Genomic DNA, 57,172 nt, shown 5'->3' with positions numbered 1-57,172 from the left:
CGGCTGGTGCATGAGGATCTCGGTGTTGGCCAGCGCGACGCGCTTGCCCGGCGCGCCCGCCGTCAGCAGGAACTGGCCCATCGAGGCGGCCAGGCCCATGGCGACGGTCTGCACGTCGTTCGAGATGAACTGCATCGTGTCGTAGATCGCCATGCCCGCCGTGACGGAGCCGCCCGGCGAGTTGATGTACAGCGAGATGTCCTTCTCGGGGTCTTCCGCGTTGAGGAGCAGCAGCTGAGCCGAGATCGCGTTGGCGATCTGGTCGTCCACCTGGGCGCCGAGGAAGATGATCCGCTCACGCAGGAGCCGGTTGTAGACCTGGTCGTCGAGCCCCATACCGCCCTGGGGTGCGCGCATGGCGGGCACCGCGAGTCCCGGAGTCACGATCTGCGGATTCGTCACGTATCCACCTGCTCGTTTCCGACGGCAACCCGAGCCGTCCTGAAGTCGACCTTGCGGGACCACCACTTCGCGTGCCGCCCGGACTTCGCGGCCCGGCCCGACCTGTGGTGTCCCCCTCGTACAGCGACCCTAACGCGCTGATCCGCCGGGACCATCCCCGACTCAGGGGTGTTCGCCCAGAGCGCATCCGTGTCGATTTTTCCGGGAGTTCCCGGGGACTTCCGCGGCACTTCTCCGCGGCTTCCCGGCAAGTGCGCGCAAGGGCCCGGCCGCTCGTTCGGCGGCCGGGCCCTTGTCGCACGGCATGGGCGGAGTGCCCGCGCGGTAACCGGATGCTGTGTCAGTTCAGCGGGTCACCGCACGGCGTCCCGCTCAGTGGTCGTGGTGCTCGTGGCCCTCGTCGTCCGCGTGCAGGTCCTTGCCCAGGTCGATCTCGTTGCCCGAGGCGTCGGTGGCCTTGGCGGCACCGGCGATCAGGTCGAGCGCCTTGCCGCGCGCGACCTCGCCGACCAGCACCGGCACGTAGCCGGCCTGCATGACCTGCTGGGCGAACTGGTCGGGGCTCATGCCGGACTGCTGGGCACGGGCGATCAGGTGCTGGGTCAGCTCTTCCTGGTTGACGGAGAGCTGCTCCTTCTTGACGACCTCGTCCAGCAGGAACTGGACGCGCATGCCCTTGCGGACGCTGTCCTCCAGCTCCGAGTTGTACGCCTCGGCGGTCTGGCCCTGGATCTCCAGCCACTTCTCCAGGTCCACGCCCATCATGGAGAGCTGCTGGTTCATCTGGTCCTTGCGCTGCTGGATCTCGTCCTCGACGACCTTCTCCGGCAGCGGGATCTCGACGGTCTCCAGGAGCTTCTCGAGCACCTTGTCGCGACCGTCGTTGATCTGGTCGTGCGCCTTGGTGTGCTCGAGGCGGCCGCGGATGTCCGCCTTCAGCTCGTCCAGCGTGTCGAACTCGCTGGCCAGCTGCGCGAAGTCGTCGTCCAGCTCGGGGAGTTCCTTGACCTTGACGGAGGTGACGGTGACCGTCACGTCCGCGGTCTGGCCCTCGCCGGTGCCGCCCTTCAGCTCGCTCGCGAAGGTCTTCGACTCCGAGGCGGAGAGGCCGGTCACGGCCTCGTCCAGGCCGTCCAGCATGGTCTCGCTGCCGACCACGTACGACAGGCCGGAGGCGACGCCGTCCTCGAGGACCTCGTCGTCGACCTTCGCCTCGAGGTCGATCACCACGGTGTCGTCCTTCTCGGCGGCGCGCTCGACGACCTTGAGCGAACCGAAGCGGTCGCGCAGCTGGTCGATCTGGCCGTCGATGTCCTCGTCGGTGACCGCGAGGTCGTCGACGGTGACCTCGATGCCCTCGTACTCCGGGACCTCGATAGTCGGACGGGTGTCGACCTCGGCGGTGAACTTCAGGTCGGCGCCGGCCGAGAGTTCGTCCACCTGGGTGACCTCGGTCACCTCGGGCTGGCCGAGCACGCGCAGCTCGTTCTCCTCGACGGCCTTGCCGTACGACGAGGACAGGATGTCGTCGAACGCCTCGGCGAAGACGGCCTCGCGCCCGAAGCGCTGGTCGATGATGCGCGCAGGGATCTTGCCCTTGCGGAAGCCCGGCACCGTGATCGACTGGCTGATCTTCTTGTACGCCGCGTCGAGGCTGGGCTTCAGCTCCTCGGAGGGAACCTCGACGGTGAGCCGAACCCGAGTGGGGTTCAGAGTCTCCACGGCGCTCTTCACGGTTGGGTCTCCTTGTTGCGGGCGGTTGTACATCCGGCCGGGTGGAACGGACGTCACTGGGTTGGCACACCGTCGGAAACCGCGGTGCTCCGGGAGATTTCCGTCACCTGGACGCATGGTCGGGGCGGGGAGACTCGAACTCCCGATCTCCTGCTCCCAAAGCAGGCGCGCTAGCCACTACGCTACGCCCCGTGGCGCTCGGAAGATTCTAGAGGACGCCACGGTACAGTCTGCCAACAGTCTGCACCGCCGGTTCCCCGTCCCCCGGACGAACCGGTCCGCACGGTCCGCGCCGGATCCGGTACTCTGTGGACCACGCGCACGGCCTGCGGTCGTGCGCCGCGTTACGTGCGGATGTAGCTCAATGGTAGAGCCTCAGTCTTCCAAACTGATTACGCGGGTTCGATTCCCGTCATCCGCTCTCGTTCATCTCGGCCCTGGCCTGCGGCAGCGCAGTGTCGGGGCCGAAGTGCGTTTCGGCGCCGCTCGGGCGCGGCCGGCGCAGCCAGTAGGTGCCGGACAGCGCGATCAGTGCGGCCAGCGAAGCGGCGCCGAGCGGCAGCAGGTAGCCGGCCTCCGCTCCGTGCGCGTCCACGACGGCGCCGCCGATCGAGGAGCCCGCCGCGACGCCGAGCGCCATGCCGGTCATCGTCCACGACATGCCTTCGGTGAGCTGCCCGTCCGGCACGAACTGCTCGACCAGCGACATCGTGGTGACCAGTGTGGGCGCGACGGACAGTCCGGCCAGGAACAGCGCCCCGGCGACCCACCACAGGTTGGTGACGAAGACCAGCGGCACCATGCTGGCGGCCATCACGACGACCCCGACGAGGAACCGGCTCGACGCCCGGCCGCGCGGCTTGACCAGGCCGAACACGATGCCCGCGATGCACGAGCCGAGCGCGTACACGGCCAGCACCACGCTGGCGAGCGCCTTGTGGCCCTGGTCCTCGGCGAACGCGACGGTGACCACGTCGACGGCGCCGAAGATCGCGCCGGTCGCGGCGAACGTGAGCATCAGCACGCGCAGGCCGGGCGAGCGGATCGCCGACGGGCGCTTCTCCCCGTCGTTCGGCCCGACCGGGGGCTCGGTGCCGCGCTGCGCGCAGAACAGCACGGCGCCGACGGCCAGGAACATCGCGGAGACCAGCACGCCGGCCTCCGGGAAGAGCGCGGTGGACAGGCCGACGGCCAGGATCGGACCCGCGATGAAGCACAGTTCGTCGACGACCGATTCGAACGAGTAGGCGGTGTGCAGGCGCTGCGGGTCCGCCCGGTAGATGTGCCGCCACCGGGCGCGCACCATCGAGCCGAAGGTCGGCTGGCAGCCGAGCGGCACGACGGCGAGGAACAGCGTCCAGTCCGGGGCGTCGAGCCGGGCCAGGAGGAGCAGGGCGGCCAGCGCGGCGACGGTGATCGCGGTGGCGGGCAGGGCGACGCGGCGCTGCCCGAAGCGGTCGACGAGCCGCGACACCTGCGGGCTGAGGGCCGCGCCGGACACCATCATGATCGCGGTGACGGCACCGGCGAGCCGGTAGGAGCCGCGCATCTGGGAGAGCATCGTCACGATGCCGATGCCGGTCATCGACAGCGGTATGCGGGACACGAAGCCCGCCCCGGCGAACGCCGCCGCTCCCGGGGCTTCGAAAAGGCGGCGGTACGGGGACAGCACGGGGACTCCACGCGCTCGCGGACGGACAGGGGGACAGGGACCCGACAGGGACCCGCGGCAGGGGCCTGCGGAAAAGCATCGACAGCTTACGCGCGTAGTCAACGGTGTTTACGACATGTATGGGCAGGCCAACGCACTCCTATGGATGTGTCGGTGCGCTCGGCGAGCACGGCGGTGCCGGGCCGGAGTGCGGCGGGCGTCACCCCCGGCGGGTCCTGGTTTCGTGGCCCGATCTCGGATATGACGAATCGTCACATCCCCGCGTCGCTCCTCAAGGGAGGCCCCTCACGATGTTGTCCGGCGAGAAGATCCTCATCACCGGCCCGGCGGGCCAGATCGCCTTTCCGCTGACCGAGTACCTCGCCAAGGACAACGAGGTGTGGGGCATCGCCCGCTTCTCGAATCCCGACGACCGCGCGAAGGTCGACGCCCTCGGCGTCACCACCCGCGCCGTCGACCTCGGCACGCCGGACTACTCCGACCTGCCGCAGGACTTCACCTACGTCCTGCACCTGGCCACCTTCCAGGCGGCCGGCGTCGACTACGACGAGGCGCTGCGGATCAACGCCGAAGGCACCGGGCTGCTCCTCCAGCACTGCCGCACGGCCAAGGCCGCGCTCGTGATGTCGACGGCGTCGGTGCTGCGTCCGCACGAGGACCCCCTGCACGTGTATGCGGAGACGGCGGCGCTGGGCGACGCCAACGTGGCGCACTCCCCCACGTACTCGGTGTCCAAGACCGCCGAGGAAGCGGTCGCCCGGTTCTGCTCCCGGGCGTTCGACCTGCCGGTGACGATCGCCCGGATGAACGCGTCCTACGGCCCCAACGGCGGCCTGCCGACGCACCACCTCGCGGCGATCCTGGAGGGCCGCCCGGTGGTGACCCGCTGGGACCCCTGCATGTACAGCCCGATCCACCAGGACGACATCAACGCGCAGACCGAGGCGCTGCTCGCCGCGGCGTCGACGCCGGCCACGGTGGTCAACTGGGGCGGGGACGACCCGGTCAGCGTGCAGGAATGGTCGGCGTACTTCGGCGAGCTGACCGGCAAGCCGGTCGACGTGCAGGTCGTCGAGCAGCCCGGGTCGCTGCGCGGCCAGATCCAGGACACCGCGAAGCGGATGTCGTTCACCGGGCCCTGCCGGGTGCCGTGGCGCGACGGGTTCCGGCGTACGGTCGAGGCCTGGACGGAATCTACGGAAGGAACGCGGAAGTGACTCTGCTCGACACCTCCATCGCGGCTCTCGACGGCACCCCGGGCACCCTGGGTGCGCTGACCGGCGGCAAGGTGGCGCTGGTCGTCAACGTGGCGTCGAAGTGCGGCCTGACCCCGCAGTACACCGGGCTGGAGCAGCTCCAGAAGGAGTACGGCGACCGCGGCTTCACCGTCGTCGGCGTGCCGTGCAACCAGTTCATGGGCCAGGAGCCCGGGTCGGCCGACGAGATCCAGGAGTTCTGCTCGACCACCTACGGGGTGACGTTCCCGCTGACCGAGAAGATCGAGGTCAACGGCGACGGGCGGCACCCGCTCTACACCGCGCTCACCGCGGCGGCGGACGCCGAGGGCGCGGCCGGGGACATCCAGTGGAACTTCGAGAAGTTCCTGGTCGGCAAGGACGGCGCGGTGCTCGGCCGGTTCCGTCCGACGGTGGACCCGCACGACCCGGCGCTGGTGGCGGCCGTCGAGGCGGCGCTGGTCTGAGGTCGGCGGCCCCGGGGCTTCGCGGCCCCGGGGCTTCGCGGCTGCTCGCCCCCGGTTCCGCGGCTGCGGTTCCGGGGGCTCGCCGTTCGGGCCCGTCGTTCGGGCCCGTTCGTTGCGGGGCGTCGCTTCAGTGCCGGCGGATGAGCACGACCGCCCGGTCGTCCGCGAGGTTGGCGCCGGCCGTGTCGACGATCCGTCGGGCGCCGTCCTTGAAGTCGTCGGCGATCAGCCGGTCGGCTTCGCCGAGGAGCCGGTCGATGCCGACGGCGATGTCCTGGCCGGGTACTTCGACCATGCCGTCGGTGAACAGCAGGAGCGCGTCGCCGGGTCCGAGGACGCCGCGGACGCCGTCGAAATCCGCGCCGGGGATGATGCCGAGCAGCGGGCCTTCGGCCTCGCGGATGTCCCAGGTGCCGGCGCCCGCCACCCAGTGCGCGCCGGGCGGGTGTCCGGCGGACAGGAGTTCGTAGTCGCCGGTCTCCAGGTCGACGGCGATGTGCACGGCGGTGGCGAAGCCTTCGTCCCAGCCCTGGCGGATGAGGTATTCGTTGGCTGCGGGCAGGAAGCCGCGCGGCGGGAGCGAGCCGAGCAGGCCGCCGAAGGCGCCGGACAGCAGCAGGGCGCGTGTCCCGGCGTCGAGGCCTTTGCCGGAGACGTCGACGAGGGCGATCTCCAGCGTCCGGCCGCCGCGGCGGCCGCGGGTGGCGACCACGAAGTCGCCGGAGAACGCCTGCCCTCCGGCGGGCCGCAGCACGACGTCGGTCTCCCACTGGGGCGGGAGTTCGGGCACCAGTCCGTGTGCCCGCAGCCGGTCGCGCAGGTCGAACAGCATGGATTCGCCGCGGGTGCCCTGCAGGCCGAGTCGGGTGCGGTAGCGGGCGACGAACAGCACCATGAACGCCACCAGGGCGATGACCACGACGCCGCCGGGAGTGACGTGGTTGGGGTCGCGGGTGCGTTCCTGGGCGACCAGTACGCCCGCGCACGCGCCGTAGAGCAGCAGCAGGCTCGACATGCGCAGCAGCAGGCCGCCTATGACGATCGGGATCACCAGCGTCGTCACCGGGAACCACGAGCCGTCCACGGCGGGCAGCAACCCGCAGGCGGTGACCATGCCGAGGAGCAGGACGAACACGAACCCGTCGGAGGGCACCAGGGAATGGCGCAGCCAGCGGGTGAACTTCCGCCCGACACGGCCGAGTCGGCGGGACCACCGGCCGCGGTGCGGCTGCTGCGACCTCCGGGTGTCCGCCATTTTCGCGACCCTACCCAGCGGTCCGCGTCACGTCGATGGATGCGGGAGCGGCGGTTCGGTGATCAACCGGTACGTACCGCCCGAAAATCAATCGCCATATCGACTATGTCCCTGGTAAGCAGTCGTGATGACTTCTGATACCCGTCCCGCCGCCCGTTCCGTTCCCCGCCCGGCGTTCACGATCCGCCCGGTGGCCGACGGCGAATGGGAGGCGTGGGAGGAGATCGACGCGCTCGCCTTCGGGGAGGAGGAGCCCGCGGAACACCGCGAGTTCGGGAGGGCGATCCGCGAACCGGAGCGCTGTATCGGTGTCTTCGACGGCGCCCAACTGGTGGGAAGTGCGGCCTCGTTCGGCTTCTCGATGACCGTTCCGGGCGGTGCGGCGGTGCCGGTGGCCGGGGTGACGGCGGTCGGCGTGCTGCCGACGCACCGGCGGCGCGGCGCACTGCGGGCGATGATGCGGTACCAACTCGACGATCTGTACGTGAACGGCGGCGAGGCGATTGCGGGGCTGACCGCGTCGGAACCGGCGATCTACGGCCGGTTCGGCTACGGCTTGGCGACCTGGGCGATGTCGCTGCGCTCCCCGCGGGTGGGCGACGCATCCGGACTCCCGCTGCCGGACCCGGCGGTGCGGCTCCGGCTCGCCGACCCACGCGAAGCCCTGCCGGACTGCCTGAAAGTGTTCCGCGAACTCGCGCCGACCCGGCCCGGGTTCATCGCCCGCACGGGCGCCTGGGAACGGCGCAAGGTGCTGGACGCGCCCGACAAGCGGCACGGCGCTTCGCCGCTGCGGTGCGTGGTGGCCGAACGGGACGGTCAAGTGCGCGGCTATGCGTACTACGCGACGGCTCCGTCCTGGACGGACGCGGACAACGCGAACGGCACCACGCGGGTCCGCGAGTGCCTCGCGACGGATCCGGCGACCCGGGCGGCGCTGTGGCGCTACCTGTTCGACCTGGACCTGATGCGGACGGTGGCCGTGTCCTCGTTGCCGGTGGACGACCCGCTGCTGCACCTGCTGGCGGACCCCCGCGCGGCCGAACCCTCGCTGTCGGACGATCTGTTCGTGCGCCTGGTCGACGTGGGGCGGGCGCTGGCATCGCGGACATATGCGACGCCGGTGGACTTGGTGCTGGAAGTGGCGGACGAGTTCTGCCCGTGGAACGCGGCACGGTGGCGGTTGTCGGGCGACGCGTCGGGGGCCCGCTGCGAGCGGACCACGGACCCGGCCGATGCGGCCGTGGACGTGCGTGAGCTGGGGTCGCTGTTCCTGGGCGGGGTGAGCGCGTCGTCGCTGGCCGCGGCGGGGCGGATCGACGAGGTGCGGGCGGGGACGGTGCAGCGGCTGGGGCAGGCGTTCCGCAGCGATGCCGCGCCGTGGTTGTCGATGGGGTTTTGACCGCTTCCTCAGGAGGCGCTTTTGGGCTGGCAGGTCGGGCACCAGAACAGGTTCCGGCCGGCCAGCTCCTCGATGCGGACCTCGGTGTCGCAGATCAGGCAGGGCATGCCGGTGCGGCGGTAGACGTACACCTCGCCGCCGTGGTCGTCCTTGCGCGGCTCGCGGCCCATCGCCTCCGGCGTGTGCTCGGGGCGGACGGTGTCGATGCGGTTGACCCGGACGCCCTCGGCCATCAACTCGACGAGGTCGTCCCAGATGCCGTCCCAGGTGGCGCGCTTCACCGCGCGCCCCGGCTTGTGCGGGTCGAGACCGGCCCGGAACAGCGCCTCGGCGCGGTAGACGTTGCCGACACCGGCAAGGACCTTCTGGTCCATGAGCAGCTCGGCGACGGGCTTGGCGCTCTTGGTTATGCGGGCCCACGCCTCGGCGGGGTCGGCGTCGGCGCGCAGCGGGTCCGGGCCGAGCCGGGCGTGCACCGCGTCCTTCTCGACCCGCGTCACCACCCGGCACTGGTTGGGCCCGCGCAGGTCCGACCACACCCGGTCCCCGACCATCCGGAGCCGCACGACGCCCTCGATCGGCCCGGGCTCGTCGACCCCGTCGGCGAACGCGCCGAACCGGAAGATCCCGGCCAGCCCGAGGTGCACGTGGATCCACCGCTCGCCGGGAAACTCCAGGAACAGGTGCTTGCCGTGCGCCTCGGCCCCGACCATCACCTCGCCGTCGAGCAGCTTGGCCCCGTCGGCGAAGCGGCCTTGCGGGCTGGACAGCTCGACGGCACGGCCGGCGAACCGCTCCGTGTGTTCCTCGGCGAGCCGGTGGATGGTGTGGCCTTCGGGCACTCGTGTCTCCTTCGCTGTGGTGCTGGGGGATGCCCGGGGGCAAAACATCCCCCCTGGCCCCCCGAAATCTAACGGCCGGGACCGACATCCCATTCCGCCCTTCGAAGGGCCCTCCCTCCTCCCACCATCTCCGGGAGTCGGACTCGTGTCGAAGGCCCCTCCCCCGCCCCCACCACGCACCGGATCACCAACCGACCCGGCGCCCCCAGTCTCCCCCGCCGCCCCACCCGGCCCCGCCGAAAATCACCGCCCTGTGGATAACCCACCCAAAACGCCACCGGCCCGGCCAGGCGGCAAGACGCCGCCCGGCCGGGCCGGGGCTGAGGGTTGGGAGGGGGCGAGGGGTCAGGCTTCCGGCAGCGGCGGGAGTTCGCCGGTCTGCTCGTACGCGCTCATCTGGTCGATGCGCTTGATGTGCCGCGGCGCCTCGGAGAACGGCGTGGCGAGGAAGACCTCGACGAACTTGGCGGCCTCGTCGTCGGTGTGCATGCGCGCGCCGATGCTGATCACGTTGGCGTTGTTGTGCTCGCGGGCCAGCGCGGCGATGTCCTCGCGCCATACGAGCGCGGCACGGATGCCCTTGACCTTGTTGGCGGCGATCTGCTCGCCGTTGCCGGAGCCGCCGATGACGATGCCGAGGCTGCCCGGGTCCTTCGCCACGGCTTCGCCCGCGCGCAGGCAGAAGACCGGGTAGTCGTAGGCGTCAGCCTGGACGCCGGGGCCGCAGTCGACGGCCTCGTGGCCGTTGGCGGTCAGCCACGCGATGAGGTGCTGCTTGAGGTCGAAACCGGCGTGGTCCGAGCCGAGGTAAACACGCATGACAGCAGTGTCTCAGGCCCCCGCGGCAGCTTCACGCCGCGGGGGTCCGGTCGGGTGTGCTTCGGTCAGTACCGGTAACCGCCTCCCGACGGAGGGTTCTGGGGGTACGGCGGTGCCGACGTCGGCGGGGCGTACGACGACGTGGCCGCATAACCGCCGCCCGGGCCCGCCGCGAGCGCGCAGGCGATCCCGACGGCCCACCCGACCAGCAGTCCGAACCCGGCGCCTTCGCTGGTGAACGTCAGGAACGTGTCGAGCGACCGGCGCCCGGAGACGAAGTTGCTGCCCGCGATCGTCACCAGCGCGATGCCGTACACCGCACCGCCGACGATGGTGGCGAACCAGCCCGTGATGACGGCGCTGAACCCGTCCCGCCGGGCGGCGATCGCGATGACGATCGCGACGGCGACGATCAGCAGGACGGCACCGACCAGCATCCCGGTCATGGTCTTCGACGGCAGTCCTTCGAACTTGCCGCTCTTGTCGACCACCCAGTGCGGGAACGAGATCCGTGCCAGCAACTGCCAGCCGGAGTTGTCCCCGACCCTGATGTGGTCGAGGAGTTTGTTGTAGACCCATTGGTTGCCGAGCCCGGCGACCAGCAGAAAGGCCGTGAACGTACCGGCCAACACCGTGCGTTGTGTCCGACCCGTGTTCATGACCGGATGCTAGGCCGCCCGGTCGGCGCCCCGGAAGACTCGGCGGAAACCCGCCGCAGGAATGCAACAAGCCGCGGGCCCGCAGGCCGAACAGGCAAGCGGGAAACGACGGAACCGCCGACCCGCCCGAACACCCGGGCGAATCGGCGGTTCCGAGACAGCGAGCGTCAGCCCCGGCGCCCCGCGAGCTTCCACGCGGCGGGCAGCAGCCCCATCGCGAGCGCGATCTTGAGCGCGTCGCCGAGCAGGTAGTTCTTCATACCGATCTCGTAGGCCTTGTCGAGCCCGATCCCCAGGTCGTGCGCGAGGTAGGCCAGCCCGACCGCGTAGATCACGGCGTTGCCGAGCAGCATGATCCCGGCGGTGCGCAGCGGCCCGCGGTCGGCGCCGCGCCGGGCGAGCGCGCCGGCCAGCGGGGCGGCGAGGACGAAGCCGAGGACGTAGCCGAGGGTCGGCATGCCGGTGCCGGACGTGCCTTCGGCGAACCACGGCATGCCCGCCGCGCCGGCGGCCAGGTACAGCGCCATGGCGGCGAGGCCGCGCCAGGCGCCGAGGGCGGTGCCGGCGAGGAGTACGGCGAAGGTCTGGCCGGTCACCGGGACGGGTGAGCCGGGCACGGCGACGGAGACCTGGGCGGCCAGGCCGACGAAGCCGGCCGCGCCGACGACGAGGGCCGCGTCGCGGACCCGGGCGCCGCGGAAGACGCGCGCGGGGACGAGGTCGGCGAGGACGGGGAGGGAAGCGCCGGGCAGGGCAGTGCTCACTGGAGACTCCACACTCGATCAGTTGCGGGACGCCAGCGAACGTATCGAACCGTGTTAACGACCGTTCATGCCGGTGTCCGACAACGAACCCGCGGGATCGTTGTCGGGCACCGCGGCCGACCGCGTGCCGGCCGTCGCCTAGAGCTGCAGCGACTTGACCTCCAGGTACTCCTCCAGCCCGAACCGGCCCAGCTCGCGCCCGTTCCCGGACTGCTTGTAGCCGCCGAACGGCGCGAGCGGGTTGAACGCGCCGCCGTTGACCTCGACCTGCCCGGTGCGCAGCTTGCGCGCGAAGGCGACGGCTTCTTCCTGGGTGGGCGCCCATACCGCGCCGGACAGGCCGTAGGGCGTGTCGTTGGCGATCCGCTCGGCCTCCTCCGCGGTGTCGTAGGGCAGCACCGACAGCACCGGGCCGAAGATCTCCTCGCGCGCGATCGTCATCTCGGGGGTGACGTCGGCGAACACCGTCGGCTGGACGTAGTAGCCGGTCTCGACGCCGTCCGGCCGCCCGGGTCCGCCGGCGACGACGCGGGCGCCCTCGTCGATGCCCTTGGTGATGTAGCCCTGCACGCGGTCGAACTGCACGGCGGAGACCAGCGGTCCGAGTTTGTCCGTCATCGCCGCGGCGGTTTCGGCGGCGAGTTCCAGCGCGCGGTCGTATTCGTCGCGGTGCACGAGCATGCGGGTCAGCGCGCTGCACGTCTGGCCGGAGTTGAGGTAGGCGCCGGTGACGCCGCTGCGGACGGCCTTCTCCAGGTCGGCGCCGGGCAGGATGACGTTGGCGGACTTGCCGCCGAGTTCCAGCGCGACGCGCTTGACGGTGGGCGCGGCGAGCGCGGCGACGCGGGTGCCGGCACGTGTCGACCCGGTGAAGGAGACCATGTCGACGTCCGGGTGCGCGGCGATCGCTTCGCCGACGACCGGGCCGGTGCCGGAGACCAGGTTGACGACGCCGGCCGGGATGCCTGCGTCGTGCAGGATCCGGAAGAACACGTAGGCCGCGGACGGCGCGACCTCGCTGGGCTTGAGCACGACGGTGCAACCGGCCGCGAGCGCGGGACCGATCTTGTTGGTGATCTGGTGGAGCGGGTAGTTCCACGGCGTGATCGCGCCGACGACGCCGACCGGCTCGCGGACCACGAGCGACGTGCCGATCTGCTCTTCCCACGCGAATTCCTCGGCGAGCGCCACGTACGTGCCGAGCACGCCGATCGGCAGGCCGACGTGCACGCGCTGTGCGATGGGCGCGGGGGCGCCGATGTCGCGGACGATCGCCTCGGCCATCTCGCCCAGGCGCTCGGTCAGCAGGTCGCGGACCTTGGCGAGGTGGGCGGCGCGCTCGGCGGGCGGCGTCGCGGCCCAGCCCGGGAAGGCGCGGCGGGCCGCGGCGACGGCGCGGTCGACGTCCTCGGCGGTGCCGTCCGGGACGGTCGCGTGGACCTGTTCGGTGGCCGGGTCGACGACCTCGATGGCCGCGGTGCCCGAGGACGGCGTCCAGGCGCCGTCGATGTAGAGGGATTCGTACGCGGTAACTGCCATGCCCGTAGGCCCTCCTCCGTGTTTTGCCTCGTCGCACCGTACGTCCGGCGCGCCGCAAGGTCACCCCTCGAACGCCCCGCGCGCGCTCTTGCCTAAGATCCCTTATTGCAAGTAACTTGCAACTGCGTCACTCTCGGAGGAACTGATGGCCTACACCCTGCCCGAGCTCCCCTACGACTACGCGGCGCTCGAACCCGTCATCAGCGGCCAGATCATCGAGCTGCACCACGACAAGCACCACGCGGCGTACGTCAAGGGCGCCAACGACACGCTCGACCAGCTCGCCGAAGCCCGCGACAAGGACCAGCTCGGCGGCATCGTCGGCCTGGAGCGCACACTCGCCTTCCACCTCGCCGGCCACGTCCTGCACTCCATCTACTGGACGAACCTGTCGGGCGACGGCGGAGGCGAACCCGGCAAGGACGGCGCGGAAGGCGAACTCCGCGAGGCCATCGACGAGCACCTCGGCGGCTTCGCCAAGTTCAAGAACCAGCTGACCAAGGCCACCGCGACCACGCAGGGCTCCGGCTGGGGCGTGCTCGCCTGGGAGCCGCTGGGGCAGCGCCTGATCGTCGAGCAGGTGTACGACCACCAGGGGAACATCGGCCAGGGGTCGATCCCGCTGCTCGTGTTCGACGCCTGGGAGCACGCGTTCTACCTGCAGTACAAGAACGTGAAGCCGGACTTCGTGGATGCGATGTGGAAGATCGTGAACTGGCCGGACGTGGCGGGCCGGCTGGCCCGGGCGAAGGCGGCCGGCTCGCTGGTCTGACCGCACCATCGCCGGCACCGTCGGGATCACCGGCACCGCACAGACGCCCGGAGGGACGTGACCTCCGGCGAGGTCCCCGCGAACTGATCGTCTTCCCAACATCAGCTTCCGCAGGACCGGAACGAGAGACCCCCGCGCGGGATCGCGCGGGGGTCTCTCGCCTGCTGTGTACGCACGGGCGGCCTATCGCCGCTCCCGCACTCCCGCCCGGTCCACTGCCCAGTGATCCCGCGCGGCTTCCCACCCGGGCCGGTCCTGCGGCGGGTCCGGGATCTCCTCGCCCTCGCCCGGCGCGCCCGGCTCGGCGGTGCTGCGCCAGCCCAGCGGCCGACTGCTCCCGACGACGGTGTACTCGCGAGCCAGCCCGGCCTCGTGCAGGAGGGCGAGCGGGGTGAAGGACAGGCCGTACTCGTCCTCGCCCTTGTCGAAGCCCCAGTCCTTGTAGACCTCGACCCGGTAGACGATGCGGACGTCGCCCGCGCCCCCGTCGTCCTCGACGTGCACGCGCCCGGTCATCCGGTACTGCAGGCCGCGCAGCGCCAGCCACCAGTCGAGGTTGTCGTTTTTGCCGATGCGGACGCCGTGCCAGTTCGTCGTCGCGTCGAAGTCGCAGAGCACACCGCCGCTGCGCCGCCACCGCTCGACGGCGAAATCGCGCCACTCCTCCAGGTGCCGGTCGGCGACCTTGCGGAACGGGGTGGTCTCCAGCGGACCGACCGGGTCGATCTCGAAGCGGCCGCCCGTCCGGCCGTAGTAGTGCCGCAGGGTCGCCGCGCTGTGCCGCAGCCCGGTCAGCCGCCAGGCGGCGGCGGTGGGACGCAGGGCCACGGAGAAGAAACGGTCGCGGATACCCGGCCGCCGGGACCCGAACGGGTTGTTCCCGTTGGGCGTGCTGGGGTCCGGGCGGCCCTTGCGCGCGGTGCGCACGAGCGGGCGCGCGCTTGGGCGTGCGAATGGCGTCGCCGGGGGCGTCGAGCGGTCAGGCGAGGTCATCTGTCCAGTTTATTGGGGTACGTCACGATCTGTAGATTCGAGCGGTGCGAGGTCGCCGTCCGCAGGATCGCATGCCAAAGCCGGGACCGCAGGAGTACTGCGGCCCCGGCTCCGGGTGGCTTGCGGGTGGCTCAGTCGAAGATCGGGCCCTGCGTGCGGGTGCGCTTGATCTCGTAGAACCCCGGGGTGCCGGCGACCAGGACACAGCCGTCCCACAGCTTGCCGGCCGCTTCGCCCTTGGGCGCGGGGGTGACGACGGGGCCGAAGAACGCGACGCCGTTGACGGCGACGACGGGGGTGCCGACGTCCTCGCCGACGAGGCCGATGCCTTCCGCGTGGGACGCACGCAGCGCCTCGTCGTACTCCGTCGAGTCCGCGGCGTCGGCGAGCTCGCGGGGCAGCCCGGCCTCTTCGAGCGCCTCTTCGATCGTGGCGCGGTCATACGGCCGCCCGCCCGGGTGGTGCCGGGTGCCGAGCGCGGTGTAGAGCGGGCCGAGCACCTCGCTGCCGTACTTCTGCTCGGCGGCGATGCAGACGCGGACGGGGCCCCAGCCTTCGGCCATGAGCTTGACGTACCGCTCCGGCAGGTCGTCCCGGTTCTCGTTGAGCACGGACAGGCTCATGACATGCCAGGTGACATCCACCGGACGCACCTTCTCGACCTCCAGCATCCACCGCGAGGTCATCCACGCCCACGGACACAGCGGGTCGAACCAGAAGTGCGCTTGGTCACGCTCAGTCGCAGACAAAATTCGGTTCCTCTCCCGGGTGAACTCAAGTCCTTTCGACTTCAACCACCCGAGCCCGAGGCACATTCCAAACTCGCTCGACGACTTCGGGCCCGGCGAGGAGCTACATGTGCTGGATTCGCACCACGGTGACCGTCAGCACCGACCGGCTGACGTAGTACACGACGAAGCACCCTGCGACGGTGGCGTCCCGGTGGTCACGTTCGCCGCGGATCGAGCTGGAGCCGGCGCCGTAGGGGTCGCGGGCGATGGCATCCATCGCGTGGTCGAACGACCGGCGCAGGGACGCGGGCATGCTGTCGAGCGCCTTGGAGGCGTCGGGCCCGTACGCAACGCGTTAACTCACGGCCGTGCCCCCGGATCCTCGTCCGCGTATGCGGCGGGGGTATACGTGCCCGCCTCGAGGCTGCGGGAGGCTTCGTCGTCCTCGGCGACGGCCTCGGGTGGGAGGGCCCACCGAGCGGCGATGCGTCCCACCTCGTTGACGGGGGCGGACTCGATCGCTTCCGTGAATGCGGCGCGCTGATGTTCGGGCAGTGCCGCGCGGATATCGGCAATGGTTCCGGGCAACTCGACCAGGACCCCGCCGACGACGGTCTTGAGAGTCGGCTTGCTCATCCGCCTGCTCCTTTCGCTGGATGCGCACTGATCAGTGTGCGCGGTCCGGCTTTGGCGAGTCAGTAACACGGTTGGGTGACACGGTTGTCAGGGCCCCGCCGCTCCGCGCCTCCCGTGCCGTTTCGGGAGGGATTCGGGAGGGCCGTGAAAGGATCGCGGGAGATGACGGGGCGGTGCAAACATCGCCGGCCTCGTGGTGACCTCTGCCGGAATTCGATACCTGGAGCGTGACCCGTGCCCGGTAAGAACCTGACGCGTGACGAGGCCCGGGAGCGGGCGCGGCTGCTGGAGGTGGAGAGTTACCGGATCGCGCTCGACCTGACCCGCGGGGAGAAGACGTTCCGGTCCGAGACCGTCATCCGGTTCACGTGCCGCGAACCGGGGGCGGCGTCGTTCGCGGATCTGCTGGCGCCCGAGGTGCACAGTGTGACTCTCAACGGGCGCGAGCTGGACCCGGCGATCGTGTTCGACGGCGCGCGGATCGCGCTCGACGGTCTGGCGGCGGAGAACGAGCTGCGGGTCGTCGCCTCGTGCGCGTACAGCCGCACCGGGCAGGGGCTGCACCGCTTCGAGGACCCGGCCGACGGCAAGGTCTACACCTACACGCACTTCGAGCCCGCCGACGCCCGGCGGCTCTACACCAACTTCGAACAGCCGGACCTGAAAGCCTCGTTCGCGTTCGAGGTCGTCGCGCCGGAGCACTGGACCGTCGTCTCGAACGCCCCAGAGGCCGGCCGCGAGCCCGCCGGGCCGCGGGCGAGCAAGTGGGTCTTCGAGCCCACCGCCCGGATCTCCACCTACATCACCGCGATCGCCGCCGGCGACTACCACGTCGTGCGCGATGTCTACGAAGGCGACGGACAGACCATCCCGCTCGGGCTGCTCTGCCGCGCCTCGCTGGCGGAACACCTGGACGCCGAAAGGCTGTTCCGGCAGACGAAGAGCGGGTTCGGGTTCTTCCACCGGGCCGACCGGTTCGAGATCGACTACCCGTTCGGCAAGTACGACCAGGTCTTCGTGCCCGAATACAACATCGGCGCGATGGAGAACCCGGGCTGTGTCACCTTCCGTGACGAGTACGTGTTCCGGTCCAAGGTCACCGAAGCCGCCTACGAAGGCCGCGCCAACACCGTCCTGCACGAGATGGCGCACATGTGGTTCGGCGACCTCGTCACCATGCGCTGGTGGGACGACCTGTGGCTCAAGGAGTCCTTCGCCGACTACATGGGCACCGCCGCCGTCGCCGAGGCGACCGAATACCCCGACTCGTGGGTGTCGTTCGCGATCCGCCGCAAGGCGTGGGCATACCGGCAGGACCAGCTGCCGACGACGCACCCGATCGTCGCGGACATCCGCGACCTCGAAGACGCCATGCTCAACTTCGACGGCATCACCTACGCCAAGGGCGCTTCGGTCCTCAAGCAGCTCGTCGCCTACGTCGGCCCGGACGCGTTCTACGCGGGCGCCCGCGCTTACTTCCGGCGGCACGCCTACGGCAACACCAGCCTCGTCGACCTGCTGTCCGTGCTGGAGCAGGAAAGCGGCCGCGACCTGTCCGCCTGGTCGAAGGCCTGGCTGGAGACCACCGGCGTCAACCGGCTGGTGCCCGAGGTGGAGACCGACGCGTCCGGCACCGTCACCGCGTTCGCGGTCCGCCAGGAAGGCGAGCCCGCCCGCCCGCACCGCATCGTCGTCGGACGGTACGAGGACGCCGGCGACGGCCGCCTCACCCGCACCGGCCGCACCGAGGTCGACATCACCGGCGACCGCACCGAGGTCCCCGACCTGGTCGGCAGCCCGCGCCCGGCGCTGATCCTGCTCAACGACGAAGACCTCACCTACTGCAAGATCGGCTTCGACGAAGTCTCCCTCGCCACCGTCATGAACCGCCTGTCCGACCTCGACGACCCGCTGGCCCGCGCGCTGTGCTGGTCGGCGATGTGGAACCTCACCCGCGACGCCGACCTGCCCGCCCGCGAGTTCGCCGGCCTGGTGCTGCGCCACGCCGCCGGGGAACAGCGCGTCGCCGTCGTGCAGATGGTCCTCGAACAGGCCGAATCCGCACTCGAGCTGTACGTCGACCCGGACCGCCGCGCCGCCGCCCGGGCCCACCTGGCCGCGGGCGCGCTCCGCGAACTGCGCGCCGCCGCGCCCGGCAGCGACCACCAGCTGGCCTGGGCCCGCTGCTTCGGCCGCACCGCGATCTCCGCGGACGACCTGACGTTCCTGCGCGCCCTCGCGGCCCGCGACGAGACGATCGAGGGCCTCGACGTCGACGACGAGCTGACCTGGCTGTTCACCGAAACCCTCGCCGCCGAGGGCTATGCCGACGCCGCCGACATCGCCGCCGTGCTGCAGCAGGACGCGACCGTCGCCGGCCGCCAGCACGCCGCCGCCTGCCTCGCCGCCCTCGACGACCCCGCACGCAAGGCCGAAGCGTGGCGCTCCGTCGTGGACAGCGACGAACTGCCCAACGCCATGGTCGACGCCGTCATCCGCGGCTTCACGCACGCGTCCGACCCGGCCCGGCTGTCCATCTACACCGAGCCCTACTTCGCGGCCCTCACCCGCGTGTGGGCCGAGCGTTCCATCGAGATCGCCCGGCGCATCGTGGTCGGCCTCTACCCGATGGCGGACGTGTCGCCCGAGCTGCTGCGCCGCACCGACGCGTGGCTCGCCGACGACGGCCACGCGCCCGCACTGCGCCGCCTGGTGCTGGAGCGCCGCGACGACGCCGCCCGCGCCCTCAAAGCACGTGCGCGCGACGCCGCCGCGGGGGATGCTGCCGACAGGGCCGCGGACCCGGCGGCCCGCCCGACCACGGCCTGACCCGCGACCGGCCCTCGCGACCGACCCCGCGACCGACCCCCGCGACCGAAGCGCATCCGACGCGCACCTGCAGCGCACCCGAACCACCTGACGACCCGAAGGAGACGACCGGCGTGCCCGGTACCAACCTCACCCGTGACGAAGCCCGCGAGCGGGCCCGGATCCTCACCGTCGACGGCTACGACGTCGCTCTCGACCTGACCGGCACCGGCGCGACGTTCACCTCCGAGACGACGGTGCGGTTCGCCTGCGCCGAACCGGGGGCCGAGACGTTCGTCGACCTGATCGCGCCGTCCGTCACCGAAATCGTCCTCAACGGCGTGGCGCTCGACCCCGCGAAGGTGTTCGCGGACAGCCGCATCCGCCTCGACGGCCTCGCCGCGCAGAACGAGCTGCGCGTGGTCGCCGACTGCGCTTACATGAACACCGGCGAGGGCCTGCACCGCTTCGTCGACCCGGTGGACGACAAGACGTACCTCTACACGCAGTTCGAGGTCGCCGACGCCCGCCGCGTCTTCGCCAACTTCGAACAGCCGGACCTGAAGGCCACCTTCGCGTTCACCATCACCGCCCCGGCGGACTGGCAGGTGGTCAGCAATTCGCCGACGCCCGCCCCTGCGGCCGGGGCCGACGGCGCGGCGGTGTGGGCGTTCGAGCCGACCCCGCGGATCTCCACGTACATCACCGCGCTGGTCGCCGGGCACTACCACGGGGTGCACGACAGCTACACCGCCGCCGACGGCACGGTGGTGCCGCTCGGCGTGTACTGCCGCGCGTCGCTCGCCGAGTTCCTCGACGCGGACAACATCTTCGACGTCACGAAGCAGGGCTTCGACTACTTCCTCGAGCAGTTCGACTTCCCGTACCCGTTCGCGAAGTACGACCAGCTGTTCGTGCCCGAGTACAACGCGGGCGCCATGGAGAACGCGGGCTGCGTGACGATCCTGGAGGACTACGTCTTCCGGTCGAAGGTCACCGACGCCTCCTACGAGGTCCGCGCCGAGACGATCCTCCACGAGCTGGCCCACATGTGGTTCGGCGACCTGGTCACCATGCAGTGGTGGGACGACCTGTGGCTGAACGAATCGTTCGCCACCTACGCGTCGATCCTCTGCCAGGCCGAGGTCACCCGCTGGACGCACGCGTGGGCGACGTTCGGCAACCGCATGAAGACGTGGGCGTACCGGCAGGACCAGCTGCCGTCCACGCACCCGATCTTCGCCAACATCCGCGACCTCGAGGACGTCGAGGTCAACTTCGACGGCATCACCTACGCCAAGGGCGCCTCCGTCCTCAAGCAGCTCGTCGCCTACGTCGGCAGCGAGCACTTCATGGCGGGCGTGCGCACCTACTTCAAGCGGCACGCGTGGGGCAACAGCACCCTCGCCGACCTGCTGAAGGCCCTCGAAGAGGAGTCCGGCCGCGACCTGTCCGCGTGGTCCGCCGAGTGGCTGCAGACCGCCGGCATCAACACGCTGCGCCCGGAGATCGCCACCGACGACGCCGGGGTCATCACCTCGTTCGCGGTGCTCCAGGAAGCCCCCGAGGCATGGCCGACGATCCGCACCCACCGCATGGCGATCGGCTTTTACGACCGCACGGACGCGGGGCTGGTCCGCACCCACCGCGTCGAGCTGGACGTGTCGGGCGCGCGCACCGAGGTCGCCGAGCTGGTCGGCCGGGCCCGGCCGGACGTCGTGCTGCTCAACGACGACGACCTGACGTACTGCAAGATCCGCCTCGACGAGGCGTCGCTGAAGGTCGTCACCGAGGCCATCGGCGAGTTCACCGAGCCGCTGCCGCGCGCGCTGTGCTGGGCCGCGGCGTGGGACATGACGCGCGACGCGGAAATGGCCGCCCGCGACTACCTGACGCTGGTGCTGTCCGGGATCGGGCAGGAAAAGGACATCAACATCGTCGGGTCGCTGCACCGCCAGCTGACCAGCGCCCTGCAGCTGTTCGCCGACCCGGCGTGGCGCCCCGAGGGCCTCGCCAAGCTGGCCGACGCCGCGGTCGGCTACCTGCGTTCCTCCGCGCCGGGCAGCGACCACCAGCTCGCCTGGGCGCGCTGCCTCGCCACGGTGGCCGTCTCCGACGACCAGGTCGCCCTCCTCAAGGGCCTCCTGGCGGGCACCGAGAGCATCGGCGGCCTCGCGGTGGACACCGACCTGCGCTGGGCGTTCCTGCAGCGCCTGGTGGCCCTCGGCGCGGCCGGCAAGCCGGAGATCGACGCCGAGCGGGTCCGCGACGACACCGCGGCCGGTGCGCGCAACGCGCAGGCGTGCCTGGCCGCGCGGCCGACGCGCGAGGCCAAGGACGAGGCGTGGGCGTCCGTCGTCGAATCCGACGCGCTGCCGAACGCCACCCAGGCGGCGGTCATCGGCGGTTTCGGGCAGCCCGACCAGCGCGAGCTGCTGGCCGAGTACACCGACCGCTATTTCGCGGCGATCGCCGACGTGTGGGCGTCCCGCACCAACGAGATCGCCCAGCAGATCGTGCTCGGCTTCTACCCGACCGTGCAGGTCTCCCAGGAGACCCTCGACCGCACGGACGCGTGGCTCGACGGCGCGGAGCGGGTCCCGGCACTGCGCCGGCTGATCGTGGAGAGCCGCGACGGCGTGGCCCGTTCGCTGCGCGCGCAGGCACGCGACACCGCGGCGTCCTGACCCGCCGTCACCCCGCGCGCCGGGCGGCTTCCCGCCGCCCGGCCGCGCCGGGGAGGACACGGGTCACCCGTCCGGTGCCCCGGTGCGTTCCGGGCGGGGTGCGACGGGTACCGTAGGGCCGTGGTCAACAGGAATGCACTGCGTGCCGGCACGGTCGCGGCCGGCGTGACGCTCATGCTGCTTATCTCGTCCCCGGCGTTCGCCCTGACGCGGGACGACGGCGACGACCCGGGCTCCGGTCTCAGCATCGGCGAGACGCTGGGCTACTTCGTGGGCCTGCCGATCCTGCTCTTCGCGATCATCGCGTTCCTGGTGTCCCTCCCGGACATCATGAAAAAGGGCGGCACCAAGCGCTGAACCCCGCCGTGCCGGGTGCCGCGCGGCTCTCCCCCGCGATCCCGCGGTCCTAGAGCCCGCGCAGCACCCGGGCGAGCGATGCCGCGCGCGGGTCGGCCGCCAGGTCTTCCAGCAGCACGCGGCGGCCCGTCCCGTCGGCGACGGGCAGCACCCAGTTGGGGTATTCGCGGAACGTCCCCGGCAGGTTCTGCGGGCGCCGGTCGCCGACCGCGTCCGGCAGCCACACCCCGAGCATCCGGCACGGCGTCCGCGCCAGCAGCCGGTGCAGCGCTTCGATACGCTCCCGCTCCCCCGCGCCCGGCCGCAGCAGGCCGCGGTCGCGCAGCAGGTCGAGCCACGCGTCGCGGTCCGCGTCCGCTTCCCGCCGGGCTTCCTCCGGTGACTCCCGCAGCAGGCCCAGGCCGGCCCACAGGTCCACGTGTTCGCCGGACAGCCGGGCCGCCGTCGGCGGCAGGTCGTGGGTGGTGACGGTGGCCAGCGACAGCTCCCGCCAGCGCTCCGGCGCGACCGGCCCGTCCGCGTCCTGCTCGAACCACAGCACCGACGTGCCGAGGATCCCCCGCTCCGCGAGGTAGTCCCGCACCCACGGCTCGACCGTCCCCAGGTCCTCGCCGACCACGACGGCGCCCGCGCGGTGTGCCTCCAGGGCGAGGATGCCCACCATCGCCTCGTGGTCGTAGCGCACGTAGGCACCCCGGTCGGGCCGGTTGCCGCGCGGGATCCACCAGAAGCGGAACAGCCCGAGGATGTGGTCGACGCGCACCGCGCCCGCATTCCGGAAGACCGCGCGCAGGAGTTCGCGGTACGGCGCATAGCCTGCTTCGGCGAGCCGCACCGGATGCCACGGCGGCTGGCTCCAGTCCTGCCCGAATGCGTTCATCGCGTCCGGCGGCGCCCCGCCCGTGGCGTCCAGCGCGAGGACTTCGCCGCCGCGCGGGGCGCCCAGCACCCACGCGTCCGAACCGTCCGGGTGCACCCCGACGGCGAGGTCGTGCACGATGCCGACCGGCATGCCCGCGTCGCGGGCCGTGCGCTGTGCCCCGGCCAGCTGCTCGTCGGCGACCCACTGGCACCAGCGGTGGAAGTCGACCGCGGACGCCAGCCGGCGGCGCGCCTGCCGGACCGCCGGGGAGTCCGGATCGCGGAGGTCGTCGGGCCAGTCGTGCCAGTTCGGGCCGTGCTCCTCGACGAGCGCGCACCACGTCGCGTGGTCGTCGAGCCAGCGGCCTTCGGCGGCCAGGTAGGCCCGGTAGGCGGCTTCCCGGCCGGGGCTGCGCGGCACCCGGTGCACGAGGGCGAGCGCTTCGCGTTTGGCGGCGCGGACGCGGTCGCGGTCGAGGTGGTCGTCCGGCGCGGCTTCCGGCCTCGGTTTCGGGATGCTCTCCGCGGCCTCCGCCCCGGCTCCCGTCCCCGCCCCCGTCCCCGCTCCCGTCGCAGCCTCCGTTTCAGGCCCCGTTCCGGGCTCGGGTTCCGGCTCCCGTGCGGGGCCCGGATCTCCCGTGCGCAGCCGGAGTTCCTCCGCGACCGCGTATTCGACCGGGCTCAGGTAGGCGTACTCCGGCACGGCCTCGACCCGGATGTACATCGGGTCGGTGAACCGGCGGCTGACCGGCAGGTACGGCGACGGCTCGACGGGTTGCACCGGCGACGCCGCGTGCAGCGGGTTGACCAGCACGAACCCGGCGCCGTGCCGGCGCGCCGACCAGCCTGCCAGGTCGGCGAGGTCGGCCAGGTCGCCCAGGCCCCACGAGCGGCGGGACAGCAGCGAATACAGCTGCACCATGAAGCCCCAGGTGCGGCCGGGCGGCGGCGCGAGCCGGGCCGGCGTCACCGCGAGCGGGATGCTCGCGTGCCGGGCCTCCGCGGGGACGCCCGGTTCGCCGCCGGAGCCGCGCGGCACCTCCTCGGTCGGCAGTACCCGCGCGTGCAGCGTGTGCCAGCCGAGCGGCAGGTCGACGGGCAGCACGCAGGTGCGCTCCTGCACGACCACGCCGTCGACGGCGGGCGGCAGGTGCCGGTCGCCTTCCCGGATGTCGCGGCGGACGCCGCCGTCTTCGAGTTCGATCCACAGCTCGACGTGCGCGCCGGGTTCGGTGTGCACGGAGAACGCTTCGCCGCGGCCGGCGCGGGTGACGATGACCAGCGGCAGCAGCCTGCGGCGGCGCGCGGTTTCGTGGGCGGCGAGCGCGTCCCGGACGGCGTCGGGCCCGGACGTGTCCACGCCGAGCGCGCCGAGGACCCCGCGCACGGTCTCCTCGTCCGCGTGCACCGCGTCGCCGCGCCATCCGTGGTGCTCGGTGGCGACCCCGTAGGCCGCGGCGAGCCGGGCCAGGTCGCCGGACACCGCCGGCGCCTTCTCCTCCGTACGCTCCATATCCGCGAGCATCGCACTCACCCGCCCCGTTTTGGGGTTGTTCGAGCAAGGGTTCGCCCGAAGGGGCGCCCGAACGGCGGCCCGCGGGCCGGGAGCGGCTGCTCCCGGCCCGCGGACCCGGTCGTCCGGTGGGCGGAGACGACAACGGCGGCGAACCTGCTGCCTGGTCCGGCAGGTCCGCCGCCGTTATGCGCTTGCGGCTTGGTCGTACGGGTCGTACTCGAAGGACGGATGGATCACGTCGCCCGAACCGACCCGTCCCGGATGCGCGGGATGGTCGGTCCGATGCTGATGCTGATGCTGCACCTGGTGGTCGGTGCGGCCGTAGCCGTACTCCTCGGCGCCGTAGGGCGCGAGGTAGGGGTCCCAACGCGGGTCGCGGAACCCGGTGCCAATGATGCGCCAGGCCAGGCCGCTCGGCTGGGACGGTTTGCGGTGCATCCGCCAGCCCAGTTCCGCGATGTAGCGGTCGCTCTTGACGTGGTTGCAGCGGCGGCACGCCGACACCACGTTCTCCCAGGTGTGCTGTCCGCCCCGGCTGCGCGGGATGACGTGGTCGACGCTGGTCGCGGCGCCCCCGCAGTACACGCAGCGTCCGCCGTCCCGCGCGAACAGCGCCCGGCGGGTGAGCGGAACCTGCCCCCGAAAGGGGATGCGGACGAATCGGGTGAGGCGGACGACGCTCGGTACGGGGATTTCGGTGGTCGCGCTGTGCAGAATGCTGCCGGATTCCTCCAGGCAGGTGGCTTTGTTGTTGAGCACGAGAATGAGCGCTCGCCGTACCGAGACCACGCACAGCGGCTCGTACGACGCGTTGAGGACCAGTGAATGCGGCACGTAATGCCTCCTTTTACGCCTGCGGCACGTGGCTCGTGCCGGGACGATCGGCTCCCAGTGTCGCTGCCTGCCTACCCTGCGCGCCACAAGGAATCTCCATGGTCACATGCCGTTCACCTGCCGGGGAGGCCGGGAATGCGGGACTAGGATCACGCCATGACGCGCCCGGAGTACCCCGTCGCCCCTCGTTCGGACACCGTCGACGTGCTCGCCGGAAGGCCGGTTCGCGACCCTTTCCGTCCGCTCGAGGACGCGGATTCCGCGGCCACCCGGGAATGGTCGGCGGCCCAGGACGCGCTGTTCCGCGCGGCCGCCGCGGACCTTCCGGACCGGGACCGGCTGCGAGGCCGCATCGCCGGCCTGCTCGCCACCGGCGGTATCGGGACACCGGTGTGGCGCGGCGGACGCTGCTTCTTCCGGCGCCGGCTGCCCGACCAGGAGCACGCCGTGCTGTTGGTCACAGAGCCGGACGGCGCCGAACGGGTGCTGGTCGACCCCGTCGCGCTGGCCGCGGACGGGACGGCGACGCTCGACGGGTGGAATCCCTCGTTGGAAGGCGACCGGTTGGCCTACCTGGTGTCGCGGGGCGGCACCGAGGAGCCCGAGCTGTTCGTGCTGGACGTGGCGACCGGCGAGCGGATCGACGGCCCGGTGAGCCGGACCAAGGAATCGTCGATGACGTGGCTGCCCGGCGGCGAGGCGCTGTACATCATGCGCAACGTCGCACCCGAGCTGCTGCCCGCGGACGAGGTGCAGTACCACCGGCGGGTGTACCTGCACCGGATCGGCACCGACCCGGACACCGACGACGTCGAGGTGTTCGGCGCGGACCGCGACAAGACGTCGTTCTTCCGGGTCGGCCTGTCGCTCGACGGCCGCTACCTGACGGTCAGCGCGTCGCAGGGCACCGAGCCCCGCAACGACCTGTGGATCGCCGATCTGACCGCGTCCGGTCCGGAAGCGCCGGAACTGCGGCCGCTGCAGGTCGGCGTGGACGCGCGGACGTGGCCGTACTTCGGACCCGACGGACGCCTCTACCTGGCCACCGACCTGGACGCGCCGCGCGGCCGCCTGTGCCTCGCCGACCCGGACGCCGCCGACCCCGGCCCGGACACCTGGACGACGCTCGTCGGCGAGGACCCGGAAGCCGTGCTGGAGGACTTCGCGGTCCTCGTCGGCCCCGAACTCGACGCGCCGCAGCTGGTCGTGGCGTGGACCCGGCACATGCGCGGCGAACTCACCCGGCACACCTGGGAGACCGGCGCCCGCGAAGCGGTCATCCCGCTCGGCATCGATGCCGCCGAAGGCGGCGGTGACGGGGGCGGCGACGCGATCGGGTCGATCGGCGTCCTGCTCGACCGCCTCGAAGGCGGCTGCGAAGTCTGGTTCGGCTGGTCCGACTACCGGACGCCGTCGTCCGTGCGCCGCTACGACGCCCGCACCGGCGCGGTGTCGGTCTGGGCGACCGCGCCCGCGTCCGTCGAGGTGCCGCGCGTCCACGTGCGGCAGGAGGAGTACACCTCCAAGGACGGCACGACCGTCCGCATGTTCGTCATCGCTCCCACCGCGGAGCCGGACCGGCCGCGCCCGACCGTGCTGTACGGCTACGGCGGTTTCGCCATCCCCATGTCGCCGGGCTATTCGGCGAGCGTCCTCGCCTGGGTCGAAGCGGGCGGCGTGTACGCCATCGCGGGCCTGCGCGGCGGCAGCGAGGAAGGCGAGGACTGGCACCGCGCGGGTATGCGCGAAAACAAGCAGCGCGTCTTCGACGACTTCCATGCCGCGGCCGAACACCTCCTTGCCCGCGGCTGGGCGGCGGCCGGCGGGCTCGGCATCTCCGGGGGGTCGAACGGCGGGCTGCTGGTCGGCGCCGCGCTGACCCAGCGTCCCGACCTGTACGCCGCGGTTGTGTGCTCGGCGCCGCTGCTCGACATGGTGCGGTACGAGCAGTTCGGCCTCGGCAAGCTGTGGAGCGACGAGTACGGCACCGCCGCGATCCCGGAGGAACTCGACTGGCTGCTCGGCTACTCGCCGTACCACCGCGTCGTGGACGGAGTGGAGTACCCGGCCGTGCTGTTCACCACGTTCGACGGCGACAGCCGCGTCGATCCGCTGCACGCGCGCAAGATGTGCGCGGCGCTCCAGGCGGCGACGGCGGGCGCGCGACCGGTGCTGCTGCGCACGGAGGCGAACGTCGGGCACGCCGACCGGTCGGTGAGCCGTTCGGTCGAACTGTCCGCGGACACCCTGGCCTTCCTGGCCCGCTGGACGGGTTTGGCGGGCGTGCCGGAATAGCCCGAAGCGGGACGGACCCGGCGTCCGGTTACGGTGGTGGGGTCGGTTCACCCGCGCAGAGAGGTTCGTACGTGTTCGCACCGGGATTCGTACCGGGACTGTCGGAAGTGGTGCTCGCCGCCGACGACCAGCAGAACGGCAAAGTGTCGAGCTGGTTCGACAAACACGGCGAAACCCTCGTGGTGACCCCGATCCGGATCCTCGTCATCGTGCTGGTGGCGCTGATCCTGCGGGCCATCACCCGCAAGGCGATCACCCAGTTGATCTCCCGGATGGCGAACGACGGTGCGAACGGCAGCGGGCGGCCGGTCACCGGGTTCCTGCTCAACGCGGAACGGCGGCGGCAGCGCGCGGAGACCGTCGGATCGGTCATGCGCAGCATGGCGTCGTTCGTGATCCTCGGCATCGCGACGCTGCTGGTGCTGAGCGAACTCAACGTCAACCTGGCACCGCTGCTCGCGAGCGCCGGTATCGCCGGCGTGGCGATCGGTTTCGGCGCACGCAACCTGGTGACGGACTTCCTCTCCGGCATGTTCATGATCTTGGAGGACCAGTACGGCGTCGGCGACCTCGTCGACGCGGGACCCGCGTCCGGCACGGTCATCGAAGTCGGCCTGCGGATCACCAAGCTGCGGGACACGGACGGCACCGTCTGGTACATCCGCAACGGCGAGATCAAACGCATCGGCAACCACAGCCAGGGCTGGGGCACCGCGAAGATCGACGTGCAGGTCGGCTACCGCGAGGACGTCGACAAGGTACGCGAGCTGATCGTGGACACCACCGAGGCGCTGGCCGACGCCGACCGGTGGAGCGAGGCGGTGTGGGGGCCGGGCGAGGTCATCGGCATGGAGTCGGTGACGCCCGAGGCGGTCGTGCTGCGTGTGCAGGTGAAGACGATGCCGGGGCACGAGAACGCGGTGGGGCGGGAGCTGCGCGCGCGGCTGAAGCACGCGTTCGACGACGCGGGCGTGCGGTTGACCGAGCCGGTGGTGGTGCCGGCCTCGGCCGGTTCCGACACGTCGCCCGCGGCCCCGGCACCCGAGCCGACGCCGCCGGTGCCCCCGACCGGACCGGCCGGACCGGCCGCGCCCTGACCGGCGCTGCCCCGAGCTGACCCGGCCCTGCACCGCCCCGCCTCGCCCCGTCCTGACCCGGGCTGACCCGCGCTGACCCGCGCTGGGGACGGCCCGCCGGGCTGCGGACGAGTTGTCCCCAGGCTTTCCGCGGGCCCTCCGCGGTCCTGCGGCCATCTGCGAGGATGGTTCGGTGAGCGACTCGACGACGGACCAGTTCCCCTCCTTCTTCGACGCGGTGGGCGGCGAGGAGACCTTCGCCAAGCTGGTGCACCGGTTCTACGAGGGCGTCCGGGCCGATCCGCTGCTGCGTCCGATGTACCCCGAGGAGGACCTCGGTCCGGCGGAGGAGCGGCTGCGGCTGTTCCTCATGCAGTACTGGGGCGGGCCGCGGACGTACAGCGACGAGCGGGGCCATCCCCGGCTGCGCATGCGGCACGCGCCGTTCGCGGTGACGCCCGAGGCGCGGGACGCGTGGCTGCGGCACATGCGGGACGCGGTGGACGACCTGGCGCTGCCCGAGCCGTACCACACGCAGTTGTGGAGCTATCTGGTGTACGCGGCCGAGTCGATGGTCAACCGGGCCGAGTGACGGGGGCAGGGGCGGCAGGGTGACCTGACGGGTGACCTGACCTCGCGTTCGGGAGTCTGCGGAAGTGGGTGACCGTACGTGGATGTGGCCGGCAGGCGGGAGCGGGCGGGCGGCGCGGCGCGGCCGTGGTGGCGCGACGCGGTGTTCTACCAGGTGTATCCGCGGAGCTTCGCGGACGCCGACGGCGACGGAATCGGCGATCTCCCGGGGATCACGGCCCGGCTGCCGCACGTGCGCGATCTCGGCGCGGACGCGGTGTGGCTGAGCCCGTTCTATCCGTCGCCGATGGCGGACGCCGGCTACGACGTGGCCGATCCGCGGGGCGTCGATCCGGTGTTCGGGACGCTCGACGACTTCGACCGGCTGGTGGCGCGGGCGCACGAGCTGGGCCTGCGGATCGTGATCGACATCGTGCCGAACCACACCTCGCACGAGCACGCGTGGTTCCGGGCGGCGCTCGCCGCCGGGCCGGGTTCGTGCGAGCGGTCGCGCTACCTGTTCCGCGAGGGCCGCGGGCCGGCCGGGGACGAGCCGCCGAACGACTGGATGTCGCAGTTCGGCGGCCCGGCGTGGACGCGCGTCCCGGACGCGGACGGCCGCCCCGGCCAGTGGTACCTGCATCTGTACGCACCCGAGCAGCCGGACCTGAACTGGCGCAACCTCGAAGTGCGTTCCGAGTACCTGTCGATCCTGCGGCACTGGCTGGACCGAGGTGTGGACGGCTTCCGGGTGGATGTCGCGCACGGCCTGGTGAAGGCGCTCGGGCTGCCGGACGCGGGCCCCGTACCGCAGGGGCTGGAGGGGCGGCTGCGGCACCGGCTGCCGTACTGGGACCAGCCGGAGGTGCACGACGTGTACCGGGGCTGGCGGCGGGTGTTGGACTCGTACGGCGACGGCGCGGGCGGCGACCGAATCGCGGTGGCGGAGGCGTGGCTGCCGGATCCGGGGCGGCTGGTGCCGTACACCCGGCCGGACGAGCTGCATCAGGCCTTCAACTTCCCGTACCTGCTGGCCGGTTGGGACGCGGACCGGATCCGCGGCGTGGTCGACGCGTCGCTGGCCGCGGCCGCCGCGTCGGGGGCACCGCCGACCTGGGTGCTGGCCAACCACGACGTGCCGCGGGCGGCGACCCGGTTGGGCGGGCTGGACCGGGCGTTGGCCGCGCTGCTGGTCGAGTTGGCACTGCCGGGGTCGGTGTACCTGTACCAAGGCGAGGAGTTGGGCCTGCCCGAAGTCCTCGATCTCCCGGACGAGGCGCGGCAGGATCCGGTGTTCCGCCGCTCGGGCGGCGCTTCGGTCGGCCGGGACGGGTGCCGGGTGCCGCTGCCGTGGTCGTCCGTCGGTCCTTCCTACGGCTTCTCGTCGAGCGGCCGGTCGTGGCTGCCGCAGCCGGAGGCGTGGCGGGAGTTGGCCGCGGACCGGCAGGCGGACGACCCGCATTCGCCCCTGAGCCTGTACCGGCACGCGCTGCGGGTGCGGCGCGAACACCCGGCGCTGGGCGGCGAGGCGCCGGTGTCGTGGGTCGAGTCGCGGCCGGGGACGCTGGTGTTCGAGCGCTCCCCCGGGTTCGTCTGCACCGCGAACGCGACCGATGCGGCGGTGGAGTATCCGCCGATCGGCGCGCTGCTGGCGGCCAGTGGGCCGGTGGATACGGCGCCGGGCGGAGGGCATGCGGTGCCGCCGCATACGACGGCTTGGTGGAGTGTGGGGGGCTGAGCCCCGAGCTGCGCCCGGACCGCGGCTGCGGCCGTGGCCCCTGGGCACACGCGAAGGGCGGTCTCCTGGGGGTGAGACCGCCCTTGCCGGGTCCGCGTGCCGTCCCCCCCTTGGGTCGGCACGCGGGTTTCCCGAGTCCGCCGACCGTTCACGGGGCCGGACCGGTGGACTGGGAACAGACTGTCGGCGCCGCGGCGGCGCCGCCATGGGTGCGGGCGGCCGGTTACGTGTCCAGGACACAGCGGTAGCGCGCCGCGCATCTTCGTGCGGATCCGGTGACACACCGGGCCGCGGGGACGGTGCGGACCGGGCGTTCCGGGATCGGGAGTGTATGTCACGCGAAGGGGCGCGCGGTAGACCAAGATTCGCATCTCGGACTACCGCGCGCCCCGGTGCGCACGGCTGCTGACGATGGGTCAGCGGGGTGTGGCTAGCCCACCAGTGCGCGGTCCCGGTCGCGGTCGTCGTCGTCCGCGTCGCCGCCGGACGGCTCGGGCCGCTTGGCGAGCGGGCTCGGCCACCAGATCTTCGGGCCGATGTCGTGGGTCAGCGCGGTGACCAGGACGGAGCGCACGATGAAGGTGTCCAGGAGGACGCCCAGCGCGACCGCGAAGCCCATTTCCACGAAGTTGACCATCGGCATGGTGACGAACACCGCGAAGGTCGCGGCGAGCACGAGGCCCGCCGACGTGATCACCCCGCCGGTGGCCGCAAGGCCGACGATCGCGCCCTGCCGGGTGCCGCGGTGGCCGGCTTCCTCGCGGACCCGGTGCATCAGGAAGATGTTGTAGTCGATGCCCAGGGCGACGAGGAACACGAAGATGAACAGCGGCATGCCGGTGTCCATGCCCGCGAACCCGAACACGTGGTTGAACAGCAGGCTGCTGACGCCGAGCGCCGCCGCGAACGACAGCACCACGGTGAGCACCAGGATCACCGGCGCCACGATCGCGCGGAGCAGGAGGCACAGCACGATCAGTACGGCGAGCAGGATGAGCGGGATGACCACCTTGTCGTCGTGTTCCGACGCGGCCTGCATGTCGAGGGTCATCGCCGGACCGCCGCCGACCTTGGCGTCGGCGTTCGGGATCGGGTGGACGGCGTCGCGCAAGCGCTCGACCGTCGCGCGGGCCTCGGGGGTGTCGCCGCCGTCCGTCAGGGTGACGGACAGTTCGACCAGACCCCGGTTGGCGCGGTCCGTGCCGTCGACCGCGACCCCGTTGGGCACGACGCCCTGGATCTTCTGCGCGGCGTCCTTGACCGCGTCGGCCGCCGCCGCGTTCGTGATGATGTAGATCGGGTCGCCCGCGCCGTGCGGGAACGACTTGTTCGCGATCTCCATGCCCTTGATCGAGTCGGGCTTCTTGGTGAAGCCGTCGGCCAGCTCCATGCCGTCCGCCTTGAGCCCGGTGAGACCGAGCGCGAACACGCCGAGGATGACCGCGGTGAGCACCCACACGGTGCGGGCGCGCTTCTCGATGACGCCGCCGACGCGGGTCCAGATGCCGTTCGCGTGCGCCTGCTCGGTGCCCACGTGCGGGATCTTCGGCCAGAACGCCCAGCGGCCGAAGATGACCAGGAGCGCGGGCAGCAGGGTGATCATGACCAGGAGGCCGACGCCGATGCCGATGGCGCACACCGGGCCGAGGCCCTGCGTGGAGTTCATCTCGGCGGCGAGCAGCACCAGCATCGACAGGGCCACGGTGGCGGCACTGGCGATGATGGCCGGGCCCGCGCGGTGCAGCGCGTGCGCCATGGCCTCGTGCCGGTCCTCGTAGTTGCGCAGTTCCTCGCGGTAGCGCGCGATCAGCAGCAGGGCGTAGTCGGTGCCCGCGCCGAAGATCATGATGTTGAGGACCGCGTAGCTCTGCCCGTTGACCGTGACACCGGCCTTGGTGGCCAGATAGACGACCGCCCATGCGGCGACCATCGCGAAGATCGCGGACAGCAGCGGCACGAACCACAGCGTCGGCGACCGGTAGGTCAGCAGCAGGATCACGATGACGATGAGGACGGTGATCCCCAGCAGCGCGCCGTCGATGCCGGAGAACGCCTCGGCCTGGTCGGCGGCGATACCGGCCGGACCGGCCGTGTAGACCTGCACCCCGCTCGGCAGCTTGTCGTCGGCGACCTTGCGGATCTCCTTGACGGCCTTGCTGAGGTCTTCCCAGCCGCCGTCCTTGACCGCGATCGGAATGGCGATCTGCGCGGTCGTCTTGGTGTCGTTGTACTGCGGCTCGCCGATCTGGCCGCTGACCCCCTTGACGTCCTTGAACGCGAGGAAGTCGTCGGTGATGGCCTGCTGGGCGGCGATGTCCAGACCGGCCGGGTTGTAGTACACCTCGTTGGCGTACGCGATGGTGTCGTCGCGGAAGTCCTTCTGGATCTCGACGACCTTGGTCGACTCCGCGCTGCCCGGCAGCCAGGACGACATCTCGTTGCTCTGCGCACCGCTCAGCTTCCCCGCGAGCGGGAACATGCCGGCGATGACGACGATCCAGAAGCCGAGTACGACCCATTTACTTCGCCGTCCGCATGGCAGTGCAGACAGCTTCTTCCAGCTCTTCATGTTTTGTAGCCCCCACAAACGCGATATGTCGCGAGCCTTCACGGACACGATGTATCGCGTCTGCGCAAGGTGTCAAGGAAACAATCAGGCGGTTGGACAGTGTGCCGGATTGGTTCAGACCATGGTCATGGAAACACGCCGAAGACGCATCGGCGACAGGTCGTCAATGCGCTGATTCCGGCGGTGGTCCGACCCACAATCCAACAGGCGGGCGACACCGCCGCGCCACCCTTTTTACGCGACCCCACCGACAACGGGGCCGCACTGCACTACGGTGCGCCCCTCCCGTAGTGCAGCGGCGACCACGCGGCCAGCCAGACGAACCCGACCGCGAAAGCGACGAGCACGGCCGCCAACACCCTTCCGCGCAAACGGACTCCGGCCGCGATGAAGAGCGGGAAGGCCGTCCACACGAACCGCGGTTTGCTGCCCTGCGCGGACGCTGTGAACGACAGCAGCAGCACGCCGAGTGTGAACACCGTGACGGCGGGCGGGAACTTCTCCTGCAGGAGCCAGACGACACCGACCACGGCCAGGACGAAGAAGATCGTGTGCACGGCGTTCTGCGCGGGCTCGGCACGGACATCGGGGTCGAGCCACAGGACGCGCTTGACGGTGTCGACGCCCCAGTCCGTGTGCTGGTCCCAACCCTGGTCCTGGGTCTTGAACCAGAACCGCGCGTCGTCGTACCTGACGGTCCCCCAGATCAGGTACGCCGCACCGCCGATCGGCGACAGCAGCGGCGCCCACAGCGACCGCCAGTCGCGTTCCCGGTGGATCGCGACGGCCGCGGCGACCGCGCATGCGGCGCACAGGGCGACCATGTTGGGCCGTACCGCTGTACCGACACCGGCCAGGACCCCGGCGAGCAGCCATTGCCGCTTGACGAGCGCGAGCAGGCAGAACGCGGCGAGCAGCGCCGCCAGCGACTCCGAATAGAGGTAGCCGAACACGAACGCGCCGGGGAACAGGCAGTACAGCAGCACCGCCCGGTCGGCGATCCGGCGCCCGCGCAGGTGGTCGGCGAGCTTCCACACCGCGAACGCACTCGCCGCGCCCAGGACGACGGAAACGATCAGCGCGGCGAGCACGTACCGCCCGCCGAGCGGCACGGCGACCGCTTTGACCAGCATGGGGAGGAGCGGGAAGAAGGCCGTGTTGTTGGCCTTGACCGAGCCGTCGGCGGCGAGCGGCAGGTGGTCCGGGTAGCCGAACCGGGCGACGTCGAGGTAGTTCGAGGCGTCCTTGAAGACGAAGTGCAGCTGCCAGCCGTGGTACTTGCGCCGCTCGACGGACGGCACTTGCGCGACGTTCCGGTCGCCCAGCCAGGCCCAGACGCCGAGGGTGAGGATCCACGTCGACGCGTAGGCGAGGAGGGGGAAGGCCCAGGGGCGCGGGAGGCGGGAGCTCAACGAGGGGCGGCCGTCGTGCTCACCGCCTGCACGCGGGTGCGGGTGTGGGTCGGCGGTGGCCGTGGTGGGGGCGTTCATCGTCGGGGCTCTCCGCGGTGAGCTGGTGACCGCTATCGAGGACGATAGGGGTTTCGGCCGAAAATGGGGGGATATTGGGTGCCGGCCGCGGAGCGCGGCAACCACCCGGCGTCAGCGCCGGGGTATGAACAGGCTCGAGCCGCCCGCGCGGCGGACGAAGACCGAGCCGAAGGGGCCGTCGAGGCGGAGCCAGCCGCCGACGGCGTGGACGGAGGCGTCGGCGCCGGCGTCGACCGAGCCGAGGAAGCCGAGCGAGGCGGCGGCGTGGGCGGCGCGGAGGGGGAGACCGGTGCCGGGGGCGCCGGGGAGGGTCTTGCTCCAGACGTCCTCGGCGATGCGGTCGAGGGCGGCGCGGGTGCGGTCCGGGGCGGGGAGCGCCTCGGTGCGGGCGCGGAAACGGCCGACGGCTTCGGCGACTTCGTGGACCAGCGCGGGGATCGGAAGGGAGGCCTCGCGGGACCAGCCGGTGCGGGGCGGGAGGAGACCGGTCCACGGGGGGCCGGTGACCGCGTCGGGGAGGGCGATTTCGACGTCGCCGACAGGCGGGGTCTCCGCGCGGCGGGCCGTCGCCGCGTCGTCCGCCTTCGCGAGCGCGTCGAGCAGTTGCCCCGCCGACACCGTCGCGTCGACCTGCGCGGGTGCCGCGAGCGCGCTGGTGCGCAGTGCGAGGACGCCGGCCGTGCCGGTGCCGAACGGGACGCGGCCGAATGTGGCGAGCACGTCTCCCGCGGCGCGCAGGTGGACGGCTGCCGCGCGGTCGTAGCGCAGCAGGCGGACGAGGTATCCGGCCAGGTCGGCGATTCCGGATCCGTCGACGAGGCGGAGTACGGGCGGCACGGTCATGCTGCGGTCAGGACTCCAGGAAGCGTTCGAGGTACGCGCGTTCCTCGGCGTTGAGCCGTCGCGGCCGCGTCTCCGTGAGGTCGTAGGGGACGAGCACCGACGTCGCGCGGGCGTACACCCCGTCGTCGTCGAGGACTTCGTAGCCCAGCTGGAACCGGGCCGCCTTTATCTCGGTCACCCACGTTTCGACGCGGACCGGTTCGGGGCGCCAGACCAGCGGGCGCCGGTAGTCGATCTCGTGCCGGGCGATCACGACGCCTTCGGCGAGCGTTTTGGCGCCCTCGCGCTGGCCCAGGGTGAACATCATGTCCACGCGGGCTTCTTCGAGGTAGCGCAGGTACTGCACGTTGTTGACGTGCCGGTAGGCGTCCATATCGGACCACCGCAGGGTGGCTTGGTACACGTGCCTGGCCACGTTCGGCCCTTTCTGTGGTGGCTCGGGCGGAGCCGGCCCGCGGGCCCCCGGCCGCGATCGGCCGGGGGAACCGCGGAGACTGCTGCCGGGTCAGCCGCGCGTCAGCTTCTTGTAGGTCGCGCGGTGCGGGCGGGCGGCGTCGGCGCCGAGCCGCTCGACCTTGTTCTTCTCGTACGACTCGAAGTTGCCCTCGAACCAGAACCACTTCGACTCGCCTTCGTAGGCGAGGATGTGCGTCGCCACCCGGTCGAGGAACCACCGGTCGTGGGAGACGACCACGGCGCAGCCCGGGAACTCCAGGAGCGCGTTCTCCAGCGACGACAGCGTTTCGACGTCGAGGTCGTTGGTCGGTTCGTCGAGGAGCAGCAGGTTGCCGCCGATCTTGAGGGTGAGCGCGAGGTTGAGCCGGTTGCGCTCGCCGCCGGACAGGACGCCGGCCGGCTTCTGCTGGTCGGGGCCCTTGAAGCCGAACGCGGACACGTAGGCGCGCGACGGCATTTCGACCTGGCCGACGTTGATGTAGTCGTGGCCGTCGGAGACGACCTCCCACAGCGTCTTCTTCGGGTCGATGTTGGCGCGGCCCTGGTCGACGTAGGAGACCTTGACGGTTTCGCCGACCTTGACGTCGCCGGAGTCCGGCTGCTCCTGGCCGATGAGCATCTTGAAGAGGGTGGTCTTGCCGGCGCCGTTCGGGCCGATGACGCCGACGATGCCGTTGCGCGGCAGCGTGAACGACAGGTCGTCGACGAGGACCTTCTCGCCGAAGGCCTTGTTGAGGTTGTCGACCTCGATGACCACACTGCCCAGGCGCGGGCCCGGCGGGATCTGGATCTCCTCGAAGTCCAGCTTCCGCATCTTCTCGGCTTCGGCCGCCATTTCCTCGTAGCGGGCGAGGCGCGCCTTGCTCTTGGCCTGGCGGCCCTTCGCGTTGGAGCGGACCCACTCGAGTTCTTCCTTGAGCCGCTTGGCGCGCTTGGCGTCCTTCTGGCCCTCGACCTTGAGACGGGACTGCTTGGTCTCGAGGTAGGTCGAGTAGTTGCCTTCGTACGGGAAGGCGCGGCCGCGGTCCAGCTCGAGGATCCACTGGGCGACGTTGTCGAGGAAGTACCGGTCGTGGGTGACCGCGACAACGGTGCCGGCGTACTTCTCCAGGTGCTGCTCCAGCCACTGCACCGATTCGGCGTCGAGGTGGTTGGTGGGCTCGTCGAGAAGCAGCAGGTCGGGCGCTTCGAGGAGCAGCTTGCACAGCGCCACGCGGCGCCGCTCGCCGCCGGAGAGGTTGGTGACCGCCCAGTCGCCGGGGGGGCAGCCGAGCGCGTCCATGGCCTGTTCGAGCTGGGCGTCGATGTCCCACGCGTTGGCGTGGTCCAGCTCCTCCTGGAGCTTGCCCATTTCGTCCATGAGCGCGTCGGAGTAGTCCGTCGCCATCAGCTCGGCGATCTCGTTGAACCGCCGGAGCTTGCCGAGGGTGGCCTCGGCGCCTTCCTGGACGTTCTCCAGGACGGTCTTCTCCTCGTTCAGCGGAGGCTCCTGAAGGAGCATGCCGACCGTGTATCCGGGTGCCAGGAACGCGTCGCCGTTGGAGGGATGCTCCAAGCCCGCCATGATCTTGAGCACGGTCGACTTGCCCGCGCCGTTCGGGCCGACGACGCCGATCTTCGCGCCGGGCAGGAACGACAGGGTCACGTCGTCAAGAATGACCTTGTCGCCGTGAGCCTTGCGCGTCTTGCGCATCGTGTAAATGTACTCCGCCATGCTCCCGATCCTAGGGTCTGTGGTTGTCCGCTCCGGAACGAGTGTCCTACGCCGCGGGGCCGGACGACGATTCCGGTCGCGGGTCGGACGCGGGGCGGGCGGGCGTCGAGAGCGGGTCGGCCGCGGGCCCGAGGATCGGCACGGGCCCGCAGCCGCCGGGCTCAGGCGAAGTTGATGCGGCCCTTGTAAGGGCCCCAGCCGGTGGAGACGCTGTGGTAGTTCGACCAGCCGTCGCCGAAGTTGATGCCGACCGTGATCGAGCCGTCCTCGTTCAGCGCGATCAGGTCCGCCTTGCCGTCGCCGTCGAGGTCGGCGAAGTCCAAGCGGTCCTCGTAGGTGCCCCAGCCGCTCGAGACGCCGTGGTAGTTCGACCAGCCGTCACCGAAATTGATACCGACCGTGAGCGAACCGTTGGCATTCAGCGCGATCAGGTCGGCCTTGCCGTCGCCGTTCAGGTCCGCGAAGTTCAAGCGGCCCTTGTACGTGCCCCAGCCGCTCGACACATTGTGGTAGTTCGACCAGCCGTCGCCGAAGTTGATGCCGACCGTGATCGAGCCGTCCTCGTTGAGGGCGATCAAGTCCGCCTTGCCGTCGTCGTTCAGATCGGCGAACTTCAGGCGGCCCTCGTACGTTCCCCACCCGGAGCTGACCGAGTGGTAACCGGACCAGCCGGTGCCGTTCCCGTTGTTCAGGCCCACCGAGATCGACCCGTCCGGGTTCAAGGCGATCAGGTCGGCCTTGCCGTCGTTGTCGAAGTCGGCGAAGTCCAGGCGGTCGGTGTACGGACCCCAGCCGGAACTCACACCTTGATAACCCGACCAACCGTCGCCGAAATTCGTTCCGACGGAAATCGACCCGTCCGGGTTCAACGAGATCAGGTCGGCCTTTCCGTCGGCGTTGTAGTCGTTCGTGCGGCGTGCCGGGGGAAACGGATCCGCGTGATCCGCCCCGAGTCCGACCTTCGCCCCGCAAATCGGCCAGGCCCCCTCCCCCTGGCCGGCCAGGACCTTTTCGCCGATACGTATCTGCTGCTCCTTCGTGGCGAACTCGGCGTCGGACGCGTAGGCGCCACCGCCGTACGCAATCCACGTGCTGTGTGTGAACTGCAACCCACCATGGAATTCACCGGTATGGTTTTGCCAGTCCCCACTGCTCTCGCACTGGGCGAGCTTCTCCCAGGTAGCGAGCGAGGCGGCTTGGGCCGGCGCGGCGAATTGCGCGGCGAGCGAAACAACCAGGGACAGGGCGCCGGCGTATCCGGCGCGGCGCAGGGCAGACCCACCCACGGAAACTCCAAGTCTCGTAGATCCGATACGCGCGGAAGGTGCGGCGGCAGGGCGCCGCCGCACCTTCCCAGGTCGCGGAATTCGGTTGTCAGGCGAAGTTGATGCGGCCCTTGTAGGGGCCCCAGCCGCTGGACACGCCATGGTAGTTCGACCAGCCGTCGCCGAAGTTGATGCCGACGCTGATCGAGCCGTCCTCGTTCAGCGCGATCAGGTCCGCCTTGCCGTCGCCGTCGAGGTCGGCGAAGTCCAAGCGGTCCTCGTAGGTGCCCCAGCCGCTCGAGACGCCGTGGTAGTTCGACCAGCCGTCACCGAAATTGATACCGACCGTGAGCGAGCCGTCGGCATTCAGCGCGATCAGGTCGGCCTTGCCGTCGTCGTTCAGGTCCGCGAAGTTCAAGCGGCCCTTGTACGTGCCCCAGCCGCTCGAGACGCCGTGGTAGTTCGACCAGCCGTCACCGAAATTGATACCGACGTCGATCGAGCCGTCCTCGTTGAGGGCGATCAAGTCCGCCTTGCCGTCGTTGTTCAGGTCGGCGAACTTCAGACGGCCTTCGTAGGTGCCCCACCCGGAGCTGACCTCGTGGTAGCCGGACCAGCCGTTTCCGTTGCCCATGTTCAGGCCCACCGAAATCGTGCCGTCCGGATTCAGGGCGATCAGATCGGCCAAGCCGTCGTTGTTGAAGTCGGCGAAGTCCAGGCGGTCCGTATACGGGCCCCAGCCGGAACTCACACCCTGATAACCCGACCACCCGTCACCGAAATTCGTCCCGACGGAAATCGAACCGTCCGGGTTCAGGGCGATCAGGTCCGCGCGGCCGTCCCCGTTGAAGTCGTTGGTCCGGCCCGCTTGGACGTTGTTATAGCGGTAGGGAGTGAAGGTGCCGTGTCCGCTGAAGTACGGGTAGTCGATATTGCGGTGAACGGCCTTGTGGGTCGACCCCCCGGCCTCCTCGTAACCCGAGTAGGCGGTGTGTGCTTCGTTCACCCAGCTCTCGAAGATGACGACGTGGCCGTCGTCACCGGTGGCCGTGTTGAGCAGGACGTCGCCGGGCTTGAGCTCCTCCTTGCCGATCGGGTGCGCGACCGTGGGCAGCGTGTCGGTGGTGAGCGACGCACCGAGCTTCCACGCCATCGACACGAACCCCGAGCAGTCCGTGCGGTAGCCGTCGCGGTAGGCGGACTGGTTGTACGGGACAGCCGCGTCGGTCCAGACCTTCGCCCGGCTGATGATCTCCGAGCGGCTGACCGTCGGCGTCGCGACGTCGAGCGTGTTGACGACCCCGTCGGGGGCGTTGCGGAACTGCACCGACGCCCGGGGAGCGTCGGCGGTCGCCGCGGACGGCTGCCGGACGGGCTGCACGGGCCCCTGGCCGGCACCGGTCGACGAGTTGCCGGACGCAGTGGCCGCATAGACGGCGCCCGGTGAAGCAAGTGACAGCGATGCGGCAATGAGCGCCGAGGCGACGAGCGACCCGGCTCCGGTCTTCCTGTTGATTTCTTCCACCGCCCAAGGTGCGTGGTTCTTGGACGACACCGCGGCAAGGACGGCCGGCGGTGGCGTGCCCGTCGGTTCGGGCCGCCAGCCATCCTTTCCATCACCAACCAGTTGGCAATACCGGGAAACCAGCCAACGTGATCTCCGTGCACCCGGGGGGACTTCGCCCGGGCCGGCAGTTCGCGCACGGAAACGCCCGGGCCTGCGCCGGGAGTTGGCCAATGGCCCATCGGACGGCACAAGCGCGGCACGTGCTCGGCACATGCCGACGCGGGTCAGGAGCAGCCGAATTCCCCACTACTCCGGCGGAGGCGCGGATTCCGGGTGGCCTGATTGCCTCCTCCCTCTCGAGCGCCGCCTCACGCGGCCCGGGTCGAAGGCGCGGCGGGTTCGGTGGCGGGCATCACCGCCAGTGCCGCCGAGGCCGTGAGCGACTCCTCCTCCACGTCGGGGTCGGGCCGGCGGGTGCGGGTGAAGACCGAGGTGCCGCGGGTGAGGTCGTGGCCGAGGGCGGTGGCTTCGACTTCGACGCTGGTATGGCGGCGGTCGTCGCGTTGCCAGGCGCGGGCGCGGAGTTTGCCGGTGACGACGACGGGGTCGCCTTTGTCGATGGAGCAGAGGGTGTGTTCGGCGAGGCGGCGCCAGGCGGCGACGGTGTAGAAGGTGGATTCGCCTTGGGTCCATTGGTTGGTGTCGCGGTCGTAGCGGCGCGGAGCGACGGCCATGCGGAAGGTGGCCAGCGGGATTCCGCTGAGGGTGGTGGCGGAGCGGACGTCGCTGACGACGTTGCCGACGAGGGTGACCTGGGTGTCGAACACGGCGGGCCTCCGGAAAGCGGTGGAAGAGAGCGTGGCGGGTGCGCTGCGTTCACCATCCCGGAAGCGGCCGGAAGCCCGGGGCCCGCTGCGCTCAGGCTGTGGACAACCCCGGCCTGTGGACAACGGAATCACCGGATCGAGGGATTGCCGGGCTCGCCTCGGGTAGCTCTCAGAAGGCGTGCAGAGGCTCCCGCCGCGGTGCTCAGCGCACACACGGCGACTCCCGGCCGAACCTCAGTGCACGTGCAACGGCTCCCGTGCCGCCACGAAGAACGCGTGCGCCTCGCGGTACCGCTCCAGCTCGACCGTCGCCGGGTCGACGAGGTACTCGTCCGCGACCCCGGCCACCCGGGCCCGCAGTTCGCGTTCCGCGGCGATCCGCCGGTCCCGGTCGGCTTCGGACCGCCACGCCTCCCCCGCGTACAGCGCGCCGAGGGCGAGCAGCACCCCCGCCGCGAGCGGGGCGAGCGCGGCATACCAGCCGTCCACGCGCCCGATCGGTTCGATGTCGGCCAGGGCCAGCGCGATCCCCACAACGCCCAGCACGGTCAGTGCCACGCCGACCCACAACGCCACGGCCGCCGCCTGCACCCGTGCCGGTACCGCGGCCGCGGGCCCGGCCGGGGTCGCGAGTTCCGCGCGGAGTGCCTCGGGCACCCGGCGTGCCCCGTGCGCGAGGGCTTCCCGTACGCCGGCCGCCCACGGGCGCGGCAGGTCGCGGACGAGGCCGGAGGCGGCGCGCCGCACGGCCAGGTCGATTTCGTGGACGTGGATCGGATGGGCCGTGCCCCCGCCGCCGGCGCCGCCGATCCCCGCCGCCCCCGCGATCCCGTCCACGAGGCGGTCCCGCACCGGCGGGTCGAAGGTCTCCGCCCCCGGGACCACGCCGGTGAAGAGCGGGTCGAAGGACGCGGTGAGGTGGTCGAGGTCGGCGGACAGCCGCAGCAGCGCGGTGCGCCGCGACGCGGCGACGCCGGCGACCGCGTCCCGCAACTCCCGCACGCCGTCGCCGGTGGCGGCCGAGGTGGCGAGGAGCCGTACGTCGGCCAGCCCGTCGTCGGCGAGGATCCGCCGCAGGTCGGCGGTGACCTGCGCGACCGCGTCCGGGCCGGGCAGCCGGTCGGTCTGGTTGAGCACGACGGTCAGCACGTCGGCGTGTTGGGCGAGGGGCCGCAGGTAGGCGTGGTGCACGAGTGCGTCGGCGTACTTCTGCGGGTCGAGTACCCAGATGAGGTGGTCGGCCGCGGCGACGTAGCGGTCGACTTCCTCGCGGTGGCCGGTCTCGACGGAGTCGTGGTCGGGCAGGTCGATGAGGACGAGCCGGGACAGCACCGGGTCGCGGAGCGGTCCTGCGTCGTCGAGGACGCCGTGCCGCGGGATCCGCCGTCCGCGCGGCAGTCCGAGCAGGTCGAGGAGCGGCCCGGCGCCGTTCGGGTCCCACGCGCACGAGACCGCGCCGGTGGTGGTGGGCCGCCGGACGCCTACCGGCGACAGGTCGAGCCCGACGAGGGCGTTGAACAGCGACGACTTGCCCGCACCGGTGGCTCCGGCGATGACGACGGCGCTGTGCCGCGGTGCGGTCCGCAGCCGGGCGTCCGCATGGTCCAGCAACGCCCTTACGGGGAACAAGCGTTCGTCCGGCAATCGGCCCGCGGCGGCTTCCGCCATCCGGTCGAGCGCCGACAACCGGGCGAGCAGCCGGGTGGGTTCTTCCTCGGTGCCGTACGCGTGTCCGGGGTACGCGCCGACGAACCGGTCGTGCACCGTGTTCATCCGCTCCGCCCCAGTTCCTCGACGGCCTGGTCGAGCGCCTGCCCGGGATCGGTGCGCAGCGCGGCGACGGCCGCCGCGTGCCGTTCGCGTTCGGTGTTCACCACGGTTTCCGCACGGACGCGCAGGTCCTCGGACGCGGCCGCGACCAGCCCGGCGAGGTCCGCCGCGCGCCCCGGCGCCCGTCCGCGGCTGCCGCGCGCCGCGGGCACCCCCGGGCCCAGCGCGGCCCGCGCGGCGGCGCCGGCGGGGCGGTCTTCGGGGGTCACCGCGGCGACGAGCAGCAGGGCGAGGGCGCGTCCGGTGTCGCCGGTGCCCTCGGGAAGCCCGTCGAGGACGGCGGTCCGCCAGGCTTCGGCCGCCGCGGCGGCGAGGGCGGCGGGACCGGGGCCCGCGGCGACGAGGCCCGCGAGCGCCGGGCCGGAGGCGGGCACCCCGTCCCGTGCCCGGCCCCCGGGGCCCAGTGCCTCACCCCCGGGCCGTCCCGCCCAGCAATCCGCCGTGTGCTCCGCGGCCCCTTCCACGACGTCCTGCACCAGCCGCCCCACCGACGTCACGACCGCGTCCTCGATCCGCCGCGCCCCGTCGGTCGGCAGCCCGGCGGCGGCCCAGCGTTCCCACGCGGCGGCCAGTTCGCCGCCGAAGACCGCGCCGCCGGCGAGTTCCGCGGCGACCTGCCGGACCGCGGCCGAGTACGTGCGGGTCACGCACGTCGCCAGCGCCCCCGCCGCGTCGTGCTGCCGCAGCGCGGCGCGTCCGACGACCCGGGCCCGCCGGGGCACGCTCCCGAGCGCGCCGCCGAGCGTGCGCCGGGCGACGGCGCCGCGCATCGCGGGGTCGGTGGCCCGGTCGAACAGCCAGGCGCGCAGCGGCGCGATGACGTCGCGGGCGAGCAGTCCGTACGCGAGGTCGGTCTCGGGCACCGGGAAGACGGGCGCGGCGCCGAGCCCGGCACCGCGCAGCAGGGCCGCGAAATAGCTCTGCACTTCGGGGAGATCGTCGGCGGGCACGCGGTTGAGGACGACGGCGAGTTCGACGTCGCGCTCGCGCGCCACCCGCAGCAGGTGCCACGGGACGGCGTCCGCGTAGCGTTCCGCGGTGGTGGTGAACACCCAGATGTCGGCCGCGGCGATGTGCCGCACGGCCAGGTCGTCGCCGACGGCGGCCACCGACGCCGGGTCCGGGACGTCGAGGAGCGCCATTCCGGCGGGCACCCGTTCGTCGATCTGCAGGACGAGCGCGGGTTCCGCGGCCCCGCCGCGCGGGCCCGGGGCGATCCGCCGCAGCCCGGGCAGCATGCGGGCGCCCGCGAACCAGTGCCGGTCGGCGGCCCGGCACACCAGAACGGGGACGTGGGTGGTCGGGCGGAGGACGCCGTGCGGGCTGACGACGCGGCGGGTCAGCGCGTTGACGAGGGTGGAGCGCCCGGTGCCGGTGGAGCCGACGAACGCCGCGACGAGCGGCGCGTCCGGGTGCCGCAGGCGCGGGAGCACGTAGTCGTCGAGCTGGGCGACGAGTTCCCGCCGGGTACGCCGCGCTTCGTCGGCCCCCGGCAGGTCGAGCGGGAGCCGTACGCCGGCGGCCGCGTCCCGCACCCACGCCGCCGCACCCGGCAGTCCGCCGCTTCCCGGGATCACCGCGCCATCACCACGAGGGGAACAATCCCCCGATCTACGGGAAAATCACCCATCCGTTCCGGTGACGATCACGCGAACAACAAGAGTCGACGAAGTCGTGCGGGCCGGTCGCCGGCGCCGGACCCGGCGCGACCGAACATCGCGGGCCCCCGCCGGACGGTGCACCCCAGACCCGGAGCGGCCCCGACCACCCGCACCCAGGGCCCCGGCAAGTCCCAGGCACCCCACCCCGCCCTACAACTCCACTGCCGTCCTCTCCCGCGCCGACCGCTGCGCGGCTTCGATCACCTCCAGGACGGCGATCGATTCCGTGAGCGGTACGGGCGGCGGGGCGCCGTCGCGGATCGCGGCGGCGATGCCGGTGTAGAAGTCCTGGTAGGCGCCGGGGAGTGTGGGCACGGGCACGGTTTCGCCGGGGGTGCCGATGCGGCCCCACGCGCCCGGTTCTTCCGTGCCCCAGTCCGGGCCCGCGGCCGCGGTACCCGCGCGGAGGGCGGCTTCCTGGACGTCGAGGCCGTACTTCACATAGGCGGCTTTACTGCCGAGGACGCGCAGGCGCGGCCCGAGGTCGGCGGCGACGGCGCTCGTCCACAGGTGGGAGCGTTCGCCGCCGGCGTGGGACAGCGCGATGAAGGTGTCGTCGTCGACGCCGACGCCCGGGCGGCGCCGTTCGAGTTCGGCGTAGACGGAGAGCGGCCTGCCGAACAGGGCGACGGCCTGGTCGATCAGATGGCTGCCGAGGTCGTAGAGGATGCCGCCGAGGGCCGCCGGGTCGGTGTCCTCTTTCCACGCGTCGAGGGCGGCTTCGGGGCGCCAGCGTTCGAAGCGGGATTCGAAACGCAGGACGTCGCCGAGGTCGCCGCGGTCGATCAGGCCGCGCAGTGTCCGGAAGTCGCCGTCCCAGCGGCGGTTCTGGAAGACGCACAGCAGCCGGTCGCGGGCCGCGGCCAGGGCGGCGAGGTCGCGGCCGTCGGCCGCGGTGCCCGCGAACGGCTTGTCGACGACGACGTGCAGGCCGACGTCGAGGGCTTCGCGGGCGAGCGGGGCGTGGAAACGGTTGGGCACGGTGACCACGGCGAGGTCGAAGTCGGCGGCCCGGCCGAACAGCTCCGCGGCGGAGGCGACGACGTCGGTGTCCGGGTACCGGCGGCGGACCTCGGCGGCGCGCTCCGGGTTGCCGGTGACCACGGCGGCCAGGTCGAAGTCCGGCAGGGCGGCGAGGAACGGGGCGTGGAACGCGGCCCCGCCGAGTCCGTACCCTAGGAGTGCCGCGCGCAGCGGCTTGGTGGTGGTGCCCGTCATGTCCGTACGTCCTCGCCGTCTCGCCGGTGGCCTCGCGGCGGACACGGCAACTGCCCGCCGAACCCATCTGTCCGATTTGCCGGGAACCATGCTCCCGTCTGATCACATTCTGGCCGCCAACTGCGTCTGATCAGGTAACGGTCGATGCGGCGCGGGCAGCACTACGGGGACGCGCCTCTATTGTGTTGTGCCGCGGCCGGATCCCGTGCATGATCCTCTCGCCCCGCCCCCGTAGCTCAGCGGACAGAGCAGGTGCCTTCTAAGCACTTGGTCGCAGGTTCGATTCCTGCCGGGGGCACTCAGCACACACTGCACTCGGTGACACCCATGACGCGTGGCGTTGTTGCCGAGTTCCCGCCGGTCCGACAAATCTTTGCCAAGGCCTGTCCGGCCGTTGTCCGGCACGCCGACCCGTCGGCGCATATCAGGCGGATTGCCCGGTTCGGCCTAGGCTGGAAGAGGCCGCGTGGCGTTTGTCACGGCGCCCTGCTGTGACCGGAGAGCCCCGGCCGTTCCTCCGAAGGGACCGCCTCTCATGGACACCACCAACCTCAAAGCCCGCGATGTCATGCACGCCGGTGCCGAATGCGTGAAGGAAGACGCCTCGCTGCAGGACGCCGCCCGCATGATGCGGGATCTGGACGTCGGTTGTGTGCCGATCTGCGGCACCGACGAGCGGCTCAAGGGCCTGATCACCGACCGCGACATCATGCTGTACTGCTGCGCCGAAGGACACGATGCGGCAACCACGAAGGCCGGGGAACTGAGCGGCGAGCTGTACTGGTGCGACGCCGACGCCGACGTGACCGACGTGCTCGACATGATGGAGCGGCACCAGATCCGCCGTATCCCGGTCATCGACACCGCGGACGGGCACAAACTGTGCGGCATGATCACCGAAGCCGACCTGGCGCGGAACGTCACCGACCGGCAGATCGCCGAGTTCGTGGAGAAGGTGTACGCCACTGCCTGACCACCCGCCGCCCGTATGCCGGGGCGCTGCGCCGCAGGAACCCTCACAGGAACACCGGTTCGTTGTGCGCGCGTTCGCGTACCGCCCGCAGCCACACGCGGCGGATCATGCCGCTGGGGCCGCGGACCGCCAGCCAGTAGGGGCGGAACGCGCGCCGGGCCCGTTCATCGGTCGCCCACACGCGCGTTTCGGTGGACACCGTGGAGCCGCGCCGGTGGAAGTTCACCGCGATCTTCCAGTGCCCGGGGTCGGCGAAGCCGCGGAACCCGTCCGCGGGTTCCCCGGCCGGGAGCGGTGCGGCGCCGCGGAACCGGGTGCGGCTGAGGGTGCCGAGGACGAGTTCGTTGCCGAGCCGGTCGAGCACGGTGAAACCGCCGTCCGCCATGCTCGCCAGAATGCACGCCTGCGCTTGCGGGGTGCGGCCGCGGCGTAGGCCCATGAGGGTGCGGAACACCGGCACCTCGTGCCAGGTGACGTCCGCGACGGCGCGGAAGACCACGTCGGCGGGGGCGTCGATTTCGATGACGTGCCGCTCCCGGTAGTGCCATTCGGGGAGGATGTCGTCGAGGCGCATGGCGGGCGCTCACCCTTCTCGCCGTGGGGCGGTCGGCGGCCGGCGGCCGGGACGCCGGGCCGGATTCCGTGATCCTTCCGCGCCGCCGGGCGCGGTGCGTCGCCCGTGCGGAGGGTTCCGGGGCTGCGCCGCGCGGGGTACCGGGGCGCGGGGTACGGCGCGAGAACTACGGCGCGGGCATTACGCGTCCCCTCCGCCCGGCCGCTCACGTGCCGCCGGGGCGGACGAAGCCGGTCTCGTAAGCGGCGATCACCAGTTGCGCCCGGTCGCGGACCGCGAGTTTGGCGAGCATGCGGCTCAGGTGCGTCTTGACGGTGTATTTGCTCATGCCGAGGTGCTGGGCGATCTCCTCGTTGGACAGTCCGGCGGCGACCGCGGCGAGGACTTCGCGTTCGCGGTCGGTCAGCGTGTCCAGGCGCACGTCCGGACGGGTGTCGGGCGCGGTCCCGGCGGCGGCGGGGGCGTCGGGCCGGACGTCGCTGCGCGCGAACATGGCGATGACCTGCCGGGTGATCGCGGGCGACAGCAGCGCGTCGCCGCGGGCGACCACGCGGATGGCCTGCACGAGTTCCTCGACCTCGGCGTCTTTGACGAGGAAGCCGCTGGCGCCCGCGCGGAGCGCGCCGTACACGTTGGCGTCTTCGGCGTAGGTGGTGAGGATGACGACGCGGACTCCGGCGAGTTCGGGGTCGCCGACGATGCGGCGGGTCGCGGTGAGGCCGTCGACGTCGGGCATGCGGATGTCCATGAGGAGGACGTCGGGGCGCCGCTCGCGGGCGAGTTCCACGGCGGCGCCGCCGTCCGCGGCCTCGCCGACCACCGCGAAGTCGGGTTCGGTGCCGAGCAGGGCGCGGAAGCCGGTGCGGACCAGCGCCTGGTCGTCGGCGAGCCCGATGCGGATGACCACGGCCTCCTCAGCCCCTTCGACCCGATCCCGTCCGGTCCCGTGCGATCCCGTCCCGTCCCGTGCGATCCCGTCCGATGCGGTTGGTGCAGTCCTGTGCAGTCCTGTGCAGTTCCAGGCAGCCCCCTGCAGGCCTGGGCAATCCGCACCCGCGGTCCGGTCACCCGGCGGCGGCGATCGGGAGGCGGGCGGAGACCCGGAACCCGGCGCGGTCCGGTCCGGCGGCTCCCGCGGCGACGGTGCCGCCGACCGCTTCGGCGCGTTCGCGCATGCCGGACAGGCCGTGCCCGGAGCCGGGGAGTCCGGCCGGTCCGCGGCCGTCGTCGACGACTTCGAGCAGCAGTTCGTTCTCACCGTACGCGACCTTCACCTGCGCGGTCGCACCCCGCCCGGCGTGCCGCAGCACGTTGGTGAGGGATTCCTGGACGATGCGGTAGGCGGCGTGGCCGGTGGGTGCGGCCAGCGGGACTTCGGTGCCGGTGCGTTCGAGGTCGACGGGGACGCCGGCTTTGCGGACGGCGGCTATCAGCGTGTCGAGGCGTTCCAAGCCGTCGGTTTCGGTGAGGCCGCTGTCCCGGAGCATGCCGACGGTGGCGCGGAGTTCGCCGAGGGCTTCGCGGCTGGCGGTGCGGATCGCGGTGAGGGAGTCGCGGACTTCGGGGTCGGGGTCGCCGAGCATGCGCAGGGTGGCGGCGGCTTGGACGGCGATGCCGGCCATGCTGTGCGCGACGACGTCGTGCAGTTCGCGGGCGATGCGGAGGCGTTCGTCGGCGACCCGGCGTTCCGCGTCGCGGATGGCCTGGGCGACGCGGGCTTCGTCGGCTTCGCGGCGGAACCGGACGAGTTCGCCGAACAGCACGGGGCCGCCGAAGATCGCGAGGACGACGGCGTAGAAGACGGTGACGGTGCCGACGAACGTGGGTGCGGTGTCGAGGATGCGGGCGATGCGCGGCACCCACAGGCCGCAGGCGGCGGCGACGAACGCGAGCGCGGCGAGCGTGGTTTGGCGGCGGCGTCCGGCGACGGCAGTGCTGTAGAGGCACAGCATGACCGGCAGGACGATCGGGCCGACGGGGTAGCCGCGGGCCAGGTAGGCGGCGAGGATGCCGCTTTCCGCGATGAGGGCGGGCCGGGGCGCCCGGGTGCGGAGGGCGAGGGTCAGTGCGGCGCCGACGAGCAGCAAGTAGGCGAGCCAGTCGACTTCGGTGCCTTCGAGGCGTTTCGGGGGTCCGCCGCCGGTGTCGAGGACGTACACGGGCACGGACACGATGAACACGCCGACGAGTTGCACGGGCAGCATGGCCAAGGCGAGGGCGAAGTCCACGCCGGGCAGGCCGAAGACCCGTGCGGGCAGTCGGCCGGGGAGGCCGCGGACTGCTCGTATCGGGCGCACGGCGTCACCCTACGCGGCGCCCGGCCGCCGGGCGGGAACCGAGGCGGACGGCCGTTTCCCGGGCCGGTCGGCGGCCCGGGAAACGGCGGGTCAGCGGGCGTCCCAGGCGGCGAGGATGCGCCGTTCCTTGTCCGGGTCGATGCCTTGGCTGCCGGCATGGGTGGCGTAGCTCGGGAGTTCGGCGGGCAGTCCGGCGGCTTCGTACCAGGCCCAGGTGTCGGCGACGGTTTCCGGGACGGGGCGGCAGGTCATGCCCTCGGCGGCGGCTTTGGAGGAGTCGGACAGCCACACTCCGGCGAGGTCGTCGGTGAGCGGTGCCCACAGGGGCAGTTCGGTCCACGGGGCGACGTCGTGGTCGAGGAGGAATTGGTCGTCGACCCACACGAGTTCGGCATCCGATCCGGCGGCTCGGACGCAGGCGTCGAGGAATTCCCCGACGGTGGTGTTGTCGGGTGTGCCGCCGGCCAGGTAGCGGCCGGTCTTTCCCGCCTCGACGGCGTCGAGGACGAATGCGGCGAGGTCGCGCACGTCGATGACCTGCATCGGCCGGTCGGGGGCGCCGGGGGCGAGGACGCGTCCGCCGGCGGCCATGCGCCGCAGCCACCACGGCAGACGGCCCACATTCTCGTAGGGGCCGAGGATGAGGCCGGGTTGGACGACGAGGACACGGCCGCCGAAGCCGGTTTCGACGGCGCGTTCGCAGCCGGCTTTGAGGGCGCCGTAGCTGCCGTCGCCCGCTTCGGCGTCGGGCGGGCACGGAAAGCGCGGGGAGTTCTCGTCGACGCGGGCCCCCGGCCAGTCCGGGTAGGCGGAGATGCTGGAGATGAACGCGTACGTGTCCGCATGTCCGTCGAGGGCCCGGACCGCGTCGCCGACGACGCGCGGACTGAAGCCGCACACGTCGACGACGGCGTCCCAGGTGCGGCCCTCGGCGAGCCGCGCGAGGGCGTCCTTGTCCGTCCGGTCGCCGCGGACGTTTTCCGTGCCGGGCACGTCGGTGCCCGTGCGGCCGCGGTTGAACGTCGTGACGGAGTGGCCGCGGGCGAGCGCCGTTTCGGCGAGGGCCCGGCCGACGAAGACCGAGCCGCCGATCACCAGAATGTCCATGTGCCGAGACTGCCCCCTCGGACGGCCTGGTTCGCGGGGTTCGCCTCCCCGCGAACGGATTACGCGGTCGGGGGAACGGACTGGACAGCCGGCCCGTGCGGCGTTCCGATGCCCGGGGCAGCCGGTCGCGCAGCACTCGGGCAGGAACTAGTGGTCGTCCCAGTGGTCGCCGTGGGCGGCGTGGCGGTGCCCGTCGTGGATGTAGTCGACGTGGTCGTCGTGCGGCACGGCGACGTGGCCGCAGCCTTCGCCGTGCGTGTGGTGGTGCCCGTCGTGGACCTGGTGGTCGCCGGTGGTGCATTCGTCGACGTGGCCGTCGTGCACCCGATGGATATGGCCGTCGTGCACGTAGTCGATGTGGTCGCCGTGCGGCACGGAGACGTGGCCGCAGCCTTCGCCGTGCACGTGCTGGTGGTGGGTGTGCTCGCGGTGGTCGGCGGCGGTGGTCATGCGCGTGTCATCCCCTTGCCCGGTTGCTGGTCGTCCGCGTATCGGTACCAACGGAAACGATTCCACGGGGGCGGCGGACACGGGGCGGACCGCGGATCCGACGCGCCGGTCCGTTCCGCACCCGGGTGGCAGCGCGCGCGGTGCGTCAGACTTGCGGGCATGGAGATCACCCTCGACCCGCACTCCGCGACACCGCCGTTCGAGCAGGTCAGGGAGCAGATCGCGGAGCAGGCGCGGGGCGGCGCGCTGCCGACCGGCACGAAGCTCCCGACGGTGCGCGCACTTGCCGCGGAACTCGGCCTCGCGGTCAACACGGTCGCGCGCGCCTACCGCGAGTTGGAGGCCGACGGCGTGGTCGAGACGCGGGGCCGCAACGGCACGTTCGTCGCCGCGGTCGGCGACACCGCGCACCGCGAGGCGGCCGCCGCGGCGGCCGAATTCGCGCGGAAGACCCGCCGGTTGGGGCTGGGCCACGACGCCGCGCTGGCGGCCGCGGTGACGGCGCTGCGGGCCGAGTTCGCGGAGGCGTAGCGAACCGCTTCCGGAGCGCTTGGACGGCGGTTTTCCGCAAAACCGCTATACGTGCGCCCCGGAGGCACGGATGATCGATGCATGTCCATGCCCCGTCAGATGCCGGCCCGGATCCATGGGGTGGAGTCCGCCGAACCCGGCGGACGCAAGCCGCGGGATCCCGCGGCCCCCCTCGACCCGTCCCGGACCTTGCCGTATGCCCTGGGCCTCGACGATTCGGACACTCCCTACGACGTGATCGACGCCCTCACGCTGGCCGAGTTCGTCTCGGGCCGCCAGCCGTGGGCGAGTACCGTGCGCCTCGACCGGATCCGCCCGGGCGCCAAGCTGGTGCCGCGCGGCGCGAAGGTCCTGCGTTCCGCGGAGGAGGACGACCGGCAGTCCACGCTGGCCGCGGGCGAAGGCTGGACGCTGCGTGCCGTGGTGTGGCGCAGCGGCGGCGGCGAGGTGACGGTGACCGCGGAAGACGCCAAGACCGGGCGCGCGGTGCTGAAGAAGGCGGTCAAGCACGCCAAGGCCGATCCGGAGCCGCAGGACGAGGCGGTGCCGATGGGCTTCTGGTACCACTCGGCGCGGCGCGGCCCGTACCGGACGACGCGGTCGATCGCCGCGGCGCCGTGGGATTCCATCCGGCGGAACTACGCGGGGGCGACGGCGTCCGCGTTCGACAAGCTCATGGCGGTGGGCCGGGACGACGTGGCGGGGCGGCTGATCCTGCTGCACGGTCCGCCGGGTACCGGCAAGACGACGGTCCTGAGGTCGCTGGCGCGCGAGTGGCGGGATTGGTGCCGGGTGGACTGCGTGCTGGATCCCGAGGCGCTGTTCGGCGACACCGGCTATCTGATGGATGTGGCGATCGGCCGGACCGGTGAGGAGGACGATGCCGAGCAGAACAAGTGGCGGCTGCTGGTGCTGGAGGACTGCGACGAGCTGATCCGCGGCGAGGCGAAGCGGTCGACGGGGCAGGCGCTGTCCCGGCTGCTGAACCTGACCGACGGGCTGCTCGGGCAGGGCCGGAACGTGCTGGTGGCGATCACCACGAACGAGTCGCTGGGTGCGCTGCATCCGGCGGTGGTGCGGCCGGGCCGGTGCCTGGCGCAGATCGAGGTGGGGCCGCTCGACTACTCCGAGGCGTCCTCGTGGCTGGGCACGTCCCAGGGCGTGGGCGGGTCGGCGACGCTGGCCGAGCTGTACGCGCTGAAGAACGGCGGGTCGCCGGTGGAGGCGCACCGGCCGCCGATCGGCGACGGCATGTATCTCTGAGCCGACCCACGGCACGTGCGGCCGCGGTCCCGACCGGAAGGTCGGGCCGCGGCCGCTTGCTGTTCCCCCCTGCGGCAAAGGGGTCGGAGGGGGCGGTGGCGTCGAAGGGGTCGGCGGGGTCAGAGGTCCAGGTCGACCACGACCGGGGCGTGGTCGGAGGTGCCCTTGCCGCGGCGGGCTTCGCGGTCGGCGTAGGCGTCGGTGACCGCGCCGGTGAAGCCGGCGTTGCCGAGCACCAGGTCGATGCGCATGCCCTTGTTCTTCTGGAAGCCGAGTTCGCGGTAGTCCCAGAACGTGAACGGCACGTCGTACTTGAGGGCGCGCGGCATGACCTCGGTCAGGCCGGTCTTCTCCAGTTCGGCGAGCGCGGTGCGTTCGGCGGCGCTGACGTGGGTGGCGCCGTCGAACAGCTTGATGTCCCACACGTCCCGGTCGGTGGGGGCGACGTTGAAGTCGCCGAGCACCGCGAACGGGCGCTCGCCGGCCGCGTCGTCGGCGACGGCGGTCTTGAGGGCGGCGAGCCAGTCGAGCTTGTACTGGTAGTGCGCGTGCCCGACCTCGCGGCCGTTGGGCACGTAGACCGACCAGACGCGTACCGGGCCGCAGGTCGCGGAGATCGCGCGCGGCTCCTGGACGTCCTCGTAGGCGGGGCCGGCGTCGAGGCCGCGCACCACGTCGGTGATGCCGACCTTGGACAGGATGGCGACGCCGTTCCACCGGCCGTCGCCGTGCGCCTCGGTCTCGTAGCCCAGATCGCGCACCGCCTCGTAGGGGAACGCGTCCGCGGTGCACTTCAGCTCCTGGAGGCACAGCACGTCGGGCGCGCTGCCTTCGAGCCATTCGAGGAGCCGCGGCAGCCGGGCCCCGACCGAGTTGATGTTCCAGGTGGCGACCCTCATGCGACCGTGACCGACCTTTCCGCTGGTGTTGTCCGCTGCTGTCCACGCGTGTGCGCACGTCCGACCGCCCTATTGTCCCCCGGCCCACCGACACCGTGGCGTCGGCACACGCGCGGCAGACTGGGGCGCATGGACGCCATCACGGAGTTGACCGGGGCCTTGCGCGACTTCACCGCGGAGCGCGGGTGGGAGCCGTACCACTCGCCGAAGAACCTGGTCATGGCGTTGAGCGTGGAGGCTGCCGAGCTGGTGGAGATCTTCCAGTGGCTCACGCCGGAGCAGGCGGCGAACGTGATGGACGATCCGGAGACGGCCGAGCACGTGCGCGAGGAGGTGGCCGACGTGTTCGCGTACTTGCTGAACGTGTGCGACAGCCTGGGCGTCGATCTCGCGCAGGCGCTGCGCGACAAGATGGTCAAGAACGCGGTGAAGCACCCGGTCCCGGAGTCGTAGAAAAGACAGACACCCTTACCTTGTTTCGGCCACCCCTTCGCCGCACAATGACCGGCATGGGCATCATCTTTGACGCAGACAACCATTATTACGAGGCGCTCGACGCGTTCACCCGCCACCTTGACCCGCGCCTCGGCGGCAGCGTCATCCAGTGGTGCGAGATCAACGGGCGCCAGTACCACGTGATCGGCGGCAGGGTGAACCACGCCGTGGTGAACCCGACGTTCGACCCGATCGCCAAGGCCGGCGCGATGGCCGAGTACTTCCGCGGCAACCCGGACGGCCGCAACCCGCTGGAGTTCCTCCGCGAACGCGAGCCGATCCGCCCCGAATACCGCGACCCGGCCGCGCGCGTGCAGGTGATGGACACCCAAGGCCTCGACAAGACCTGGCTGTTCCCGACCCTCGGGATGATCTACGAGGACGCGCTCAAGCACGACCCCAAGGCCGTCGGCCACCTCTTCCGCTCCTTCAACCGCTGGTTGGAGGAGGACTGGGGCTGGAATTACCAGGACCGGATCTTCGCCGCGCCGTACATCGCGCTGGCCGATCTGGACACCGCCCTCGCCGACCTGGACCGCGCGCTGGAGAACGGCTGCCGCGTGGTGTGCATGCGCCCGGCGGCGCCGACCACCGCCGACGGGCCCTTCACCCCGGGCGACCCGGTGTTCGACCCGTTCTGGGCGCGGGTCAACGAAGCCGGCATCCCGGTCGTCGTGCATGCGGGCGACAGCGGCTACTCGGCCAACGGCTACAGCCGCAAGCAAGGCCTGTCCACCGACTTCAAGGGGCACGGCAAGCCGTCGGTCACCATGCTGTGGACGATGGAGCGCCCGATCTACGACTTCCTCGCGTCGCTGATCCTCGACCGGGTCTTCCACCGCTTCCCCAACGTGCGCGTGGTGTCGGTGGAGAACGGCTCGGAGTTCCTCGGCGACCTGTTCCGCAAGCTGCGCTCGGTCAACCGCAAGGTGCCGGGCCTATTCCCCGAGGACCCGGTCGAGACGTTCAAGCGCCACATCTGGATCAACCCGTTCTGGGAGGACGACGTCCACGAGACGGTCGAACTCATGGGCGCCGACCGGGTCGTCTTCGGCTCCGACTGGCCGCACATCGAGGCGCTGCCGAACCCGCTGGACTACGAGACCGAGGTCAAGGACTTCGACACGGAGACCCGCGCCAAGATCATGGGCCGCAACGCGGAGGAACTCAACACACCGCGCCCGGCCTAGGGGTTGCCCCCGGCCGCGGGCAGATCCGCGTTACGACTGCTCCTTGTGCCGCTCGTGGTAGCGGGCGACGCGGGCCCGGTTGCCGCAGCCGGCCGAGCACCAGCCGCGCCGCGGATGGGTTTTGACGTAGAAGAGCACGCAGCCCGGCCCGCCGCAGGCGCGGAGCCGGGCGCGTTCGCCGCCGCCGAACAGCGCGATCGCGTCGGCGGCGAGGGTGGACAGCGCGGCCAGCGGATGCGGTGCGGCGACCTCGACCGCGGTCAGCGCCCCGCCCGGGCCGGCGGAGAGCCGCGGCACGCGCGGCGCGGCCGCGGCCGCGTCGTTGAGCACCGCGATCGCGTGCGGGTCGGGGGCGGCGCCCTCGACGACGCTGCGGGACAGGCTGCGGATCGCGTCGCGCAGCGCGGCGTACCGCGGCACGTCGGCGGCGGCGAGTCCGGCCAGCGCGGCGTCGGCGACGCCGTCCGGGAAGGCCGCGGCATGCTCCGCGAGCCAGGCGGCGAGGGATTCGGCGGTAGCGAGCGCATCGCGGTGGCCGCCTTGCGTGCCGCGCACCGCGTACCACGTGTTCCCGAACTCGACCGGCAGCGGTTCGCCCAAGGCGGGGGCGCCGCTGCCGCCGGCGGCCGGGAGAATCGTCGCTTCCATAAGCTAATGGTAACCGGACGCTCCAACCATGTTTCCTGGTGGAACAGCGGGGTCGGGCGCACCCGGCGAGGGCTTCGGTCCTCCGCCAGAACGAGACATCTGCGGTACGGATACTCCACGCGTGGGATGCCCGCCCGAGGGGCCGTCTGCCAGGCTGACGGGGTGCTGCAACGCGGCGGGGGCCCGCGGCAGCCCGGGGGTGGGTCATGGGAATTCCGGTAGGCCGGGCGGCCCTGCGCGATTGCCGCGCTTCGGCGGCAACACCGCGCGCCGTCACGGGATCCAAGCACCCCGCACGGTATGTTGTCGTGCATAGGGGGCATTCGCGACTTGCTCCACCGATTCGTGGTCGCGTGCGCAACGCACCGTGACCACCGCGCTCCCCGGACGCAGGTACGCCCAACTCCCCCCTAGGCGTGCCACGTGTCCGGCCGATACGCCCCCCGTGGCGGTATCGGGTCCCGGGCGGCGGCTACCCCCCCTGCCGCCGCCCGGGATGTGCTTTTCCGCCAGACACCCCCTAGTGCCCGCCGTGCCCCGAGTCGCGCGGGCCGTGCGCCGGGCCCAGGTCCAGGTGTTCCGCCACTTCCGCGGCCGTCGCCGCCACCGATCGGGTGCCGTCGACGGAGATCACCGGCATGCCGAGCCGGTGCGCCTGTTTGCGCACACGCGCATCCCACATTCCGTCCCGCACCAGGCGT

Annotated in this window: 48 protein-coding genes, 3 tRNA genes and 2 pseudogenes (1 of these 53 cut by a window edge); 18 read left to right on the top strand and 35 right to left on the bottom strand. The window is 71.5% G+C overall.

The genetic code is table 11. The features are described from left to right. The 3 genes from ACPA54_RS34020 to ACPA54_RS34010 all read right to left on the bottom strand — a co-directional run. Positions 1–402, bottom strand: the 5' portion of a protein-coding gene (locus ACPA54_RS34020; RefSeq protein ID WP_423535650.1) for an ATP-dependent Clp protease proteolytic subunit. 237 nt of this gene lie to the left of the window's left edge; only the first 402 of its 639 coding nucleotides appear in the window; the start codon lies at positions 400–402; its stop codon lies beyond the left edge, outside the window. A 372-nt stretch (positions 403–774) separates the two neighbouring features. Beyond that, the gene (gene tig / locus ACPA54_RS34015; RefSeq protein WP_423535648.1) at positions 775–2,136 is read right to left on the bottom strand and encodes a trigger factor; all 1,362 of its coding nucleotides are present in this window, start codon (positions 2,134–2,136) and stop codon (positions 775–777) included. Positions 2,137–2,252: 116 nt separating this feature from the next. Then, positions 2,253–2,328 (bottom strand) — tRNA-Pro (locus ACPA54_RS34010). A gap of 158 nt (positions 2,329–2,486) precedes the next feature. Between ACPA54_RS34010 and ACPA54_RS34005 the strand changes: the two genes are divergently transcribed. Next, positions 2,487–2,557: transfer RNA gene (locus tag ACPA54_RS34005), tRNA-Gly, on the top strand. Here ACPA54_RS34005 and ACPA54_RS34000 read toward each other — a convergent pair. Then, complete coding sequence (locus ACPA54_RS34000; protein ID WP_423535646.1) at positions 2,549–3,808, bottom strand: MFS transporter; 1,260 nt, start codon at positions 3,806–3,808, stop codon at positions 2,549–2,551. The two genes, ACPA54_RS34005 and ACPA54_RS34000, sit on opposite strands and share 9 nt — an antisense overlap. A gap of 290 nt (positions 3,809–4,098) precedes the next feature. Between ACPA54_RS34000 and ACPA54_RS33995 the strand changes: the two genes are divergently transcribed. Then, positions 4,099–5,025 carry an NAD-dependent epimerase/dehydratase family protein gene (locus ACPA54_RS33995; RefSeq protein ID WP_423535644.1) on the top strand — a complete coding sequence of 309 codons (927 nt, stop codon included), beginning with the start codon at positions 4,099–4,101 and terminating at the stop codon, positions 5,023–5,025. Continuing rightward, positions 5,022–5,510, top strand: coding sequence for a glutathione peroxidase (locus tag ACPA54_RS33990; protein WP_345676940.1), 489 nt, complete (start codon positions 5,022–5,024; stop codon positions 5,508–5,510). The genes ACPA54_RS33995 and ACPA54_RS33990 overlap by 4 nt, the downstream gene beginning before the upstream one ends. Before the next feature lie 127 nt (positions 5,511–5,637). Here the strand turns inward: ACPA54_RS33990 and ACPA54_RS33985 are convergent, their stop codons facing one another. After that, positions 5,638–6,765, bottom strand: coding sequence for a PP2C family protein-serine/threonine phosphatase (locus ACPA54_RS33985; RefSeq protein WP_423535642.1), 1,128 nt, complete (start codon positions 6,763–6,765; stop codon positions 5,638–5,640). Positions 6,766–6,892: 127 nt separating this feature from the next. Here ACPA54_RS33985 and ACPA54_RS33980 point away from each other — a divergent pair, with 127 nt between their 5' ends. Beyond that, the gene (locus ACPA54_RS33980) at positions 6,893–8,167 is read left to right on the top strand and encodes a GNAT family N-acetyltransferase (RefSeq protein WP_423535641.1); all 1,275 of its coding nucleotides are present in this window, start codon (positions 6,893–6,895) and stop codon (positions 8,165–8,167) included. Positions 8,168–8,175: 8 nt separating this feature from the next. Here the strand turns inward: ACPA54_RS33980 and ACPA54_RS33975 are convergent, their stop codons facing one another. The 5 genes from ACPA54_RS33975 to ACPA54_RS33955 form a co-directional block, all read right to left on the bottom strand. Then, entirely contained in the window at positions 8,176–9,009 is an 834-nt protein-coding gene (locus ACPA54_RS33975; protein ID WP_423535639.1) for an Fpg/Nei family DNA glycosylase, read from the bottom strand. Between the two features lie 345 nt (positions 9,010–9,354). Further along, a complete protein-coding gene (locus tag ACPA54_RS33970; RefSeq protein ID WP_345676936.1) occupies positions 9,355–9,828 on the bottom strand; it encodes a ribose-5-phosphate isomerase in 474 nt (157 codons plus the stop codon). A 65-nt stretch (positions 9,829–9,893) separates the two neighbouring features. Continuing rightward, positions 9,894–10,487, bottom strand: coding sequence for a hypothetical protein (locus tag ACPA54_RS33965; protein ID WP_423535637.1), 594 nt, complete (start codon positions 10,485–10,487; stop codon positions 9,894–9,896). A 167-nt stretch (positions 10,488–10,654) separates the two neighbouring features. Then, positions 10,655–11,251 (bottom strand): biotin transporter BioY, encoded by a 597-nt coding sequence (locus ACPA54_RS33960; protein WP_345676934.1) that lies wholly within the window; start codon positions 11,249–11,251, stop codon positions 10,655–10,657. A 138-nt stretch (positions 11,252–11,389) separates the two neighbouring features. Then, positions 11,390–12,790 carry an aldehyde dehydrogenase family protein gene (locus ACPA54_RS33955; protein ID WP_423535635.1) on the bottom strand — a complete coding sequence of 467 codons (1,401 nt, stop codon included), beginning with the start codon at positions 12,788–12,790 and terminating at the stop codon, positions 11,390–11,392. Between the two features lie 142 nt (positions 12,791–12,932). Here ACPA54_RS33955 and ACPA54_RS33950 point away from each other — a divergent pair, with 142 nt between their 5' ends. Continuing rightward, positions 12,933–13,562, top strand: a complete 630-nt coding sequence (locus ACPA54_RS33950) for a superoxide dismutase (protein ID WP_423535730.1) — start codon at positions 12,933–12,935, stop codon at positions 13,560–13,562. Positions 13,563–13,745: 183 nt separating this feature from the next. Here the strand turns inward: ACPA54_RS33950 and ACPA54_RS33945 are convergent, their stop codons facing one another. The 4 genes from ACPA54_RS33945 to ACPA54_RS33930 form a co-directional block, all read right to left on the bottom strand. Then, positions 13,746–14,555, bottom strand: a complete 810-nt coding sequence (locus ACPA54_RS33945; RefSeq protein WP_423535633.1) for a hypothetical protein — start codon at positions 14,553–14,555, stop codon at positions 13,746–13,748. 131 nt (positions 14,556–14,686) lie between these two features. After that, on the bottom strand, positions 14,687–15,304 hold the full coding sequence (locus ACPA54_RS33940) for a mycothiol-dependent nitroreductase Rv2466c family protein (protein ID WP_423535631.1): 618 nt from the start codon (positions 15,302–15,304) through the stop codon (positions 14,687–14,689). Between the two features lie 103 nt (positions 15,305–15,407). Then, positions 15,408–15,599: a hypothetical protein gene (locus ACPA54_RS33935; RefSeq protein WP_423535630.1), complete on the bottom strand. Its 192-nt coding sequence runs from the start codon at positions 15,597–15,599 to the stop codon at positions 15,408–15,410. A 47-nt stretch (positions 15,600–15,646) separates the two neighbouring features. Further along, the gene (locus tag ACPA54_RS33930; protein WP_423535628.1) at positions 15,647–15,922 is read right to left on the bottom strand and encodes a hypothetical protein; all 276 of its coding nucleotides are present in this window, start codon (positions 15,920–15,922) and stop codon (positions 15,647–15,649) included. 234 nt (positions 15,923–16,156) lie between these two features. On the opposite strand from ACPA54_RS33930, the gene pepN (ACPA54_RS33925) reads away from it, so the two are divergent. From pepN (ACPA54_RS33925) to ACPA54_RS33915, 3 genes are all read left to right on the top strand, one after another. Then, complete coding sequence (pepN, locus tag ACPA54_RS33925) at positions 16,157–18,751, top strand: aminopeptidase N (protein ID WP_423535626.1); 2,595 nt, start codon at positions 16,157–16,159, stop codon at positions 18,749–18,751. A 113-nt stretch (positions 18,752–18,864) separates the two neighbouring features. Further along, the gene (gene pepN, locus ACPA54_RS33920) at positions 18,865–21,417 is read left to right on the top strand and encodes an aminopeptidase N (RefSeq protein ID WP_423535625.1); all 2,553 of its coding nucleotides are present in this window, start codon (positions 18,865–18,867) and stop codon (positions 21,415–21,417) included. Positions 21,418–21,591: 174 nt separating this feature from the next. Then, positions 21,592–21,774 carry a hypothetical protein gene (locus tag ACPA54_RS33915; RefSeq protein WP_423535729.1) on the top strand — a complete coding sequence of 61 codons (183 nt, stop codon included), beginning with the start codon at positions 21,592–21,594 and terminating at the stop codon, positions 21,772–21,774. Positions 21,775–21,823: 49 nt separating this feature from the next. On the opposite strand, the gene malQ is transcribed toward ACPA54_RS33915, so the two are convergent. Then, positions 21,824–24,148, bottom strand: coding sequence for a 4-alpha-glucanotransferase (malQ, locus tag ACPA54_RS33910; protein ID WP_423535623.1), 2,325 nt, complete (start codon positions 24,146–24,148; stop codon positions 21,824–21,826). Between the two features lie 333 nt (positions 24,149–24,481). Then, a pseudogene (locus tag ACPA54_RS33905) lies at positions 24,482–24,985 on the bottom strand (HNH endonuclease); the annotation flags it as partial. Between the two features lie 156 nt (positions 24,986–25,141). Here ACPA54_RS33905 and ACPA54_RS33900 point away from each other — a divergent pair. From ACPA54_RS33900 to ACPA54_RS33885, 4 genes are all read left to right on the top strand, one after another. After that, positions 25,142–27,280, top strand: coding sequence for a prolyl oligopeptidase family serine peptidase (locus ACPA54_RS33900; RefSeq protein WP_423535622.1), 2,139 nt, complete (start codon positions 25,142–25,144; stop codon positions 27,278–27,280). A 71-nt stretch (positions 27,281–27,351) separates the two neighbouring features. Further along, entirely contained in the window at positions 27,352–28,377 is a 1,026-nt protein-coding gene (locus ACPA54_RS33895; RefSeq protein ID WP_423535620.1) for a mechanosensitive ion channel family protein, read from the top strand. Positions 28,378–28,549: 172 nt separating this feature from the next. After that, on the top strand, positions 28,550–28,948 hold the full coding sequence (locus tag ACPA54_RS33890) for a globin (protein ID WP_423535618.1): 399 nt from the start codon (positions 28,550–28,552) through the stop codon (positions 28,946–28,948). Positions 28,949–29,032: 84 nt separating this feature from the next. Next, complete coding sequence (locus ACPA54_RS33885) at positions 29,033–30,664, top strand: glycoside hydrolase family 13 protein (RefSeq protein WP_423535616.1); 1,632 nt, start codon at positions 29,033–29,035, stop codon at positions 30,662–30,664. Positions 30,665–31,094: 430 nt separating this feature from the next. Here ACPA54_RS33885 and ACPA54_RS33880 read toward each other — a convergent pair whose 3' ends face one another. From ACPA54_RS33880 to ACPA54_RS33830, 11 genes are all read right to left on the bottom strand, one after another. Next, positions 31,095–33,233 carry an MMPL family transporter gene (locus tag ACPA54_RS33880; RefSeq protein WP_423535614.1) on the bottom strand — a complete coding sequence of 713 codons (2,139 nt, stop codon included), beginning with the start codon at positions 33,231–33,233 and terminating at the stop codon, positions 31,095–31,097. A gap of 269 nt (positions 33,234–33,502) precedes the next feature. Beyond that, entirely contained in the window at positions 33,503–34,723 is a 1,221-nt protein-coding gene (locus tag ACPA54_RS33875; protein WP_423535612.1) for a glycosyltransferase family 39 protein, read from the bottom strand. A 111-nt stretch (positions 34,724–34,834) separates the two neighbouring features. Beyond that, complete coding sequence (locus ACPA54_RS33870) at positions 34,835–35,566, bottom strand: DUF8185 domain-containing protein (protein WP_423535610.1); 732 nt, start codon at positions 35,564–35,566, stop codon at positions 34,835–34,837. A gap of 7 nt (positions 35,567–35,573) precedes the next feature. Then, positions 35,574–35,981, bottom strand: a complete 408-nt coding sequence (locus ACPA54_RS33865; protein WP_345676919.1) for an acyl-CoA thioesterase — start codon at positions 35,979–35,981, stop codon at positions 35,574–35,576. 90 nt (positions 35,982–36,071) lie between these two features. After that, positions 36,072–37,736, bottom strand: a complete 1,665-nt coding sequence (ettA, locus tag ACPA54_RS33860) for an energy-dependent translational throttle protein EttA (RefSeq protein WP_423535608.1) — start codon at positions 37,734–37,736, stop codon at positions 36,072–36,074. A gap of 161 nt (positions 37,737–37,897) precedes the next feature. Further along, entirely contained in the window at positions 37,898–39,163 is a 1,266-nt protein-coding gene (locus tag ACPA54_RS33855; RefSeq protein ID WP_423535606.1) for an FG-GAP-like repeat-containing protein, read from the bottom strand. Then, the gene (locus ACPA54_RS33850; protein WP_423535604.1) at positions 39,111–40,526 is read right to left on the bottom strand and encodes a C40 family peptidase; all 1,416 of its coding nucleotides are present in this window, start codon (positions 40,524–40,526) and stop codon (positions 39,111–39,113) included. Before ACPA54_RS33850 ends, ACPA54_RS33855 begins: the two co-directional genes overlap by 53 nt. A gap of 350 nt (positions 40,527–40,876) precedes the next feature. Next, positions 40,877–41,335, bottom strand: a complete 459-nt coding sequence (gene ssb, locus ACPA54_RS33845; RefSeq protein WP_423535602.1) for a single-stranded DNA-binding protein — start codon at positions 41,333–41,335, stop codon at positions 40,877–40,879. Between the two features lie 234 nt (positions 41,336–41,569). Continuing rightward, a complete protein-coding gene (locus tag ACPA54_RS33840) occupies positions 41,570–43,108 on the bottom strand; it encodes a GTPase (protein ID WP_423535601.1) in 1,539 nt (512 codons plus the stop codon). Next, positions 43,105–44,742, bottom strand: a complete 1,638-nt coding sequence (locus ACPA54_RS33835; protein ID WP_423535599.1) for an ATP-binding protein — start codon at positions 44,740–44,742, stop codon at positions 43,105–43,107. Before ACPA54_RS33835 ends, ACPA54_RS33840 begins: the two co-directional genes overlap by 4 nt. Before the next feature lie 234 nt (positions 44,743–44,976). Further along, positions 44,977–46,044 carry a Gfo/Idh/MocA family protein gene (locus tag ACPA54_RS33830; protein ID WP_423535598.1) on the bottom strand — a complete coding sequence of 356 codons (1,068 nt, stop codon included), beginning with the start codon at positions 46,042–46,044 and terminating at the stop codon, positions 44,977–44,979. A 225-nt stretch (positions 46,045–46,269) separates the two neighbouring features. On the opposite strand from ACPA54_RS33830, the gene ACPA54_RS33825 reads away from it, so the two are divergent. Further along, positions 46,270–46,342: transfer RNA gene (locus ACPA54_RS33825), tRNA-Arg, on the top strand. A gap of 237 nt (positions 46,343–46,579) precedes the next feature. Further along, the gene (locus ACPA54_RS33820) at positions 46,580–47,017 is read left to right on the top strand and encodes a CBS domain-containing protein (protein WP_345676912.1); all 438 of its coding nucleotides are present in this window, start codon (positions 46,580–46,582) and stop codon (positions 47,015–47,017) included. A gap of 43 nt (positions 47,018–47,060) precedes the next feature. Here the strand turns inward: ACPA54_RS33820 and ACPA54_RS33815 are convergent, their stop codons facing one another. The 5 genes from ACPA54_RS33815 to ACPA54_RS33795 form a co-directional block, all read right to left on the bottom strand. Continuing rightward, positions 47,061–47,591, bottom strand: a complete 531-nt coding sequence (locus tag ACPA54_RS33815; protein ID WP_423535596.1) for a hypothetical protein — start codon at positions 47,589–47,591, stop codon at positions 47,061–47,063. 205 nt (positions 47,592–47,796) lie between these two features. Further along, positions 47,797–48,498: a response regulator gene (locus tag ACPA54_RS33810; RefSeq protein WP_423535594.1), complete on the bottom strand. Its 702-nt coding sequence runs from the start codon at positions 48,496–48,498 to the stop codon at positions 47,797–47,799. Between the two features lie 157 nt (positions 48,499–48,655). Further along, positions 48,656–49,888, bottom strand: a complete 1,233-nt coding sequence (locus tag ACPA54_RS33805) for a sensor histidine kinase (protein WP_423535592.1) — start codon at positions 49,886–49,888, stop codon at positions 48,656–48,658. 90 nt (positions 49,889–49,978) lie between these two features. Then, positions 49,979–50,995, bottom strand: a complete 1,017-nt coding sequence (locus tag ACPA54_RS33800; RefSeq protein ID WP_423535591.1) for an NAD-dependent epimerase/dehydratase family protein — start codon at positions 50,993–50,995, stop codon at positions 49,979–49,981. 147 nt (positions 50,996–51,142) lie between these two features. Further along, positions 51,143–51,445 carry a hypothetical protein gene (locus ACPA54_RS33795; RefSeq protein WP_423535589.1) on the bottom strand — a complete coding sequence of 101 codons (303 nt, stop codon included), beginning with the start codon at positions 51,443–51,445 and terminating at the stop codon, positions 51,143–51,145. 159 nt (positions 51,446–51,604) lie between these two features. On the opposite strand from ACPA54_RS33795, the gene ACPA54_RS33790 reads away from it, so the two are divergent. Together ACPA54_RS33790 and ACPA54_RS33785 are read left to right on the top strand one after the other, a co-directional pair. Continuing rightward, complete coding sequence (locus ACPA54_RS33790) at positions 51,605–51,976, top strand: GntR family transcriptional regulator (RefSeq protein WP_345676905.1); 372 nt, start codon at positions 51,605–51,607, stop codon at positions 51,974–51,976. Between the two features lie 87 nt (positions 51,977–52,063). Beyond that, on the top strand, positions 52,064–53,239 hold the full coding sequence (locus ACPA54_RS33785; RefSeq protein WP_423535727.1) for a DUF5925 domain-containing protein: 1,176 nt from the start codon (positions 52,064–52,066) through the stop codon (positions 53,237–53,239). Between the two features lie 119 nt (positions 53,240–53,358). Here the strand turns inward: ACPA54_RS33785 and ACPA54_RS33780 are convergent, their stop codons facing one another. Further along, the gene (locus tag ACPA54_RS33780) at positions 53,359–54,138 is read right to left on the bottom strand and encodes an exodeoxyribonuclease III (RefSeq protein ID WP_423535588.1); all 780 of its coding nucleotides are present in this window, start codon (positions 54,136–54,138) and stop codon (positions 53,359–53,361) included. Positions 54,139–54,267: 129 nt separating this feature from the next. Here ACPA54_RS33780 and ACPA54_RS33775 point away from each other — a divergent pair, with 129 nt between their 5' ends. Further along, complete coding sequence (locus ACPA54_RS33775; RefSeq protein ID WP_423535586.1) at positions 54,268–54,591, top strand: nucleotide pyrophosphohydrolase; 324 nt, start codon at positions 54,268–54,270, stop codon at positions 54,589–54,591. Between the two features lie 56 nt (positions 54,592–54,647). Beyond that, positions 54,648–55,823, top strand: a complete 1,176-nt coding sequence (locus ACPA54_RS33770) for an amidohydrolase family protein (protein WP_423535584.1) — start codon at positions 54,648–54,650, stop codon at positions 55,821–55,823. A 30-nt stretch (positions 55,824–55,853) separates the two neighbouring features. Here ACPA54_RS33770 and ACPA54_RS33765 read toward each other — a convergent pair whose 3' ends face one another. Further along, positions 55,854–56,471 (bottom strand): CGNR zinc finger domain-containing protein, encoded by a 618-nt coding sequence (locus ACPA54_RS33765; protein ID WP_423535582.1) that lies wholly within the window; start codon positions 56,469–56,471, stop codon positions 55,854–55,856. A gap of 520 nt (positions 56,472–56,991) precedes the next feature. Further along, a pseudogene (locus ACPA54_RS33760) lies at positions 56,992–57,172 on the bottom strand (hypothetical protein); the annotation flags it as partial.

The organism is Uniformispora flossi, from assembly GCF_049534875.1.
Lineage (GTDB): Bacteria > Actinomycetota > Actinomycetes > Streptomycetales > Streptomycetaceae > Yinghuangia > Yinghuangia aomiensis.
Note: the sequence above shows the minus strand (reverse complement) of the source record. Positions and strands in the feature narration are given on the sequence as shown.

Excerpts from the sequence above, each read along its gene's own strand:
- ACPA54_RS33995 (WP_423535644.1), top strand. The coding sequence starts at position 4,099 with ATGTTGTCCGGCGAGAAGATCCTCATCACCGGCCCGGCGGGCCAGATC.
- ACPA54_RS33985 (WP_423535642.1), bottom strand. The coding sequence starts at position 6,765 with ATGGCGGACACCCGGAGGTCGCAGCAGCCGCACCGCGGCCGGTGGTCC.
- ACPA54_RS33980 (WP_423535641.1), top strand. The coding sequence starts at position 6,893 with ATGACTTCTGATACCCGTCCCGCCGCCCGTTCCGTTCCCCGCCCGGCG.
- ACPA54_RS33970 (WP_345676936.1), bottom strand. The coding sequence starts at position 9,828 with ATGCGTGTTTACCTCGGCTCGGACCACGCCGGTTTCGACCTCAAGCAG.
- ACPA54_RS33965 (WP_423535637.1), bottom strand. The coding sequence starts at position 10,487 with ATGAACACGGGTCGGACACAACGCACGGTGTTGGCCGGTACGTTCACG.
- ACPA54_RS33955 (WP_423535635.1), bottom strand. The coding sequence starts at position 12,790 with ATGGCAGTTACCGCGTACGAATCCCTCTACATCGACGGCGCCTGGACG.
- ACPA54_RS33945 (WP_423535633.1), bottom strand. The coding sequence starts at position 14,555 with ATGACCTCGCCTGACCGCTCGACGCCCCCGGCGACGCCATTCGCACGC.
- ACPA54_RS33935 (WP_423535630.1), bottom strand. The coding sequence starts at position 15,599 with ATGCCCGCGTCCCTGCGCCGGTCGTTCGACCACGCGATGGATGCCATC.
- ACPA54_RS33930 (WP_423535628.1), bottom strand. The coding sequence starts at position 15,922 with ATGAGCAAGCCGACTCTCAAGACCGTCGTCGGCGGGGTCCTGGTCGAG.
- ACPA54_RS33915 (WP_423535729.1), top strand. The coding sequence starts at position 21,592 with ATGCTGCTTATCTCGTCCCCGGCGTTCGCCCTGACGCGGGACGACGGC.
- malQ (WP_423535623.1), bottom strand. The coding sequence starts at position 24,148 with ATGGAGCGTACGGAGGAGAAGGCGCCGGCGGTGTCCGGCGACCTGGCC.
- ACPA54_RS33900 (WP_423535622.1), top strand. The coding sequence starts at position 25,142 with ATGACGCGCCCGGAGTACCCCGTCGCCCCTCGTTCGGACACCGTCGAC.
- ACPA54_RS33880 (WP_423535614.1), bottom strand. The coding sequence starts at position 33,233 with ATGAAGAGCTGGAAGAAGCTGTCTGCACTGCCATGCGGACGGCGAAGT.
- ACPA54_RS33875 (WP_423535612.1), bottom strand. The coding sequence starts at position 34,723 with ATGAACGCCCCCACCACGGCCACCGCCGACCCACACCCGCACCCGCGT.
- ACPA54_RS33870 (WP_423535610.1), bottom strand. The coding sequence starts at position 35,566 with ATGACCGTGCCGCCCGTACTCCGCCTCGTCGACGGATCCGGAATCGCC.
- ettA (WP_423535608.1), bottom strand. The coding sequence starts at position 37,736 with ATGGCGGAGTACATTTACACGATGCGCAAGACGCGCAAGGCTCACGGC.
- ACPA54_RS33855 (WP_423535606.1), bottom strand. The coding sequence starts at position 39,163 with ATGGCGTGTCCAGCGGCTGGGGCCCCTACAAGGGCCGCATCAACTTCG.
- ACPA54_RS33840 (WP_423535601.1), bottom strand. The coding sequence starts at position 43,108 with ATGAACACGGTGCACGACCGGTTCGTCGGCGCGTACCCCGGACACGCG.
- ACPA54_RS33830 (WP_423535598.1), bottom strand. The coding sequence starts at position 46,044 with ATGACGGGCACCACCACCAAGCCGCTGCGCGCGGCACTCCTAGGGTAC.
- ACPA54_RS33820 (WP_345676912.1), top strand. The coding sequence starts at position 46,580 with ATGGACACCACCAACCTCAAAGCCCGCGATGTCATGCACGCCGGTGCC.
- ACPA54_RS33815 (WP_423535596.1), bottom strand. The coding sequence starts at position 47,591 with ATGCGCCTCGACGACATCCTCCCCGAATGGCACTACCGGGAGCGGCAC.
- ACPA54_RS33800 (WP_423535591.1), bottom strand. The coding sequence starts at position 50,995 with ATGGACATTCTGGTGATCGGCGGCTCGGTCTTCGTCGGCCGGGCCCTC.
- ACPA54_RS33795 (WP_423535589.1), bottom strand. The coding sequence starts at position 51,445 with ATGACCACCGCCGCCGACCACCGCGAGCACACCCACCACCAGCACGTG.
- ACPA54_RS33790 (WP_345676905.1), top strand. The coding sequence starts at position 51,605 with ATGGAGATCACCCTCGACCCGCACTCCGCGACACCGCCGTTCGAGCAG.
- ACPA54_RS33785 (WP_423535727.1), top strand. The coding sequence starts at position 52,064 with ATGCCCCGTCAGATGCCGGCCCGGATCCATGGGGTGGAGTCCGCCGAA.
- ACPA54_RS33780 (WP_423535588.1), bottom strand. The coding sequence starts at position 54,138 with ATGAGGGTCGCCACCTGGAACATCAACTCGGTCGGGGCCCGGCTGCCG.
- ACPA54_RS33775 (WP_423535586.1), top strand. The coding sequence starts at position 54,268 with ATGGACGCCATCACGGAGTTGACCGGGGCCTTGCGCGACTTCACCGCG.
- ACPA54_RS33770 (WP_423535584.1), top strand. The coding sequence starts at position 54,648 with ATGGGCATCATCTTTGACGCAGACAACCATTATTACGAGGCGCTCGAC.
- ACPA54_RS33765 (WP_423535582.1), bottom strand. The coding sequence starts at position 56,471 with ATGGAAGCGACGATTCTCCCGGCCGCCGGCGGCAGCGGCGCCCCCGCC.